Below are 57,671 nucleotides of genomic sequence, written 5' to 3'. Positions count from 1 at the left end.
TAGGTCCCATTTACACAAAACATTCTTAGTACATTGCGTATTCAGAATGAAGTGTAAAGTATAGTGCTGATTTATCAGCTGCATATGATTCTTTTGAATGAATGCAAAAAATAATCTGGATGGGTTCCCGAGTGGCCAAAGGGGGCAGACTGTAAATCTGTTGGCAACGCCTTCGAAGGTTCGAATCCTTCTCCATCCACTTAGATGTTGAACAATCTTTATTCATCATCTACCGGCCTAAACGGCTAAACACAACAACTTGCCGTTGTGGCTCAGTTGGTAGAGCAGCTGATTTGTAATCAGCAGGTCATCGGTTCGAGTCCGATCAACGGCTTTATCTTCCAAGAAGATAAGAATAATAATATAACGCGGGATGGAGCAGTCTGGAAGCTCGTCGGGCTCATAACCCGAAGGTCGTAGGTTCAAATCCTACTCCCGCAATTTGCGTGTTACAGTTAGTAGTGTATGTGAAGCATTTGAGTGTACACGAGCATTTAAGACGCTTATGCCCAGATAGCTCAGTTGGTAGAGCAGAGGACTGAAAATCCTCGTGTCGCTGGTTCGATTCCGGCTCTGGGCATTTTCTATTTCATTTATTATTTAACTGCATATTATGGAGCATTAGCTCAGGTGGTAGAGCACTTGACTTTTAATCAAGTTGTCCGGGGTTCGAATCCCCGATGCTTCACTGAAAAAAAGAAAATTCATTATTGTATGGGTTTTCTTTTTTGCTATAACAGGTCGAAAATCCAGGTAGAAAAAAGGATAAAAAAAGGACAGGAAAAACAATAAAAAAGGAAATTTTGACTTGACGAGGTTTGGAAAATTTGATATAATGCTATTGTTGCGTAGCGATTTAGCGATATTGAATGGCGTCATAGCCAAGTGGTAAGGCATGGGTCTGCAACACCCTGATCGGCAGTTCAAATCTGCCTGACGCCTTGTGAAAGTACTCAGAATCTTCTGAGTGCTTTTTTTATATAACAGGAAATTCTTTTACTTTTTACTATGTAAAGACTTCCGAGATGTGCACTGTGTGCAAGACGAAAATGGTCACTGCGTTACTTCATCAAACAATTATCCAAATTCAACACTTAGGTTGGAAATTACAGAAGAATGGTTTATAATATAGAAAACTGAAATGAGGTGTCGTATGGATTCAATTTATGATTGCTATACATTAAATAACGGAATGCAGATCCCTTGTGTTGGATTTGGAACATATAAAGCCATGGATACAGACAGTGTGGAGGTCACAAAATGCGCGATTGAAGCCGGATACCGGTACTTCGATACGGCTTCGTTGTATGGGACGGAGGAAGATCTGGGAAAGGCCATCAAGGAAAGCGGGATTCCACGGGAGGAGTTCTTCATTGTGTCGAAGTTATGGACGGATGAGATGGGATATGAGGGGGCTAAGGCAGCATATGAGAGGTCTCTGAAACGTTTGCAGCTGGGTTATCTTGACCTATATCTGATTCACTGGCCACGACCGAGTGCAGAATACGCAGACTGGAAGAAACTGGATGTGGAGACCTGGAAGGCTTTGGAGGATTTGTACAAGGAGAAGAAGGTGAGAGGAATCGGACTGAGCAATTTCCTTCCACACCACATTGACAATATTCTGGAGCACTGCACTGTGAAGCCGCTGGTCGACCAATTGGAGCTGCATCCGGGGTATGCGCAGGAGACGGCGCTTGCTTATTTGAAAGAACATGACATACAGCCACAGGCGTGGAGTCCGTTGGGACGCGGCGGAAGAAGTGAATTGATGCAGAATCCTTTTATAATGGAACTTGCAGGGAAATACGAGGTGTCGCCGGCACAGATCTGTTTGAGATTTCTGCTGCAGAGGGGAATCATTCCGCTGCCGAAGTCAGGGAATCCAGAGAGAATGAGACAGAACCAGGACATTTTCTCGTTCGAGATCACGCGAGAAGACATGTACAGACTGGAGACGATGCCTCAGACTGGCTGGCTGGGTGAACATCCAGACTTTAAGATTCCGGATAAGAAGGTGCAGTGAGGAACAGAACGAAAAATAGATGAGTAAAGAGAAAACGGATGTAAAGGCAGGGAACAGAAAAAGAGCATGGAGTAAAAGAGAAAGGAAGGGCACTATGAGTGAATTGTTGGATAAGTGTAAGGCGTACGGGGCAGATGTGACAGGAGCCATGGAGCGGTTTATGGATGATGAAGAATTGTATGAGATGTGTCTGGAGCAGTTTGCAGATGATCCGGGATTTGCAGGACTGGAAAAGGCGGTTGGTGAGAAGCAGTACAAGGAGGCGTTTGAACATGCACATGCGCTGAAAGGTGTTGCCGGAAATCTTGGACTGACACCGTTGTTTGAGGCGGTCTGCGAGCTCGTGGAGCCGTTGAGAGCGGAGGATTATTCCAATATTGATGCGGAATATGCCAGGATAGAGGAAGAGCGTGAGCGGCTGAACAAACTGATTGGCAGATAGTGCAGAGTGTGGAGCGAATAGTATAGGAATAGAGCTTATAGTGCACAGAACAAAGAAAGTGCAGAACAGGATGCCATAACAGAGAGTCGTGACAGGAAGTCATAAAAGAAAGGAATAACTTATGGACGTGAGACAGGTTAGAAACCGCATGCTGGCAGAGCGGGTCATCAGAGGGCTGGAATCCCGTAACATGGAAGGTTATTATGCTGAGACGAAGGAGGATGCACTGCAGGAGGCCCTGAAGCTGATCCCGGAGGGAAGTCAGATTAGTTGGGGCGGAACGTATTCGGTGGAGGAAATCGGACTTCTGAAGACAGTGTACGAGGGAAACTTCGAGGTGATCGACCGGGAGACGGCGCCGAATGATGAAGAGAGGCGGAGCCGGATGCTGCAGGCATATGACTGTGATTACTATCTGGGAAGTACCAATGCAATCACTGAGGACGGTGTTCTGGTCAACATTGATGGAAACGCAAACAGAGTATCGGCCTACGCATACGGACCAAAGCATCTGCTGCTCGTTGTGGGAATCAACAAAGTGGTGAAGGATGAGGATGATGCGCTGTCACGGGCAAGAAATCTTGCAGCACCGGTCAATGCACAGCGATTTGAAGTCAATACACCATGTAAAACGACGGGGTGCTGCGCTGACTGCAAGAGTGGGGACTGCATTTGCTGCCAGATTCTGACAACTAGATTTTCACGGCAAAAAGGCAGAATTAAAGTGATTTTGGTTGGGGAAGCATTAGGGTTTTAGGTATGGCGCGAAGAGAAAAAAAAGAGAAGAAAAAATCAAATATCGTTTTGAACGTGATTCTGGTCATTGCACTTCTGGTTTTTGCGTTTTCATTGTTTAAGATCATTACTATGATGTTTCCGTATTATTCAGGAAGCAAGGAATACGACAAGGTAAAGGACCTGGCAAAGGATACTGGAGATGGTGAGGCGGGAGAACCGGACGCATTTCAGGTTAATTTCGACGAGCTGCTGGCAATTAATCCGGATACGGTTGCATGGATCCGATTTGATGAACCGTCTGTGATCAGCTATCCGGTTGTGCAGGGGGCGGATAACAATGAATATCTTAGCAGAACATTTCAGGCAAATGACAACCTGCTGGGAGCGATTTTCATGAATTATGGAAATCACAGCGACTTCAGCGACAAGGACACATTGATTTACGGGCATAATCTGAACTGGGGTGGTGAGATGTTTTCACAGCTGCCCGAGACGTATAAGGATGAGGCGTTCTGTAATGCGCACCCGTATTTTTACATTTACACGCCCGACGGAAAGGTGCGGACATATCAGGTGTTTGCGGCTGCGGTGGTGAACCAGGTGTCGGAGCAATATATTATGTCGTACAAAGATGACGCGGAATATCAGGCACACATTGATCTGATTAAGAGTCAGTCTATTTATCAGGTGGATGTGAATGTGGATAAATCGTCTCAGATCGTCAGCCTGTCAACTTGCACGAATGTTGTCCAGAGTGACCGTTTTCTGATGCATGGGGTGCTGATTGAGACGCGGGATGTGAAAAAGTAAGAGCAGATGTGAAACAGCAGTCAATAGAGAAACTGCGGAGCAGTGAGGAACTGAGAGGCTGTGGACAGTCGGAAAAGAAATAAAAAAGTGTCGAAACGCAGAGGTGAAATATGACAGACAGGTTTAATGTTGGTGATGTGATCAAGATGAAGAAGAAGCATCCCTGCGGAAGTTCGGAGTGGGAGATTTTGCGCGTCGGCGCAGACTTCCGTCTCAAGTGTATGGGATGTGGGCACCAGATTATGGTATCGAGGAAACTGGTGGAGAAGAATACGAAGGAAATCCGGAAGAAAGATTGAGCGGAGGAATTAGGGACAGGGCAGAGGGCAATTGGGGACGTAGCAAAGTGTCACTTTGCTACGTCCCCAATTGCCCTCTGCCCTGTCCCTAATTCTTTCATTAAAAATTTTCCGGGAAAATGCTTGTAATTCGCGGGAAAACATGATATTATGATTACTCGTGATGTATTCGCTGAATATTTTCAGCAATCATTAATTTTCCTTGTTCCCGACATGATCGGGGGCCAGAGACCATAAGGAGGTGCCAAGACATGAACAAATACGAATTAGCAGTTGTTGTCAACGCAAAAATCGAAGACGACGCTAGAGCAGAAGTTATCGAAAAGGTAAAAGAATTAGTTACCCGTTTCGGTGGCAACGTGACTGACGTTGATGAATGGGGTAAGAAGAGATTAGCTTACGAAATTCAGAAGATGAAAGAAGGATTCTACTATTTCATCCACTTCGAATCTGATTCTACTGTTCCGGCGGAAGTTGAACAACGTATCCGCATTATGGACAATGTTCTCAGATATTTATGCGTGAGACAGGAAGCATAGAAAAGAGGATCATATGAATAAAGTAGTATTGATGGGTAGATTAACAAGAGACCCGGAAGTAAGATATTCACAAGGTGAGAATGCATTAGCAATCGCAAGATATACATTAGCTGTAGACCGTAGATTCAAGCGTGATGGCGAAGCAACCGCTGATTTTATCAACTGTGTTGTATTCGGAAAGAGCGCAGAGTTTACTGAAAAGTATTTCCGTCAGGGAATGCGTGTCACAATCTGTGGCCGTATCCAGACAGGCAGCTACACAAACAAAGATGGTATCAAGGTGTACACAACAGAAGTTGTTGTAGAAGAGCAGGAATTTGCTGAGAGCAAAGCGGCGAGCGATGCAAACCGTTCAAGCTTCCAGACAAGTGCTCCGAGCCCGGCACCAAGCGCAGATGCAGGAGACGGATTCATGAACATTCCGGATGGAATTGACGAAGAACTTCCGTTTAACTAAATCCAGAGCACTTAGTAAGATTTTTAGAACTTAGTGCGAGGACTGTTCTTTGGAACTTGACGAGATTTTTTTGAGTTTAGTTTTGGAGAACCACCGTATGAATTGTCGAACTTCCATCAAATAATAATGGAGGTAAAAAATAATGGCTTACGAAAAAAGATCTGATTCAGGATTTAAGAGAAGAGGCCCAGCGCGCAGAAGAAAGAAAGTATGCGTATTCTGTGGTAAAGAAAATAATGAAATCGATTACAAAGATGTAGTAAAATTAAGAAAATACATCTCTGAAAGAGGAAAAATTCTTCCTAGAAGAATCACAGGAAACTGTGCAAAGCACCAGAGAGCTCTTACAGTAGCAATCAAGAGAGCACGTCACATCGCTCTGATGCCATACGTTCAGGACTAATTGAAAAAGTATTTAGAACCGTCATTACGCGAGTAACGGCGGTTCTTTTTTTTAGGGGAGGTGCGCCATGGACGCATCTCCTGTGAATGCGGGCTCCGAACATGACCGGAGAGTGAAAAATACTGTGCGCCGCGCGGCGGTGTGGAGGAAATTCTGCAATTATTGCAAATGAAAGGTTGTATGTGACACCACTGGGATAAGAAGTGGTGTATACTACATTTAGACAATTTATATACGGAAGAATTGTCACTCATACATAGATACTGAAGAGGAGAAAAGAGAGATGAATGTAATTAAAAAATGGAATGAAGTATCATTGATCAAAAGGATACTGGGGGGAATGATCATTGGTGCAATCCTGGGGCTGCTGATTCCAAAGGTAGTTGCGATCGGGATACTTGGTGATTTGTTCGTGGGTGCATTGAAGGCTGTTGCACCGATTCTTGTATTTGTTCTTGTAATTAATTCGCTGGCGCAGGCGAAGAAAGGGTCGGGAGGCAACATGAAAAATGTCCTGGTTCTTTATGCGCTGGGGACATTGGGGTCCGCGCTGATCGCGGTGGTCGCTAACTTTATTTTTCCGGTCAGCATCGTGCTGACATCGGGCGAGGTAGATACGAGTGCGGCGCCGAGCGGAGTAGTGGAAGTGCTGAAGACACTTCTGCTCAACGCGGTGGACAATCCGGTGCATGCGCTGGGCAATGCGAACTACATCGGGATTCTGGTGTGGGCGTGTATATTCGGAATCGCCCTGAAGCAGGGGTCGGCAGAGACGAAGAGCGTGCTTGACAGTCTGTCGGCGGCGGTGTCCATGGCAGTGCGAGGCGTGATTTCCTGTGCCCCGTTTGGTATCATGGGCCTGGTGTTTACGACCGTTTCTGAAAATGGAATGAGCGTGTTTGCGACCTACGGCAGCCTGATCGCACTTCTGGTTGGCAGTATGCTGGTGGTGGCGTTGATATTTAACCCGTTGGTGGTATTCATTTGCCTCAGACAAAACCCGTATCCGCTGGTATTCAAATGTCTGAAGGAGAGTGCGCTGACCGCATTTTTCACGCGTAGTTCTGCGGCGAACATTCCGGTAAATTTAGAGCTCTGCGAGTCGCTCGGTCTGAATGAGGATAATTATTCTGTATCCATTCCGCTGGGAGCGACGATCAACATGGCGGGGGCAGCAGTCGTGATCACGACCATGACGCTCTCTACTACACATGCGCTGGGGATCGCGGTGGACTTTCCGATGGCGATCGTACTGTGCGTTCTGGCAGCAGTTTCGGCGGCCGGGACATCGGGTGTGGCAGGTGGAAGTCTGATGCTGATTCCGCTGGCATGCAGTCTGTTTGGCATCAACAATGACATTGCAACACAGGTGGTTGCGGTTGGATTTATCATCAGCTTTATCCAGGATTCCTGTGAGACGGCGCTGAACTCTTCAACAGATGCGCTGTTTACGGCGACCGCGGAGTTCAGATTATGGAAAAAAGAAGGCAGGGAGATTGTGATCAACCACAAAAAATAAGGGGAGCGATCAGACGATGAATATATTTAACATTATTGGTCCGGTGATGATTGGACCGTCCAGCTCGCATACCGCGGGAGCAGCCAGAATTGGCAGAGTTGCGTATAAGCTGCTGGATGATGTGCCGGTCAAAGCCGAGATTGGCTTGTGCGGGAGCTTTGCGGAGACTTATAAAGGCCATGGAACGGACAAAGCGCTGCTGGCGGGGATTATGAATATGCGGACAGATGATAAGCGAATCTGTGCCGCCAGAGAAATTGCCGAATCCAGCGGACTGGAATATCGTTTTTACACCACGCAGATGAAGGGGGCACATCCGAACACGGCAATCATCCATCTCTGGGGAGCGTCGGGGAAGGAGTGCAGCCTGCAGGGCGCGTCGGTCGGCGGGGGAAACATTGAGATCCGCTCGGTCAACGGGATGACGGTGGAGTTCAATGCGGAGTCCAATACCCTGCTGGTGCTTCACAAGGATGTGAAGGGAACCATTGCACAGGTGACGGAGAAGGTAGCTGCGATGGGGATGAACATTGGCGATTTCCGGTCCAGCCGTCCAGTGAAGGGCCGGGATGCACTGATGACTATCGAGATCGATGAGTCGATGCACTCAGGAGAGGTGGAGAGTCTGCGGAGTCTGCCGAATGTGATCAATGTGGTTCTGGTCAAGGCATTGTCTTAGTTGTTAGCCTCGTCGGCATTTTCGTCGGAATCTTCGGGAAGCTGGGGAGACTCACACATTTGGTGGACCTGCTCCGGCGGATTTACAGAGAGGAAAAAACATGGAATTTGAATCGATAAAAGATCTGAGGGAGACCGCAGAGAACGAAAAACTTACAATTGCAGAGCTGACACTTCGGGAGCAGGCCGCGCAGATCGAATGTACGGAGGAGGAAGTGTATCGTGAGATGCTCCAGAGACTCCACGTGATGCAGGATGCTATCCGGAGCGGTCAGGTGGAAGGAAGCCGGTCCATCAGCGGGATTACGGGCGGTGACGGGATCCGCATGAGTCAGTACGCTGGGACAGAGGGACTGATGGGACATTTCTTTAACCATGCCCTCTCCAATGCTATTTCGGTGGCGGAGTACAATGCGACCATGGGCAAGATCGTGGCCAGTCCCACTGCGGGGAGTTGTGGAATCCTGCCGGGGACGGTGATTGCCATGATGGAGGAGAAAAAGCTTCCGGAGGAGGCGGCGGTTATGGGGCTGTTCACTGCGGGAGCGATCGGTCTGGTCATTGCAAAGAATGCTTCTCTCGCAGGGGCGGAAGGCGGATGCCAGGCAGAGTGCGGCAGCGCGGCAGCCATGGCGGCAGCGGCGCTGGTCGAGATGGCTGGGGGAAGTCCGCGGATGGCGGCCAATGCCTGTGCCATGGCAATCAAAAATCAGCTGGGACTGGTGTGTGATCCGGTAGCCGGGCTGGTGGAGGTTCCGTGCGTCAAACGGAATGCAGGCGGAGTGGCGATCGCATTTACGGCGGCGGAGATGGCACTGGCGGGAATCGAGAGCGTGATTCCGGTGGATGAAGTGATTGATGCCATGCAGCAGGTGGGGGATTCCCTGCCCTGTGCACTCCGGGAAACCGGACAGGGCGGTCTGGCAGCGACGCCGACCGGCGTGCAGATTCGGAAAGATGTGTTCGGGGAGTCTCAAAAAGGGACAGAGTAAAATGGCAATTGGGGACGTAGCAAAGTTGCAACTTTGCTACGTCCCCAATTGCTATTTTACTCTGTCCCTTTTGAGGTTTCGACAAGTTTTAATAACTGAGAAGCTTTTCGGCCCGACAACTGCAGTTTTTCGGTCAAGAGCTGCAGAAATTCTCTGCGCAATGAAGCAGAATGGAGCATCGGTGCGGCTGCCACGGATGGATTAGAGCACAGCCCCTTATCAGAGAGAAAGGTGCAAAGTAGTTGTGTGATACACGCCAATTGCTGCGCTTCGATTTCCTCAGAAGTATCCTCAAAAATATTCAGATCCTTTTTTTGGTGAAAACGTAAAAAAGATTGTCTGGAATCAAAGCGGCTGTGGAGCATGTGCATGGCTTTGGAATGGAGCAGATGTGAGGAAGAAAGGGAATTTTTCATGTATTCAGCTGCGCTGCTGAAGAGATAATCCGGAAAAGAATCAGATGGGATAAGCCCGGCCTTGACGGGATTCATATGAATATAGCGAAAGCAGCTCCAGAAATAGCTCTCGGTCTCGATACATTCACTCTTAAAACGTCCCTGAAATACATAGCCCGTGTGATTGCCCTTGTAATTATAATAGCGGGCAAACCCGCCGGTCACCTTCTGCATGTAGCAGGAGAGTTCCTTTAAAGGGGCACGGATCAGAAGATGCATGTGGTTATCCATAATGCAGTATGCATAGATTTCGACCGGATTGGACTCCATATACAAATGCAGGAGATGAAGCATTTCCCATTTGGATGGAAGAGTCTGGAAAATAAAATTCTTGTCGATTCCGCGGATGATTACATGATACATGTCGGTACTGCTGGTTTTTCTCGGTGTTCTTGGCATAGATTTCCTCCTTAAAGATATGATAATATTAGATAATAGATAAAAAGAAATGTGAAAAAGATATATTTAATGCTAACACATGTGTTAAAATAAAACCAGTAGAAAAATAAAAAAACAGGGACAGGTCAAAAGTGCAATTGGGGACGTAGCAAAGTTGCAACTTTGCTACGTCCCCAATTGCACATTAACCTGTCCCGAATGGACAATGGAAGGAAGTAACATGGAAGACAAAAAATTTGCAGTATTAATTGATACAGATAATATCTCCGGAAAATATGTATCCGCGATTCTCGACGAGATGACAAAGTACGGAATCTCGACATACAAGAGAGGTTATGGTGACTGGACAAGTCCGCACGCCAACAAGTGGCGGATTGCTCTGTTGGAAAATTCGATTACCCCGATGCAGCAGTTCAGTAACACAACGGGAAAAAATGCGACGGACTCGGCGCTGATCATTGATGCGATGGACATTCTGTATACAAAAAATGTAGACGGTTTCTGTATCGTATCCAGCGATGGCGATTTTACGAGGCTGGCCAGCCGGCTGAGGGAGTCGGGGATGATGGTGATCGGCATGGGCGAGGAGAAGACCCCGCCGGCATTCAAGAAGGCGTGTTCGGTGTTCACGGTTCTGGAGAATCTGGTTGACAGCGAGGAGCCGGTGGAGGAGAAGCTCTCTGCGCCGGACGAAGTGGACAGTACGGAGAAGAAGACCTCACAGAATATCAATAAGAAAGCAATCGAGAGCACAATTGAGAGCATTATCACAGAAAATGAAAACAACGGACGTGAGACAGGGCTCGGCGAGATCGGGAGCCGCCTGGTCAATAAATATCCTGATTTTGATGTGCGAAATTATGGCTACAGTCTGCTGTCAAAGTTTTTGGAGGAGATGTCCGCATTCGACGTTCGCAAGCAGGACAGCACGATTATGGTTGAACTGAAGGAGAGCAAGATTTCCCGGGAGTGCATCGTGGACTTTATCGGCAAGGAGCTGAAGCGGAAAAAGGATATCGGAATCAATGAGCTGAGCAATGAAGTTCATGAGAAGTACACCGATTTCAGACCGAAGGATTTCGGATACTCCCAATTCTCAAAATTTGTGCAGGGAATCAAGGGCGTAGAGGTATACGAGGACGGCAACAAGCGAAAGAGAGCGCGCTATAAAGCGTAGAGCCGGAAAGTAACAAAGAAGGTGTAAATATATGAGTTTTGGATTTCAACAGAGAATAGAAGCCGAGATGGAGAATGTCAACAGCGCATGGGATGAGGCGTTCTACGAGTCCATCCGCGATATCGCGGAGCATCCGGTGGTTCTGCGCATGAAGCTCTATCCGCATCACGGCAATAGCTCCTGCTACGATCACTGCCTGAATGTGGCATATTATAATTACCAGGTCTGCAGAAAGTTCAATCTGGACGCGGTATCCGCAGCCAGAGGCGGAATGCTCCACGATCTTTTCTTGTACGACTGGCATACACACACGGCGAAAACCGGAGACCATTTTCATGGGCTGACACATCCGAAAGCGGCGCTGAAAAATGCAGCAAAGTTTTTTAAACTGAACAGAATAGAGAAAGACGTGATCAAAAACCACATGTGGCCGGTCACGGTGCTGAGTATTCCGCGTACCAAAGAAGGATGGGTTACCACATTTGTTGACAAATATTGTGGGGCTTTTGAGACGAGCCGGCGCAGATAGCAGGAGAGCTTGTCCACACACGTCGCCAAAGGTCGAACGGTTTATGGACAGGCCTGACAATGGTTGATAAAATTAGCAGTTTTTCCATGGTACACTTGCCAAAAATATAAATGAGGTGAGAGTATATGGAAAGACAACTTCCTAAAAACGTACGACAGATCGGAAATGTCAGTGACAGTCCGAAGATATACATTGAAGATTATGTGGACACATTCCTGAACCAGTTATGTGAGAAGACGGGCCAGAACCCGCAGGGCGCGTTCCTGATCGGGGAACAGCAGTCGGAGGGCGGACTGGATTATATCTTTATCTACGGAGCCATCCGTATGCACGCGGTGAAGCGGGCAGAAACATCCTTTGAGATTGATGAGGAGACCTGGAAGAACGCGTACGAGGACTGCAAGCAGTATTTTGAGGATGGTGAGATGCTGGGGTGGTACATTACCGTGCCCGGCGGTCCCGTTACCATGAATCCGGAGATTGAGAAAATGCATCGGAAAGCATTTCCGAAGAAGAACAGTGTCCTGATCCTGGAGGAGCCGGCGGAGCGCGAAGAGGCACTTTACGTCAATAAATATAATGATCTGATGGAGATCGGCGGGCATTATGTCTATTATGAGAAAAATCCCTGTATGCAGAATTATATGATTTCCGCCCGTAAAAAGAATGGCGTTACGCCCAGTGAAACTGTTGAGGACCGAGCTGCGAAGGATTTTAGAAGCTTAGTCAGAACCAGGGGAGAGCGTCAGGGGCAGAAAAGGGGATCGCGTGCCATGTATGCGGCAAGCGCGATTCTTGTGCTGATCGTGGTGATCATGGGGATTACGACCATTAACAATTTTGATAAGATGAAGACCGTGCAGCACTCGCTGGAGAGTATCACGTCCTCGGTGTCCGCAGGTTCAGATCAGACGGAGAGTAAGAAAATAGATGAAGGACAGGCCGACAAAACGCAGACAGATGCGGACAAGGCCCTGGAAAATGCAGACGCAGTTCAGGCGGGGGCGGATATGACCAACAAAGAATCCGAGACCGTGAATCCAGAGAGCGGCGCGGCAGATGCCGCAGAGGTGGATGCGCAGGAGACGATGGGCGGTATCGCGGCGGACAGTACGGCTCAGCAGGCCCAGAGCGCGGCGGGCACGGACGGCGGAAATACCGCGGATACTGCAGGAAGTACGGCAAACTCGGACGGTACCGTATCGGGAACTGGGGTATACGTGGTGGAGAGCGGCGATACGCTGGCCATCATCAGCCAGAAATCCTACGGGGATGTGTCCCATGTGGATGCCATCTGCAGGATGAACGGGCTGACCAACGGCAATTTGATTTACGTTGGACAGAAGCTGCTGCTGCCTTAATAGATGAAATTAATAGATGAAATTAGTGGATGAACTTAATAGATGCAGGATGTTTTGACCTCGGCACCACATTATGATATACTGTCAGAAATGAGCCGGGCGCCGCAGAAATCTGGGGTATACAGCAGATCGGTGGCGAACATCAGGGCTCACGAGCCGGATGCATCTACATTTAGCAGATAATACAGTTCGGCAGATAATATAGTAGAAACATATGAAAAAGGGGATAAAATGGCAGGTAATGATAATATTAAACTGTACGTGCCGGGATCAGTAGAAGAAATTGAGGAGAAAGCGAAGCACTACCGTCAAAAAAAGTATAAGAAGTATGGGGTGATTCTGGGTATACTGCTTCTGTTTCTGGGAATTGCAGGTATAGCGCTTATTTACCAGAAGTACACAAGCGTAAGTGTCGTGAAGACATACAGCAATCAGGGCGCCGACAACAACAGTTATGCGCAGTTTGCGACGGGGGTTGTCCGCTACAGCAGAGATGGCGTGGTTTTTCTGAACAGGAAGAATGAAGAATTATGGAACCAGCCTTGTCAGATACAGAATCCGGTCATAGATGTCAATGAAGAGGCGTTTGCGATCGGGGATGTGGGCGGAACATCGATTCTTGTGTTCACGAAGGACGGTCTGAAAGGGGAGATTGAGACTACACTTCCGATTGAAAAATTGTCCGTGTCGGACCAGGGAATTGTGAGTGCAATTCTAAAGAACGAAAGTTCACCGAAGATTATTACATACGACGCAGTTGGCAATGTGCTGGTGGAACATCAGATTGATGTGAACAAGACCGGTTATCCGGTGGCTGTCTCGATGTCCTCGGACGCGAATCTGCTGTCGGTATCCTACCTGAACACACAGACCGGTATTCTCATTTCCAAAGTCGGGTATTACAATTTTGGAACGGTGGGACAGGATAAGACGGACAATCAGGTGACACTTGATGAATACAATGGTGTGGTGATGGCGGATCTGTTTTTTATGGATGCAGATACTTCCGTTGCGGTGGGAGACGATTCCTTTGTGATATACAGGGGGAAACAGACACCGGAGGCCTCAGATACGATTAAGTTGAAGAAGGAGGTCGTCAGTGCGTTTCATTCGGACAAGTATATCGGCTTTATTCTCCGGAATGCAGATACCGCCGGATACGAACTCTGTGCATACAACAAAAACGGGCGCAGGGTGATGTCAGTTGATTTCACCGGGGAGTATGCGCACATTAAGATATCCGGGAGACAGGTGATCATGTACGAGGGTTCGAAGGCATGCATCTATACCATCGGCGGAATACGGCGATTCAAGGGCGATCTTGGCGCTGATGCATCGGAGCTGATTCCGGTGTTTGGAATTAATAAATACTTAGTGATAAATGCCAATGAAGTGAAAGTGATACGATTGGCGAAATAAAGGAGAAACCATGAACTGGATGGCAATTGGAGTAGGAATCTTATTCTTAATATGTATTATTGTCGGTTATGTGAAGGGGATTCTACGCATGGGCGTTTCACTCGTGGCGACGATTGCAACCATTGTGCTGGTGATGTTCATTTCCCCTTACGCGGCGAAGATGATGCACAAGTGGACACCGATCGATGCGATGGTAGAGACCCAGTGTGTCAAATTATTTACACCGTCTATCACGACGGAGACGTTGCTGGGAAGTGATCTGAGCGGGACGGCACTGGCGGACTATAACACAGATGAGCTGGCCGGCCTGGATTTGAATAATCTCGATATCGACATTGATGATGTGGCGGGGCTCCTGGGAGCAATCCCGAAAGACCAGCAGATCAAGGCAATTGAGGCGTCGGAGGTGCCGGACTTTTTAAAGAGTGCGCTGCTTGAGAACAACAATTCAGAGTCATACAGCAAGCTGGGAGTGTCGGATTTTCCGGGGTACATTGCGACCTTTATATCTGATGTTATTATTAACATTCTGGCATTTCTGATTACATTTATCCTGGTCACAGTGATCGTGCGCGCGCTGATCGTGGCGGTGGATATTGTATCAGATCTTCCGGTGCTGGGATTTGCGACGAGAATCACAGGTGCGCTTGCAGGTGGTGTGACGGCACTGGTGATTGTGTGGATCTTCTTTCTGATTTTGACGCCGATCTACACGACGCCAATCGGAACGACGTGCTTTAAAATGATTGACGCCAATGCGTTTCTGAGCTTTTTGTATAGCAATAATCCGATTCTGGATGCGCTGATGTAGACCGCGCTTTTCGCGGAATGGACGATTGGGGACAGGTTAAAACGGCAATTGGGGACGTAGCAAAGTGACACTTTGCTACGTCCCCAATTGCCGTTTTAACCTGTCCCTGAAGGGAGTTCACAAAGTTTTTATACTTAGTTAATTGTACAAACCCCGGTTTTAAAGTATAATAGAGTAGATATCATAAAACCAGTATGAACTGCTGCATGATTGAGCCACGCGAGGATTTTATACCGATGGTGCCAGTGGAGAGAGGAATATCCACTTTGAATTATGCGGACGGCGAAAAAGGGAAGGAGAACTGCTATGAAGGATTCAACTGAGACAATATTATTTACGAACACTCCCAAGATCAATAAACTGGCTTCTTTATGCGAGAAAAATAATGCGATTGACAAAGAGCTTTACACACAATATGAGGTGAAGAGAGGACTCCGTGACTTAAACGGTAAGGGCGTTCTGGCGGGGCTTACGAATATATCGGATGTATGTGCAAAGAAGATCGTGAACGGCGAAGAAGTTCCGTGCCCCGGTAATCTTTATTACAGAGGATATAACATTAAGGACATTGTGAATGGATTTCTGGAAGCTGATCACTACGGGTTTGAGGAGACGGCCTATCTGCTTTTGTTCGGGGAACTGCCGAACGATCAGGAGCTGCAGGAGTTCCACGAGACACTGGTTGAGCGGAGGACGCTGCCGCCGACGTTCGTGCGCGACATTATTATGAAGGCGCCGAGCAGGGACATGATGAACAGTCTGTCCCGGTCTATCTTGAATTTATACACGTATGATGACAAGGCAGACGACACCAGCATTCCGAACGTGCTGAGACAGAGTCTGAATCTGATCGCACAGTTTCCGATGCTGATGATCTACGGGTATCTTGCATACAATTACCGCATGGGAGAGGATTTGTTCATCTACGCACCGTCACCGGAGCTGTCCACCGCGGAAAATATTCTGATGATGCTGCGCGAGGACCGCAAGTACACGAAGCTGGAGGCGAAGATTCTCGACATGGCGCTGGTGCTTCACATGGATCACGGCGGCGGTAACAACTCTACATTTACCACCCACGTAGTCACCTCGTCCGGTACGGATACGTACTCGACGATCGCGGCGGCGATGGCATCTCTGAAGGGACCAAAGCACGGCGGAGCCAATGTAAAGGTGACGCAGATGTTTGAGGATATGAAATCACAGCTGTCTGACTGGACGGATAAGGATGCGGTACATCAGTATCTGATGGATCTGCTGGACCGGAAAGCATTTGACAAAAAAGGTCTGATCTATGGAATGGGCCATGCAATCTATTCTGTTTCCGACCCGAGAGCGGAGATCTTTAAAAAGTTCGTAAAACAGCTTGCAACGGAGAAGGGCTGTGAGAGGGAGTATGCGCTCTACGAGATGGTTGAGCACATGGCACCGGAAGTGATCGGAGAAAAACGTAAGATATATAAAGGTGTTAATGCCAACGTAGATTTCTACAGCGGTCTTGTGTACGGCATGCTGGGGCTTCCGCCGGAGCTGTATACACCGATATTTGCTACGGCTCGAATCGTGGGCTGGAGTGCGCACCGCTTAGAGGAGCTCAAGAATGTAGATAAGATCATTCGTCCGGCTTATAAGCCTTTGGCAGAGCATCGCGAATATGTAAAATTAGACGACAGATAGAGGGCACAATATGAAAGATGAATTTTACTACCCGTCGAAGGATGGGAATACCGAGATTCATACAATTGAATGGAAACCGGAAGGGGAAGTGAAGGCGGTACTGCAGATATGTCACGGTATGGTAGAGTACATTGACCGGTACGACGGTTTTGCCTCATTTTTGTGCGCACACGGCTACTATGTAGTGGGAAATGATCATCTTGGTCACGGAAAGTCCGTGCAGAGTAAGTCGGAGTACGGATTCTTCGCGGCGAAGTACGGCAATGCCTGTGTGATTGGAGATATTCATACACTGCGGCAGCGGACGGCTAAAAAGTATCCTTCGGTACCCTATTTTATATTGGGACACAGTATGGGATCAGCGCTGCTGCGCCAGTACATTCAGATGTACGGAAAGGGACTGGCCGGTGTGATCATCATGGGAACCCCGCGTGAGATGCCGAAGCTTGCACTGCGTACGGGAAAAAGTCTGTGCAGAATCGATTCTATTTTCAGAGGATGGCATTATCAGAGCAGACTGGTCAACAAGATGGCATTCGGCACTTACAACAAAAAGTTCAAGCCGGCCGAGACCCGAGCAGACTGGGTGACCAGCGACCGGGAGCTGCGGGAGAAGTATGTCAATGACCCGCTCTGTTCCTTCGGGTTCACAGTCAACGCGTATTATCACATGTTCAACGGAATGCTCAAAACGAAGAAAAAAGAAAGCTTTGCGATGGTTCCGCGGACACTTCCTGTCTTTTTTGTGTCGGGAGAGGATGATCCGGTCGGAGGCTTTGGCGCCGGCGTTACAAAATTATATAAAAAATATATTGCGCACGGAATGCAGGATGTCAGCATCAAGCTATATCCCGGAGACCGCCATGAATTGCTGAATGAGACGGATCGGGCGTCCGTGTATGAGGATCTGTATCAATGGCTGGAAAGTAAGAAGTTTTAAAATCTTTCATATTTTGAACATACTTTGAACACATTTTCGAAGTATACTAAGTTTTAGATAGTTGGTAAACAACTATCCCCCCTCATAAAGTAAAGGCATTCTGGGGAAACTCAGGATGCCGCGCTTTACTCTCAATCCAATACATAAAAACAAAACCCCCGCAGACATTCTGCAGGGGTTCTTTTAAACAAATCTATAGGGGAATGCGCACATACGCGCGACTTTTCCCTTGTCTGATCGATACATCAAATGATACTCGGTAAATTCTCGAAATCCTGTCAGAGCTCCATCGGGGTGTTACAATGAGTGTTCCTGCTTAAAGTTCTGCTTGAACGCATACATCCGCCTGTCGGCTTCATCGAGCAGTGCCCGGGAAGAAGAGAAGGTATTCTTATTTTCGATGATTCCGTAGCTAATCGAATAATTGCGGGAATGTTCGCTCCCGGTGGTGAACAGTGCGTCCTGAATACGCTGCATGTGTTTGCGGGCCAATCCGGCATCACAGTAATGGAGAATGGCAATCATCTCATCGCCGCCAAAACGGCAGATGACGTCGTCGCGCCGGAGCATATTCGTCAGCGTGTTGGCGACCAGAAGAATGTACTCGTCTCCGGCGGTATGCCCGTACACGTCGTTGATCATCTTCAGGTTATTCAGATCGATAAAGCACAGGGTAAACGGAACCCGGCACTGCAGCATAGAATCGAGAAGCTGCAGACAGTAACGCCGGTTGTACAGCTTTGTAGCCGGATCGCGATAAGCGAGCAGCTCCATCTCACGGATTTTCTCATTCTGCTGGGTGATGTCCTGCAGAATATATAAATAAGAAGAGGTTCCCTTCCACTGCATCTGAAATTTGCTGACAGAAAAATCATAACGCGACTTGCCGGTCAGCGAGATATCCCAGGATTTGGTGTGCGGGGTGCGCCGGTCGCTGTACAGCGTCTGGCAGGTGCGGTCCAGATCCAGTTCATAATCACGAATACCATGCTGTGCGGCACTGTTCAGGAAAAGTGCATCGTGGGAAATGCTGTCGATCACGATGATCCAGTCCTCGATCCGATCGGTGATGTACATCAGGAGTTCATTGTTGTCCTTCATCTCCTGTGCGCGCAGGGTTTCCTGCCTGGTGACTTCCACAAGCTGCTGCTCCCGCAGTTCAAGCTGCCGGATCATGTTGTTGAATGCATCAGAAAATTCTCCCATAAAATCTACCTGCTGGCTGTAGTCACCGGCGGCAACCCGCTGGCTTTGCCACGTCAGATGGGAAAGACTGGACCTGAGTGCACGAAAAGGGCCGCACAGCAGATTTTCTCTGGACGGAGCTTCGACGTCGAGATCTCCGGCTGCGATAGCGGCGGCAAAGCTCATGGCCTCGTGCAGCGCTGCGCTCAAATGGTTCAGAGCGATCGCAATCTCACGGTATTCATCGTGAAAATCGTCTGTATCGACCTGTTCGCCGCCATATTCGTGGGTGATATAGTCAATGAAAATAAGCAACTTTTCCTTTTCGTTCATAATGTTTCCCTCATAAATAACACTGATTATGTTGCAAATTACGCTTCTTTATTGGCGCGAAAACGACAAACCCGGGCACCGGTCGACCAACAGTCGATCTCCTCGACCGTGTAGGAGCAGTTGGTGTAGGTATCCAGAACCCCCTTGATCAGGCCTTCGTCATAGAAACAGACCGTCTCCCCGGTGACCGGAAGGCCGGAGCAGTCCAGGTCTTCGGCAACGGTCACGTAAATCGTGCCGGTGCTCTCGTCAATTTTTTCCACGCGCAGAATCCCGACCTGCATATTCTTCAGAACGTCCTGAAGCTGTCCGAAAAATGTATGGATGTCCACAGACAGATCCAGCAGGTTATGAGCGAGCTCACGTCCGGCAATTATTCCGGCCTTCTGGAAAATGCGGTGCATCTGTTCTTTTCCGTAGTCTTCCTCCAGAACCTCTTTGATACAGTATTCCAGCAGCCGGTATACGGTGACCGGCATCTGGGCCCCGAGATTCTCCCGGCCGATGGCAATATCGCCCAGTTGATCCCAGGAGAATTTATATGTGATCGACTCTTTTTTTGTATAGTCAAACATTTTAACATCCCCAATCAAGTTGTATTGAGGTTATTCTAACATAATCCGGCGTTGGGGTCAAAACGTTAGGGGCCATCCGGCTGTTATTATTTATACATTATTTACATTCTTAAGAAAATTATAAGAAAATACAAGATTGAGTCTTAAAAAATATGAGATATCCTGTATACTGTAGAGGAGGTGATGAGAAGATGTACAACATATTAGTATGTGACGATGACAAAGAAATTGTAGAAGCAATTGAGATATATCTGACCCAGGAGGGTTACGGCGTGTACAAGGCCTACGACGGCATAGAGGCGCTGGAGGTATTAAAAAAAGAGGAGATCCATCTGCTGGTCATGGATATCATGATGCCAAAACTGGATGGGATCCGTGCAACACTGAAGATTCGGGAGGAAAATGCGATTCCGATCATTATCCTCTCAGCAAAGTCGGAGGATGCGGACAAGATTTTGGGACTGAACGTAGGGGCGGACGATTATGTGACAAAGCCGTTCAATCCGCTGGAGCTGGTTGCGCGGGTGAAATCCCAGCTGCGCCGTTACACCCAGCTTGGGTCCAATGTGGACAGTACAAAGGCGGAGGTCTACACGGTGGGAGGACTCACCATTGATGACATGCTCAAAGAGGTGACTATGGATGGGGACAGGGTAAAGCTGACGCCCATCGAGTATAACATTTTACTGCTGCTTGTTAAAAATCAGGGGAGAGTATTTTCAATAGAGCAGATTTATGAGGCAATCTGGAACGAGGAGGCCATCGGAGCAGACAATACGGTGGCTGTACACATTCGCCACATACGGGAGAAAATCGAAATCAACCCTAAGGATCCGCGCTATCTGAAGGTGGTGTGGGGAGTCGGATATAAGATCGAGAAAGCCGGAAGGTGACGGCAGAAGATCGGAAAGGGAAGGAAACAATGACAGAAAAAAAATATTGGTACAGAAGTGCGGGAGTAAAGGGCTTCTGGATGATAGCGGTGCATGCAGTATTTGTGGTTTTTTTCGGCTGGGTAATCGTCTTGTCGGCGAACAGCGGGAATGTTGCATTCAGCAGCATTTCTGATATCCGGGATGCGAAGAGCCAGAACTACACGGACACGAAAGCATTTGCGGATCAGATAAACATGGATGGCCTGAATGTGCTGAACAATATTGATGTAAAGCGCAACGTCGAGACGGACGGGAAGTATGATGCGAAAAAGATCGTCGATGTGGAGGCCTATGTGAAGGACGGGACCATCACTGGAAAGAATACATCCGGAATTGCCTATAAGCTGGGTGATCTGGAGGCGTGGAGCGGGGAGGGCAATGGATACAATTACATGGATTCAGAGGAAGTTGTAGTTGTCTGCCAGAAGCCGGATGATACGTATCACTACTATACATTTGCAGAATTTCGGAAGCTGGTCGCGGATCAGACACTGAATCTGGTAGATGACCTGAATGAGAGGGAGACCTCGGAGATCATGTATGATCTTCAGAACAGCTATATGATAAACGAGTCCGGGTCAGACGTTCTGGTGAAGAACAAGGATGGTGAGACGGTTTATACTTCATTCTGGAGTATGGATGAGGCGATCAATGAAAGATACAAGACGGAGGATGGGAAGACGCTTCTGGATATCGCCAATGAGAATGCGGAGTGGAATGGAAAGCTCTCGCAGATGTATGATTATGTTAACGAGGCCCTGCTGACGCTAATCCGGGATAAGGAAAGCTACACGGATATAGAGAGCAAATATTCGGAGGGAAATACCAATCTGGCCTATATTCTGGTGGACCGGACGAACAAGAAGGTCTACACGAACCGCAAGGCATACACGGATTACGCGCAGGCGGATGCAAGCATAGAAGACCTGAAGAAGCTGGGCGCCTATGTGGTGACGGCCAATAATCTGGATGCGTTCCAGACGAATGTACAGACGACTGCGGGTGACTGGAAGAGGGTCAGCCATTATAAGGTCGCGAAGGATGTAGACTATACGTACGCGGTGGCGGTGAACACGAAGCTTCCGATTCAGGACAGCTACTACGAAGAAGCCGATAATTACGAGAACTATGGGAAATATGTAATGCCGCTGATCGTCGCGCTGGTAATCACCGGCATATTGTTCCTCATCGGCGCAGTATGGCTCATAGTGACCGCAGGAAGAACGAACAGGGACGATGAGCTGCATCTCTACCGGTTTGACCGGATCTGGACAGAGCTTGGAATTCTAATCGGACTGTGCACCTGGATTCCGGGGTATCTCAGCATTGTCCGCAGAATCAAAGCAGGCAATCTGTGGGAGTACAGCATTTTGCGGAAGTTCTGCAGGCTGATCGGGCGGATGCTGAGGAGTCTGAGAGCATTCTGGAGAAACCGGAGATCGGTGTGGAAGATTGCTCTGGCGTCGGCGGGCGTATTCCTGGTGAACATGATCGCGTTCACCAACAGGCCGTCCAGTGGGATGTGGCTTCTGATCACGATCATCGTCGATGGGGCTGCAATGATCTGGCTGCTGCGGGAAGCGATGGCGAAGGAAAAGGTACGACGGGGGATCCAGGAGATTGCCGAGGGCAATGTGTCGTATCAGATCCCTCTCGATGGTCTCTCCGGAGACAGCCTCAGACAGGCGGAGCTGGTGAACAATATCGGCGGTGGTCTGCAGCGAGCGGTGGATGAGAGCATGAAGAGCGAGCGGATGAAGACGGACCTCATCACCAATGTATCCCACGACATCAAGACACCACTTACTTCTATTATAAACTATGTGGATCTGCTGAAGCGGGAGAATATCCAGGACCCGAAGATCCAGGGGTACATCCAGGTGCTGGAGACGAAGGCTGCAAGGCTCAAGCAATTGACGGAGGATGTGGTAGAAGCGTCGAAGCTGAGCAGCGGAAACATTACACTGGAGTATATGAATCTGAATCTGGTGGAGCTGATCAACCAGGTGGAGGGCGAGTTCGCGGAGAAGTTCGCGGATAAAAACCTGACGCTGGTGAAGCATCTGCCGGAGGAGCCGGTGATTGTCCGGGTGGACGGCAGGAGGCTTTCGAGAGTGCTGGATAATATTTACGGCAATGCGGCGAAGTACGCTATGCCGGGAACCCGGATCTATGCAGATCTGAGTGTGGACGGGAAAAAGGCGTCGTTCGCCCTGAAGAACATTTCCGAGGAGCCGCTGAATATCTCGGCCGATGAATTGACCGAGCGGTTTATCCGCGGGGACGTATCCCGAAGCACCGAGGGAAGCGGACTGGGGCTGTCCATCGCCCAGAGTCTGACAGAGCTGATGGGCGGTGAGTTCAATCTGTATCTGGATGGCGATTTGTTCAGGGTTACGGTGACATTGGGACTTGACTTTTAGGGTCAAGTTGTCTATAATGACGAGGAATATCTAAAAGACGATGACGAAGACAGTAAGAGATACCACAAAGGCAAAGCGAGCCGGGGGCGGTGGGAGCCCGGTGCGAGTAAGGTATGTCTGAAAATCACTTCCGAGTTGCAGTGCCGAAGAAGACAGATCGTCAATACAGGTAGGTGCTGACGGTGTTCCGCCGTTAAAGGGAACGCGCATAAAAGGTGAATCCGGAGTGCATGTAACAGGTGGTGAAACGAAATGAAAGGCTTTCGTCCTATTGCAGGACGGGAGCCTTATTTTATATGCAGAAAAGGGATTTGATAATAATTCAAAAAGGGACAGGGCAAAGTGCAATTGGGGACGTAGTAAAGTTGCAATTTTGCTACGTCCCCAATTGCATCACACCCCGTCCCCAACTGCACCTAATCAAGAAAGGATGAGAAAAGATGTATAACAAAGTTTCGACAGACCTGAAATTTGTAGATCGTGAAAAAGCGACAGAAAAATTCTGGGAAGAGAACAACATTTTTGAGAAGAGTATGGAAAACCGCAAGGAGGGTGAGACCTACACGTTCTATGACGGACCTCCGACGGCCAACGGCAAGCCGCATATCGGCCATGTTCTGACCCGTGTCATCAAGGACATGATCCCGCGTTACAGAACGATGAAGGGCTATATGGTTCCGCGTAAAGCGGGCTGGGATACCCACGGCCTCCCGGTGGAGCTGGAAGTGGAGAGAATGCTCGGACTGGACGGAAAGGATCAGATTGAGGAATACGGTCTGGAGCCTTTTATTGATAAATGTAAAGAGAGTGTCTGGAAATACAAGGGCATGTGGGAGGACTTCTCCGGCACCGTCGGTTTCTGGGCTGATATGGAGAATCCTTATGTGACTTATCACAACGACTTTATCGAGTCTGAATGGTGGGCGCTGAAGAAGATCTGGGACAAGGGCCTGCTTTACAAAGGTTTTAAAATCGTTCCTTACTGCCCGCGCTGTGGAACTCCGCTGTCCGCACAGGAAGTGGCACAGGGCTACAAGGATGTCAAAGAGCGCTCTGCGATCGTCCGCTTTAAAGTGAAGGACGAGGATGCCTACATCCTTGCATGGACCACGACACCGTGGACACTGCCGTCCAATATCGGCCTCTGTGTGAATCCGGAGGAGGATTACGCGAAGGTGAAGGCTGCCGACGGATATACCTATTACATGGCGGTGGCACTTCTGGACACCGTTCTCGGAAAACTCGGAGAAGAGGGAACACCGGCTTACGAGGTTCTCGAGACCTGTAAAGGACAGGATCTGGAGTACAAAGAGTACGAGCCGTTATACGACTGCGCCGCACAGTGCTGTGCAAAGCAGAACAAGAAAGCATTCTTCGTGACCTGCGACACATACGTTACGCTGACTGACGGTACCGGTGTTGTTCACATTGCGCCTGCGTTTGGTGAGGATGATGCGAAGGTGGGCCGTAAGTACGACATGCCGTTCGTACAGCTGGTAGATGAGAAGGGAAATATGAGCGAGTCGACGCCATTTGCAGGCGTGTTCGTAAAGAAAGCGGATCCGATGGTGTTGAAGGATCTGGAGGAGAGAGGCCTGCTGTTCGACGCACCGAAGTTCGAGCACAGCTACCCGCACTGCTGGAGATGTGACACCCCGCTGATCTACTACGCACGCGAGTCCTGGTTCATCAAGATGACAGAGGTTAAAGACGACCTGATCCGCAACAACAATACCATCAACTGGATTCCGGAGAGCATCGGAAAAGGGCGTTTCGGTGACTGGATCGAAAATGTACAGGACTGGGGCATCAGCCGTAACCGTTACTGGGGAACTCCGCTCAATATCTGGGAGTGTGAGTGCGGCCACCAGCATTCCATCGGCAGCATCGAGGAATTGAAATCCATGTCCGATAACTGCCCGGATGAGATCGAGCTTCACCGCCCGTATATCGACGATGTGACCATCAAGTGCCCGATCTGCGGAAAGGAAATGCACCGCGTGCCGGAGGTAATCGACTGCTGGTTCGATTCCGGTTCCATGCCGTTTGCGCAGCACCACTATCCATTTGAGAACAAAGAGCTGTTCGAGCAGCAGTTCCCGGCGAACTTCATCTCCGAGGCTGTGGATCAGACTCGTGGATGGTTCTACTCCCTGCTGGCGATCTCCACCCTGCTTTTTAACGAGGCACCGTACAAGAACGTTATCGTTCTCGGCCACGTGCAGGATGAGAACGGACAGAAGATGAGCAAGTCCAAAGGAAATGCAGTGGATCCGTTCGACGCGCTGAACGAGTACGGTGCAGACGCAATCCGCTGGTACTTCTACGTGAACTCCGCACCATGGCTGCCGAACCGTTTCCATGGCAAGGCCGTGATGGAAGGACAGCGCAAGTTCATGGGAACCCTGTGGAACACCTACGCATTCTTCGTGCTTTACGCAAACATCGACGAGTTCGATGCGACAAAATATACACTGGATTACGACAAGCTGCCGGTTATGGACAAGTGGCTCTTGTCCAAGATGAATACCCTGATCAAGACCGTGGATGATAATCTGGAGAACTATCGCATTCCGGAGAGTGCACGCGCACTGCAGGAATTTGTAGACGATATGAGCAACTGGTATGTGCGCCGCAGCCGCGAGCGTTTCTGGGCGAAGGGCATGGAGCAGGATAAGATCAACGCGTACATGACACTCTACACTGCACTCGTGACCGTGAGCAAGGTGGCAGCGCCGATGGTGCCGTTCATGACAGAGGAAATCTACCAGAATCTGGTGTGCAGCATCGATAAGGATGCGCCGGAGAGTATCCACCTGTGTGACTTCCCTGTGGCGGATGAAAACTGCATCGACACAGATCTGGAGAACAACATGGAAAATGTATTAAAACTTGTTGTCATGGGACGTGCCTGCAGAAATACAGCCAACATCAAGAACCGTCAGCCGATCGGACAGATGTTCGTGAAAGCAGACTTCACGTTGCCGGAATTTTATCAGGATATCGTAACAGAAGAGCTGAATGTGAAAAATGTTAAATTTACGGACGATGTCCGCGATTTTACTTCTTATACTTTTAAACCACAATTAAAGACAGTTGGCCCGAAATATGGTAAAATGTTAGGTGGTATTAAAAATGCACTGTCCAGTCTCGATGGAAATGCCGCAATGGATGAAATAAACGAAACAGGCGCATTGAAGCTGGATATCGGCGGAACAGAGATCACACTGTTTAAGGAAGATCTGCTGATCGACATGGCACAGTCTGAAGGCTATGTATCCGAGGCTGATAATACTGTAACTGTAGTTCTTGACACCAATCTGTCTGAGGAGCTGCTGAAAGAAGGATTCGTAAGAGAACTCATCAGCAAGATCCAGACTATGAGAAAAGAAGCAGGCTTTGAGGTGATGGATAAAATCAAGGTATCATATAATGGAACTGAGAAGGCAGATGCGATCTTCGCGGAGCACGGAGCAGCAATCGCTGCGGAGGTTCTGGCAAACGAAGTGACAAAGGCAGATTCTGTTGAAGCCGTCAGTGGAAGCTACACAAAAGAGTGGTGCATCAATGGAGAAAACGTAACCATGGGTGTGGAAAGGATGTAATTATGTACAACGAGAGATTTGACAAGGAAAACTTTAAAAAAGACGTAAATCACAATGTGAGAACATTGTTCAGAAAAACAATTGATGAGGCGACACCGCAGCAGATTTTCCAGGCAGTTTCCTATGCGGTAAAAGAGGCGATCATCGACGACTGGCTCACCACACAGAAGACCTATGAAAAAGAAGATCCAAAGACAGTTTACTACATGTCCATGGAGTTTCTGATGGGAAGAGCGCTGGGCAATAACCTGATCAATATGACTGCGTACAACGGAGTGAAAGAGGCGCTGGATGAGATGGGAATTGATCTGAATGTCATTGAGGACGAGGAGCCGGATGCGGCACTCGGAAACGGTGGTCTCGGACGTCTTGCAGCATGTTTCCTCGACTCTCTTGCATCGCTGGGATACCCGGCATACGGCTGTGGAATCCGCTACCGTTACGGAATGTTCAAACAGAAGATTGAGAACGGCTATCAGGTGGAGACACCGGACAACTGGTTAAAAGAAGGAAATCCATTTGAGCTTCGCCGTGAAGAATATGCGAAAGAAGTACGTTTTGGAGGGGATATCCGTTTTGAGAAGGATCCGAAGACAGGAAAAGAAGTATTTATTCAGGAAAACTACGAATCCGTACTTGCAATTCCATATGATATGCCGATCGTAGGCTACGGCAACCACGTGGTCAACACACTGCGTATCTGGGATGCAAAAGCAATCACAGACTTCCAGCTGGATTCTTTTGACCGCGGAGATTACCACAAAGCGGTAGAGCAGGAGAACCTGGCGAAAAACATCGTGGAGGTTCTCTACCCGAACGACAATCATTACGCAGGAAAAGAGCTTCGTCTGAAACAGCAGTATTTCTTTATCTCTGCCAGCCTGCAGGCGATGCTTGCGAAGTATAAAAAAAGTCACGATGATGTGAGAAAGCTCTACGAAAAAGTAACGATCCAGATGAACGACACTCACCCGACTGTTTCCGTACCGGAGCTGATGAGACTGCTCATCGACCAGGAGGGGCTGACCTGGGAAGAGGCATGGGATGTGACGACTAAGACCTGTGCGTACACCAACCATACCATTATGGCAGAGGCACTGGAGAAATGGCCGATTGACCTGTTCTCAAAACTGCTCCCGCGTGTTTACCAGATCGTGCAGGAGATTGACCGCCGGTTCGTGGAGGAAGTGAAGGCAAAATATCCGGGAGACCAGAACAAGATTGCGAAGATGGCAATCCTCTATGACGGTCAGGTGAAGATGGCACATATGGCAATCATCGCAGGCTACTCTGTAAATGGTGTTGCAAGACTCCACACAGAGATTCTGAAAAAACAGCAGTTAAAAGATTTCTACGAGATGATGCCGGAGAAATTCAACAACAAGACAAACGGTATCACACAGCGTCGTTTTCTGATGCATGCAAATCCGCTGCTTGCTGACTGGGTGACAGGACACATCGGCGATGGGTGGATTACAGACCTGTCACAGATGGCGAAGCTGAAGCCGCTTGTGAATGACGAGCAGGCACGCCGTGAATTTATGCAGATCAAATATAAGAACAAAGAGCGTCTTGCGGCGTACATTCTGAAGCATAACGGAGTGGAGATCAACCCTCGTTCTATTTTCGATGTACAGGTAAAACGTCTCCACGAATACAAACGCCAGCTTCTGAACATTCTTCATGTGATGTATCTGTACAATCAGATCAAGGAGCATCCGGAGATGGAATTTTATCCGAGAACCTTTATCTTTGGCGCGAAGGCGGCAGCAGGCTACAAGCGTGCAAAACAGACGATCAAGCTGATTAACTCCGTTGCGGATGTTATAAACAATGACAGAAGCATCAACGCCAAGATCAAAGTAGTCTTCATTGAGGATTACCGCGTATCCAACGCAGAGCTGATCTTTGCAGCAGCTGATGTCAGCGAGCAGATTTCCACCGCTTCCAAGGAGGCGTCAGGAACCGGTAACATGAAGTTTATGCTGAACGGTGCGCCGACACTGGGAACCATGGACGGAGCCAATGTGGAGATCGTCGAGGAAGTGGGAATCGAGAACGCGTTTATCTTCGGAATGAGCTCAGATGAGGTAATCAGCTACGAGAACAACGGCGGTTACAATCCGACCGAGATCTACTTCAACGACTGGGATATCAAGAGAGTCGTGGATCAGCTGATGGACGGAACTTATTCAAACGGCGACCACAGCATGTACAAGGATCTCTATGATTCGCTGTTGAACACAAACTGTACAGACCGCGCAGATACCTACTTTATTCTGAAGGATTTCCGTTCTTATGCGGACGCGCAGAAGCGTGTGGAGGCAGCCTACAGAGATGAGCAGGGCTGGGCGAAGATGGCACTGATGAACACTGCATCCTGCGGAAAGTTTACATCAGACAGAACCATCAAAGAATATGTGGATAATATCTGGAAATTAGACCATGTAACGGTTTCTCCGGCAGAGGAGAATTAGGAGGCATAGATGAGCATTCAGAGCACAACTTCATTGGAAGCAATGCTGGAGAGGGCGATGGGCGCAGTGATGGGATTCCTGGTGGTATTCTGCATGGCGTTTCTGCTGATTCTGGCGGTAAAGCTGATTTCTTATATTTTAAAAGGAATCGGGCTGTATACAATGGCAAAACGCCAGGGGCTGGAATACCCCTGGCTGGGCTTCATCCCCTACGCGAGAGTGTATCTTCAGGGAGAATTATCCGGTGATATCCAGCTTGGCAGAAAAACGCTGAAGAATCCGGGAATCTGGATGATTGTCCTGCCGTTTGTGTGGGGATTTGTCAGCTGGATACTGAACAGCATCGCGTGGGCGTTGTTTGGAACACTTCTGGCACAGAGCACGGGCAGTGCAGACGAATTTTCCGGTGTGCTGGCGCTGCTGTTTTTGCTGATTGTATTTGCGGCACTTCTGGGACTGCTCCAGAGAGCGGTTACGATGACACTTCACGGGCTGGTGGATTACCAGATACTGGGACGTTACGGCAGCAGAAATATTGCACTTGTACATACATTTTTGGCGCTGCTTGTTCCGCTGTATGAGTCAATTCTGTTCTTTGTAATCAGGAACCGGTCGTGTGTGCCGGGGCCGCAGGGAACACATGGAGCGCAGAGGGCGAACGGAGCACCGGAGACATATGGAGCGCAGAACGTGAACGGAGCACCGGAGACATATGGAGCGCAGAACGTGAACGGAGCGCAGGAGACATGTGGGGCGCAGAGTGTGAACGGGGCACCGGAGACACATGATGCGCAGAACGTGAACGGAGCACCGGAGGTACAAGGAGTGCAGAGTGGCGATATGCCGCAGAAGACACAGGAGCCGTGGAGTGCTGCAGCACCGGAAAATCATTTACAATGCAGTGCAGACAGTACGGACAATGCAGAGCAGACACCGGATGTACAGGGTACACCGGCACAGCAGACGGCAGAGACTTTGGCAGATGCGACACAAAAACAGCCGGATGACGTTCAGTCAGATGGTGTGCAGCAGGAAATGGTGCATGAGGATTCTTCTGTCCCGGTGGAGCATCCGGAGATTCGCCCGAGCATCGTCTCGGAGCCGACGGAATGTTACCAATATCATGAACCACAGGGATCACAGAACATCGACGAATACCTAAATTCATGCAAGAAAGACGAGAGTCAATAATAAATAAGAGAAACCTTCCATAAACTTTCTTATGGGAGGTTTCTTTTTATGTGGAAAAACAGAAAAGATCGTTGGAAAGGCGCCCGGCATTATCACAGAGAGCATGGATTTCCCGGTGAAAGAAAGGAGAACCGGATACAGATTATAAAGAAAATCAGCTCTTTTCTTATGATTTTGATATTGCTTCCCTATGTGATAACGGTTTTCTGGAACGGGACGAATATCAGAAAATGGAATCAGGACGAAAAACAATATGTGCTGGTGAACACGGACGGGAAAGAAAAGCAGGTTCTCTGGGAAGAATACCTGATCGGCGTGCTTGCGGACACGATTCCGAGAACTTACGAAAAAGAGGCCATCGCGGCACAGGCAGTCATCCTGCGCACCGTTCTGCAGAGGGAGCTTGCGGAGAAAGGATTTGCCAGCGAAGCGTATATCACCGCGAAGGAGTTGAAGGGGAAAGCCACGGCCGGAAATTACGAGAAAATGTACCAGAAATATAAAAGTGCGGTGGAGGAGACCAGCGATCTCGTCCTGCTATATCAGGATCAGTATGCCAATGCGGCATATCACAGGTCAAATACCGGGAGTACGAGAGACAGCAAAGAGGTGCTGGGCACGGAAGAGTATCCTTATCTGTGCGCGGTTTCATGCCCGGAGGATAAAAGGGCGGACGAGGCGATGAACATCAGCACATTTTCCTATGAGGAGACCATGAAAAACTGTCGTTCGTTTCTGGCTGCCGTGGAAAAAGAGCAGGCGGAGAAAATTTTCAGCTTTGACGATTTTGAAATTGTAAAGCAGGACAGCGCGGGGTATGTGACGGAGCTTCGGATGGGGGAGAATACCTATCCGGGGGAGGAGTTCCGCACCGCTATGGGGCTGCCGTCCTGCGCATTTACACTGCAGGACTACAAGGGAGAGCTGCGGATTACTACAGTCGGGAACGGGCACGGGTTCGGTATGAGCCAGTGGTCAGCCAATGTAATGGCGAAGGACGGTGCCAGCTATGCCGAAATCCTGCAGTGTTTTTACCCCGGCACGGAAGTAAAGACCAGAGAGTGATCATTGGCAGGCACAGGCCTGCTCACGGTATGCAAAAGCGAAGAGCAGCGAAGCAGATCGCGGGCGTCTGATTTACGCATAAAATCAATTTTAAAAATCACGCTGACACTGTATAACCTGTCCGATTCTGGACAAAATACTAGCAGAGGTGATGAATTTGAAGAATGAAGATAAAAACACACAAATGAGAGGTAAGAGTACAACGGTAGGAATCGTCCTCTGCTTTGTCGCAGTGATTGTGATGGTGGGGGCTTACACATTTCGCGCCTCCCAGAATAAGCTGGATGAACAGATTGCGAAGTCGGAGGAGCTGGCAAAAGAGATCACGGAAAACGAAAACAAAGAAGCCAACACAGGAAATATAACTAATCCTAATGAAGGGGCCGACGGGGAAAGCAGCACAGGCGATACATCAAACACAGCAGATACCGTAGAAGAGGAAAGTGTGGCGGAGACAAATGAGGAGTCGGCGGCCACGGCAACTCCGGCAGACTCGCTTTACTTTGACGAGGAAAGCATTCTGGAATGGCCGGCGAGTGGTGCAATTGTTCTGAACTACAGCATGGACAAAACGATCTATGATCCGACGCTGGAGCAGTATCAGTATAATCCGGCACTGGTCATTGGCGGTCAGGTAGGAGAAGAAATTCTGGCGTCCGCAGCGGGAACAGTCGAGACGATCAGCCAGACGGCCGAGACAGGGCTTACGGTTACGCTCAATATGGGAAATGGGTATCAGGCGGTCTACGGACAGCTGAAGGAGGTGCCGGTCCAGCAGGGAGAATACGTTGAAAAGGGCGTGCTGCTGGGATATCTGAGCGAGCCTACCAAATACTATAGTGTAGAAGGTCCTTGCCTTTACTTTGAGGTGCAAAAGGACGGAAATCCGGTGAATCCGGTTGACTTTATGGAGTAGAATAAAAAATCCCGGTTTTCAACGAATTATTGAGGACTGGGATTTTTTTGCGCTGGCAGAAAATATTGTTTTTCCTTTAGTTGTCTGCTATAATTTGACATGGATCTGCGTCTGCATCCACGGTGCGGGCGCAGAATGCTGTGAGAGCGCACTGTGGGACATGCTGTGAGAGTATACCGCCTTCACCAGGGGGCGCCTTCTGATCAATGAGTGGGAAGTGATGTGGGATTATGAACTATACATATATATTAAAATGCGGTGACGGAAGTCTATATACCGGGTGGACGAACAATCTGGAGAAACGAATTATCGATCACAATATGGGAAAGGGCGCCAAGTATACGCGGGCGCGTCTGCCAGTAGTGCTGGCCTATTATGAGGAGTTTGAGACGAAGGCGGAGGCGATGCGGCGGGAGTATGCAATCAAGCATCTGAACCGGGAAGAGAAGCTGAAACTGCTGGAGTCCCAGGCACCGGACAGCGTATGATATGTAAAAAAAAGATGCCGAATCGGAAAAATCCGAATCGGCATCTTTGAATTTATTCGTAAATAGTCAGGAATGATGTATCTTAGTAATTCTCAGCCTTACGCTCGAAGTGAGCTCTTGGATGAGCACATACCGGACAGATTTCCGGAGCTTCATTTCCCTCGTAAATATATCCGCAGTTTCCACATTTCCATCCGAGAGGAGCGTCATCTTTGAATGTCTTGTCAGCTTTGTAGTTTTCCAGCAGCCTGTTGTAGCGTGCTTCATGAGAAGCTTCTACTTTGGCAACGAGTCTGAACTTATCTGCCAGCTCTGTGAAGCCCTCTTCCTCGGCTTCGTCAGCCATGCGGGCATACATCTCTGTCCATTCTTCTCTCTCGCCTGCAGCTGCGTCAGCAAGATTCTCTTCTACAGTGCCAATGCCGTGAAATTCTTTGAACCACATTTTTGCATGCTCTTTTTCCTGTCCTGCTGTCTCCTCAAAGATGTTCGCCATCTGGACAAATCCGGCTTTTTTAGCTGCTGAGGCAAAGTATGTATATTTGTTTCTTGCCTGTGACTCACCTGCAAATGCTTCCATTAAGTTCTTTTCAGTTTTAGTTCCTGCATATTTTGACATATCGTTTTCCTCCTATAGAATAAGTAGACTTATGAAATCTTCCACTGTTTTAGATAAGACAACTACACGGGATGATACGGGGGTGTAGCTGTCCTTCTCTTTGTTGCGGGTAACTGTCAGATCAAAATTATCATTCTGACTTGATATTACAGGCTTTAATTTAAGCGAAATATCTCTTTAACAGACCTTCAAATGCTTTTCCGTGACGAGCTTCGTCTCTTGCCATCTCATGAACGGTGTCATGGATTGCGTCTAAGTTTGCTGCTTTTGCACGTTTTGCAAGATCAAACTTACCTGCTGTTGCGCCGTTTTCAGCGTCAACACGCATCTCAAGGTTCTTCTTTGTGCTGTCTGTTACAACTTCACCTAATAATTCAGCAAATTTTGCTGCATGCTCAGCCTCTTCGTAAGCTGCTTTTTCCCAGTAAAGACCGATCTCCGGATATCCTTCTCTGTGAGCAACTCTTGCCATTGCAAGGTACATACCAACTTCTGAGCATTCACCCTCGAAGTTTGCACGAAGATCCTTCATGATGTCTTCGCTTGAGCCCTGTGCAACACCTACTACGTGCTCTGCAGCCCATACTTTGTCTCCAGCCATCTCTGTGAATTTCTCTGGTCCTACTTTACACTGTGGACATTGAGCCGGTGCTGATTCTCCCTCGTAAACATATCCGCATACTGAACATACCCATTTTTTCATAATTTTAAATCTCCTTTTCTTTTTTGATTAATTTGTTTAACAGTTTTATTTTAACACAGTAGCTATCAAAATAACTATTATGTTAAGAGCATTTTACGATTTTTTAATACAATCTCCACATTTCCCATAAAAAAGTATGGAATGTGATTCTATTAAGCCATCAAAGTTTCTGGAAGCCATCTCATCAATGTGATCGATGCTGTCCATTTTCAAATCGATCATCTTTCCACAGCATCTGCAGTAAAAATGATTATGTGGTTTGACTTCTCCATCAAATCGATCCCCTCCGTCCGGTGTGGAAATTTTAACTGCCTCACCGATATCGGCCAGCAGATTCAGATTGCGATAAACGGTGCCTAAGCTGATGTTGGGAAATTCTTCCTTCACATGCATATAGACGGTATCTGCTGTAGGATGCTCTTTTGTCTTCATTAAATAGGTCTTGATGGATTCTCGTTGTTTGCTGTATTTTAGTGCTGCCAATGGGAACCCTCCTTTGTTTGAAATCAATAACGATAACAGTTACTATAATCAATATAATGGTTTATGGTCATTTTGTCAATACTAAATTCAAAATAATTTAAAAAAGTTTGCGGGAGAATAGATTTCCCGGGAAAGAACAACGGGCGGAGCGGTAAAGCGGATTCCGGATACCCGCATGTCCCGGGATCCTGAAGAAACAGATGTAGTCGAAAACAGTGAAGCATCGGGGATTCGAACCCCGGACAACTATCCTGAAGAAACAGATGTAGTCAAAAACTGACAAAATATTACATAAATGTTAAATAAAAGAAATAGATATAAACAGAGCATGTCGAATGATGAAACCTAAATATAAGGAGCATACTATTGACAATGGCAAAGATGATTGATATAATATCGTTGTAACAAAGTTAACATTTATGTAACATTTAAAACTTCCTACTAAAGATAAAAAAACGCAGGGAGGTTTTATATGAAAGTAACGTATGTGAGACAAAGACTGATTGTGACGGCTGTGGCTGGTGCAATCATGATTCCGGGGAGTGCAATCGTGGCGCATGCAGAAGATGCAGTGACGCTTCCGACGGCAGGAATCGAATCGGTACTAGAGAAGTGCTATTTGGCAGAGGAAGAACATCCAATGGAATTATATCTGGTACCAACTGAACAAGAGGAGTATTCAAACAGGGCGTTTGCTGATACGCAGGATTATATCCTTATTAGAGACGCCCCTTATACAACAAGTGACTGGGCCGGTAAATTATATAAGAACAATGTGGCTGACATTCTGGATACCCAGGGAGCCTGGACAAAGATCTCGTCCGGGACGGTGACCGGATATGTGGAGACAGAGGAATTACTGACTGGTGGAGCGGCGAAGGAGTACGCCGGTGCGAACATCGGGAACACGGCGACAGTCACGGCCTATGTGCTGAACGTCAGGGACGGTCAGAATACAAATGCGAATATATTAACACAAATTACATTAGATGAGAAATATCAGGTTACAGGAGATAGCGTTTCGGGATGGTATCCGGTACAGGTTGGCGATATTGCCGGCTGGGTGTGCGGAGATTATGTGAACGTATCTCCTGATTTTTCTTATGCGGAGTCAAAGCAGGAAGAAGAGCAGAGACTGGCAGCGGAAAAAGCAGAAGCGGAGAAAGCAGCGGCAGAAAAAGCAGCGGCAGACAAAGCGGCGGCAGAGAAAACAGCAGCAGACAAAGCCGCGATGGAGAAAGGTGCGGTGCAGCAGGCAGCAGGAGAAATGTCCGCAGGAGATGATGTGGGACAGGGCACAGAGGAGGCGAGTGCCGCAGTATTGCCGGATCAGACCGGGACATCTGCAGGTCAGGCAGTGATTGATTATGCGTGTCAGTTTATTGGCAACCCGTATGTGTGGGGAGGCACAAGTCTGACAGAAGGATGTGACTGCTCTGGATTTGTTCAGTCCGTATATGCACAGTTCGGGGTTTCACTTCCAAGAACTACCTGGGACATGGAAAGTGCCGGTACGGAAGTGAGCTTTGAAGAAGCAATACCGGGGGATCTGATCCTCTATGATGGCCATGTGGGACTGTATATGGGAGACGGGACGATCGTAAATGCGATTGATTCTGACCATGGAATCGGGATATCGAATGCAACTTTCACATATATTGTGACGGTGCGGCGAGTAATCTAAATAATAATTTCTCGAACGTAAGAACGGGTTATACAAAATATACAAAAATGATTTTTTTCGTAAAAAAAAATCTAAAGTGGAAAATTTAGAGTTTTCAACTTATTCACATTAAAAATTAGAAAAAACGTGGAAAAAAGGACTTTTCCATAAAGTTATTCACATTATCCACATAAAAACATGTGTTTTTGGTGGATTACTTTTGAAAATAAAAGAACGAACGTTTTGTTTAGAAATGACGAAAATAGAATTTTGTCGAAAAAAAGTTGACTTTTGAGAAATCAAAATTTAACTGGAATTGTAGAAACAATTAAAAAAGAAAAGCATGAATAAACTACAATTTCTGATAATTGGTTTTTATGAAGAGATGTTTTTCCTGTCCGTACGATGAGAGACAGGAATGTCTCGGATTGAAGGACGTACGCTGAACAGACAAAGTGTGGACTGTGGATAAGGATGGGTAGATCAACCGTGTCAGGTGGATAAACTGGTTGATAAAATGTGAGAATGGGCTTATAATAAGAAACACGTAAGAATAAAGGAGGATATTGATATGGTACAGATAGCTAAGACGACTACAATCGGCGAACTGATACAGCAGGCTCCGCAGGTTGCACCGATCCTTATGGAAATCGGAATGCACTGTCTCGGATGCCCATCCGCTCAGGGAGAAAGTCTTGAAGAAGCTGCAATGGTTCACGGAATCGATGCAGACTTATTAGTTGAAAAAATTAACGCAGCAATCAATGCATAGTCAGAACCATGCATTATAAAAATCCCGCAGGAGAAATGATTCCCCCTGCGGGATTTTTATGCATTAGAAACGGGCGCCTAGATCTGAGCCAGCTTCTGGATTGCGTTGGAGGAGATCGTGATTTCACAGTGCTCTTCCAAAAAGGCGAGTGTCGCCGGTGTAGCTTTTTCGATTGTACCGTACTCGGAAAGCATGTTGCAAATCTTGTTAAATTCCATGTTGGTGTGACCCGACTGCGTGAGCGCTAAAGTGTAGATTCCATCAGAGACATCCTTGTACAGAGTATTGGAACCCTGATACTGCGGAGCCAGAAGACGGGCTACAACGATGACACTGTCGATGTCCTCGAACGAGAACAGGCGGACATTAAATCCGGAAGTGCTCTCTGCAGAGGTCGGCTTGATGTCGGCGGCAGCGTCTTTCACTTTGTTCAGAAGATTTAAGAAATCTTCCGCACCCTCCAGTTTATTGAGTGGAAGTGGGGTGGAATCTATGTCGTTTGTCGGGGTGAACTTGGAGAATCTGGTATCCAGTTCTTCCGGATCTTCTACTTTGGTAATGATGAGCACCAGCGAATCAGAAGCCGGAATAGCCTCTATCATCAATGGAATGTCTTCTGCGTCGAAGCCAAAGTCGAAGGAGGCCTGCTGCATCATATCATGAAATAAAGATTTTGCTTTCTCTGTTCCGTATGCCAATTCACTGAGCTTAAGCTGTCTTGCTTCCAGGTCGGCCGGAGTTAAGGTACAACGAATCTGATTATCATTTATTTTCTCTATCTTCATATAATCACATCCTTCCTGCTATTAGTATAAACAAAAACAAAAAATATGTAAAGAAAATAAAAATAAACCTTGCAAAGAATCATGGAATTGACTATAATGCAAATACAAGAAGATAGTATTCCGAGATAAATGCTACAAAAAAGGGGGGATACTGTTGAAGATGCACTCTCTCGTGCAGTTAGTTTAATCATTTCAAGTAATCTATTGAGAAATTCAGAAAATCAATTTATCAATGTTCAGAAATCACGAACAAAAAACCAATTAACTTAGCAAATAAATAAAATAGTAAAGTATACATTCACTGTATGTAAACTATCTTCTTGCGACTCTGAAAATATTGGAATACATCACGAAAAACCTTATGGTTCAGAGGAATTATATATTTATCAGGCAGACAGTGATAAAGGAAACGAGAGAAGGAGCAAACTATGTTAGATTTTAACAAAGAAGAGAAATACCAGCAGTTATTTGCAGAACTGGAGAGTTACGAAGAGAAGGGAATCCCGATCAGCATTGAGGCGGAAGAGGAACAGCGGGTAAGTCCTCAACAGGTCGTGGAAACGATTATGGTCAGAGAGAATATGTCACTGATGCGTGAATATATCCTGAATTCCAAAGGAAATATAGAAAAAATAGTCTTTCACAAAATAAAATAGACAGTCAGTTCCCAAATACCCCTCAAGTGCGCGTTACTGTTCACAGATAAATCTGTTCCAGTAACGTCGCCGGTCCATTTTTAAATCATCTTTGATGATGGGACCGGCTCATAGTTATATTTACTTGATTGGCGCATAGCTTGACAGCAGGTGTCAAGCTTGCGTGTGAACAGTAACAAGCGCGCCCATTTTCGTGCGGAAAAAGTCAAATTTTATGATAATGTGTAGAGAAAATGTGATATAATAGTGCCTGACAGGAGGTGCGCCATGGAGGAAAGAAGAAGGAGAGGTACGCAGTCTAATCAGAGAAGAAGACAAAGTACACAACCGGATCAACAAAATCGACGCAGACCGGAGCCAGGAACTGGGAGAAACGGAAGACCAAGTGAGAAAGAACTGAGGCAGATGAGAAGCAGCCGCGCAAGGAAAAGACGCAGAAATCTAATCCTGCGAATGCTGATTATATTCGTTCTTGTTGTTGGTATCATAGGTGGGATATTGTTTTGGATAAAATACGGCCCGTCAAAAGAAATGGCTGATTTGAATCAATATTATGGAGTGTCAAATGACGATGATCTTGCCGTTGTAATTAACAATGAGAATCTGAAGGTCGGAGGAAAGATGATAGACGGAAATCCGTACATCGAGTATTCCGTGCTGCGGGATCGGATCAATGATCGCTTTTACTGGGACTCAAATGAGAACGTTTTACTCTATACATTGCCCAATGGCAACGTATCCGCAGGAGTGGGCAGTAAGGACTATTCTGTAGCAGCAGATAAAAAAAGTGAAGATTATGTAATTCTTAAAACCGAAGGTAAGACGGCATATGTGGCATTGGAATTTGTCCAGAAGTACACCAATATTGATTTTGGTGTGTACAAGGATCCGAATCACGTGATGATTGTAAATGACTGGGGAAAGACGACCACAGCAGAACTGAGACGAAAAACAGAGGTGCGTTATCAGGCTGGCGTAAAGAGTCCGGTACTGACAACGGTGAACAAAGGTGATAAAGTAACGACGATTGAAGTCGAAGGCAAGTGGAAAAAGGTACGTACCAGCGATGGATTTATCGGATATGTAAAGCAGAGTGCTTTAAAAAAAGAAAAGACGGAAACCATTTCCAGGAACTTTGACGAACCGGAGTATACAAGCATCAAAAAGGATTATACCATCAATCTGGCGTGGGACAATCTGGAAAATGAGATTGCCAACAGCGAGGCGACGTCAACACTTGCGAATGCAAAAGGGCTGACCACTGTCTCACCGACGTGGTTTGGAATAGCGGATACAGATGGAAATCTGAGATCTATTGCGGACAAGGATTATGTAAATTATGCACATCAGTCCAACCTGGAGGTTTGGGCGATGTTTCGTGATTTCCATGATGGCCTTGAGACGCAGGAAGATGTATATTCGGTCTTAAGCTATACCTCGAAACGGGAGACGCTTGAAAATCAGGTGGTAGCGGCAGCACTGGAGGCAGGGATAGATGGAATCAATCTCGACTTTGAATTGATTTCAGAGGAATGCGGAGAGAGTTTCGTACAATTCGTGCGTGAGCTTGGCGTCAAGTGCAGGCAGAACGGTTTGGTGTTCTCTGTGGATAATTATGTGCCAATGCCTTACAACGAATTTCGCAATATCAAGGAGCAGGGCGTTATGGCGGATTATGTAGTGATCATGGGGTATGATGAGCATATCGCAGGTTCAGATAAGCCAGGCTCGGTAGCTTCATATGATTATGTGAAAAATGGAATTGAGGATACCCTGAAGGATGTCCCGGCAGAAAAAGTGATCAATGCAGTTCCGTTCTATACACGGCTATGGTCCGTTACATCTACAGGAGTAGAGAGTCTGGATCTGACAATGGAAGGTGCGTCTTCGAGCGTGGCAGCTGCAGGGGCAACCGCAGTCTGGGACGACAAGACGAAACAAAACTATGCAGAATGGGAGTCAGACGGTGTGACATATGAGATCTGGCTGGAGGACAGTGCGTCGATCGAGGAGAAGATGAAGCTGATCAAATCCAATAAGCTTGCCGGTGTTGCAGAGTGGGAGCTTGGTAGTGAGACCCCGGATATATGGGATGTGATTCTTCAGTATGTAAATTAAATGCGAATGAAAACTGCGAAATTGCAGTTGCTTTGAACTGCAGTAAAATTTAATAATGAAAAGAAGTTCCCCGGCATATATTAATGAAAGAATATGTGTCGGGGGAATTTTTTTGAGAAAAAAATGGAAATATATTCTGGGAATGGTCATACTGGCAGGTCTGATTGTTCTGGAGCAGAAAGCAGGAGAAGTATTACTGCAGAATCTGTCTGTAAGTTCAGGTGAGGTGCAGTCTCCGGTCACAGTGGTCATTGATCCCGGGCACGGCTCTTCTGATCCCGGCAAGGTTGGAATCAATGATTTATTAGAAAAAGATGTGAATCTTAAAATTGCAAAAGAAATAAAAAAATTACTGGAAAAAGAAGGAATTACAGTTGTGATGACGAGAGAGGATGACAGCGGACTGGGAAAAAGCAAGGTGGAAGATCTGAAAGCGCGCGTTGCAGTGATCAATGACACGAAACCGGCACTGGCGGTCAGCATCCATCAGAACAGTTATGGACAGGAGGAAGTAAAAGGGGCGCAGACATTCTATTTTACGCACTCGGAAAAAGGAAAGGAGGCGGCGCTGATCCTTCAGGAGAAGTTGTGTGCAATGGATTCCGAAAATCACCGGCAGGCGAAGGCCAACGAAACTTACTACATTCTGAAGCGGACAGAGGTGCCCACGGTAATCGTAGAATGCGGATTCCTCTCAAACCGGGAGGAGGCACAGAAACTGGGAACCGGAGAATATCAGGAGCAGATCGCCCAGGCGGTGTGCAGCGGAATCCATGGATTTATTACAAAAGAAGAATAGGATTCTTGTTTTGTATGTGGTATAATATTGGTCATGAAAACAATAATAAAAACAATCGATAAAAACAGAATAGATAAAAGTACAATTATGCAGGCGGGTGACATCTTAAAGCGGGGTGGCCTGGTTGCATTTCCTACGGAAACCGTATATGGCCTGGGAGCAAACGCACTGGATGAGGAGGCTGCGAAAAAAACGTATGCGGCGAAAGGGCGCCCGTCCGACAATCCGCTGATCGTTCATATTGCGAATATGGAGGCGCTCCCGAAGATCGTGAAACGTATTCCGGAGGATACGTACAGGCTGGCCGATGCATTCTGGCCGGGGCCGCTGACGATGATTTTTGAGAAAAGCGATCTGGTGCCGCTCGGGACGACTGGTGGACTGGAGACTGTTGCGGTCCGTATGCCGAGCGATCCGGTGGCGAGAGAGCTGATTGAGGGAGCGGGAGGATATGTGTCCGGACCGAGTGCGAACACATCCGGGAGACCGAGCCCTACGACGGCCGAGCATGTGAGAGAGGATCTGGATGGAAAGATTGAGATGATACTGGACAGCGGTCCGGTTGAGATCGGTCTGGAATCCTCCATACTGGATATGACGGTTGTGCCGCCGATGATTCTGCGGCCGGGAGCAATCACGAGAGAGATGTTTGAGGCCGTGATCGGACCGGTGGCGGTGGATGAGACGTTGGTGAATGCGGACAGTAAGCAGGCGCCGAAGGCACCGGGGATGAAGTACCGGCACTACGCGCCGAAGGCGAGTCTGATCATTGTGGACGGTGAAGAAGGGGAAGTCGTGAAGGCCATAAGGCGCCTTGCAAAAGAGGGCGCAGACAGTGGAGCGTGCGTGGGAATCATTGCCACGGACGAGACTCTGGGGAAATATGAGCACGGCGTGATCAAAAGCATCGGGACCAGGCAGGATGAGCAGACCATTGCGAAGAATCTGTACCGGGTGCTGCGGGAGTTTGATGATGAGGCGGTCACGCAGATCTACAGCGAGGCATTTGCCGTTGCGGGAATAGGCAAGGCGATTATGAACCGGTTGGAGAAGGCCGCCGGACACCAGCATCTGCAGGCGTCAGAGGTAAACCGGACTGCGGACTAGTGCGGCAGGCGGCGAATGAGCAGAGTGATCAAGGGACGGGATTTTTGAACCCGGCATAAGATAAATACAACACACAAAAGGAGGAGCAACATGGCAAAGGTACAGATTATGGATCATCCGTTGATTCAGCACAAGATTAATTTTATTCGGAGAGAGGATGTAGGCTCTAAGGATTTCAGGACGGCAGTCAGCGAGATCGCATCCCTGATGTGCTATGAAGCGACAAGAGATCTGGAGCTGCAGGACGTGCAGATCAAGACTCCAATCTGTGAGATGACAGGCAAGGAACTGGCGGGGAAGAAGCTGGCGGTGATTCCGATTCTGAGAGCAGGTCTGGGAATGGTGGACGGCATGCTGAGTATGATACCGGCAGCGAAAGTGGGACATATCGGATTGTATCGTGATCCGGAGACACTGGAACCGGTGGAGTATTACTGCAAGCTTCCGGTGGACTGTGAGGAGAGAGAAGTGTTTGTGGTAGATCCGATGCTCGCGACGGGAGGATCTCTTGTGGCAGCAGTTACACTGTTGAAACAGAAAGGTGTGAAGCGGATGAGAGCCATGTGCATTTTGGCGGCACCGGAAGGTGTGAAGGCATTTGAGAAGGCGCATCCGGATGTCGACCTTTACATTGGCGCATTGGATGATCATCTGAATGACCACGGCTATATTGTGCCGGGACTTGGAGATGCGGGGGATCGCATTTTTGGAACCAAATAATCGGTGAGAGAGCGGAGGAATCAGATGTCAGATAAACGTGAAAATTATATTTCCTGGGATGAATATTTTATGGGCGTGGCTATGCTTTCCGGCATGCGATCAAAGGATCCGAGCACACAGGTCGGGTGCTGCATCGTAAGTCCGGAGAACAAGATTTTATCGATGGGCTACAATGGACTTCCCCGGGGATGCTCCGATGATGAATTTCCCTGGGCGAGGGAGGGCGAAGATCCACTGGAGACAAAATATGTGTACACAGTGCACAGTGAGCTGAATGCGATTTTAAATTACAGCGGAGGAAGTCTGGCCGGGAGTAAGCTTTATGTTTCTTTGTTCCCGTGCAATGAGTGCTGCAAGGCAATCATTCAGAGTGGAATCGTGGAGGTAATCTTTGACTCGGACAAGTATGCGGATGAACCGAGCACGATCGCGTCCAAGAAGATGATGGATGCGGCGGGAGTCCGGTATTATCAGTATCATCGGTCGAACAGACAGATTACGATCCGGGTATAAAAAGCCCCTGCTGAGAGGCAGCGTAGCTGCAGGATGTTCATGAGTAAGTAGCAGAGCGGATTGCGAATGTCCGCTTTACCAGAGTGAAAATAAAATGGAAGTGCAGGCGTGTCCGGAATCATACCAGAAGGGCACGCCTGTTTTTTATATCATAGGGTTAAGGTGTCAAAAGGGCATATTGCACAAAAAATGATTTCTTCGTTCCGTTGTGCCAAGCATTCCAATAAGCCTCTGAAACCAACAAGGGTCAGATGCCATTCATAATGTCCGCGAGACGGGCATATATCATAGTGAGGGCATATGTAAGGGAGCGAAGAGATGGAAAGAGTTACGGAGCTGGCTGTAAACTTTATTGTGAGGTCAATTGTTGGGATGGGAATCATTTTTTTGCTGAACGAATTTCTGAAAACACGGGGGATGGACGTGATGGTTGGGCTGAATGCAGCATCGTTTTTGACAAGCGGAACCCTTGGTATTCCTGGTGTGGGACTGCTGTATGGCATTGCGCTGTACAAAATTTTGTGAGTATTTCACAAAAAAGGGAGGATTTAAAAAAAGGTATGGACATTTAGAGAAAGCATGTTTATAATACGACTCACTAGGTATCACTTCTAGATGCTTAGTTCTGGATTAGATCAGAGTTATCAAAGCTGCATATGTGCCATCGTGGTCACAGGCATATGAGTCGCAGCAATTTTCAACACGGAAAAAGTACAACAGCATGTGTTAAGGTGGAATCCACCGAAAGTGGGAGAAGCTTTAGTGCATACGCAGATGCCGGTAAGGGCAGCCTGTCTTCAAAGCATCTGCATCAGGAAGAGAAGAACAGGAGGGATGAATTGCAGCATAGAAATTTTGTGATTTACGACAACGAGGAAATGTACGCCAAGAATTTTATGGACTGCATCTCGACTAGAAAAGAAGTAGCGTTTCAGGTGAGGATGTTTCGGGATGTAGAAAAATTATTGGAGTACAGTAAGGAACAGGTGGTGAATTTTATGCTGATCACAGAGGAATGCCCGGCCGCAGTCAGACAGCAGGTCAGGGCACAGAGAACATTTGTACTAACAAAAGGTGTGTGTACAGACTTGGGAGAAAAGGAGAAGAGTATTTTGAAGTACCAGTCAGCAGATGAAATCCTGGCAGAAATTCTGGAGTCCTGCCTTGAGACAGGAGACAGAGAGCTGGGGCTGACCATGACGAAGGGAGCCGGCGCAGTCATTGGAGTTTATTCACCGGTCCACCGGATCGGGAAGACAAAGCTGGCATTGGCTGTGGGAAAGGAGCAGGCGAAAAATGGACCGGCACTGTATCTGAATCTGGAAGAGTATTCTGGGGCAGAAGCTTATTTCGGAGAGCGTCCACAGCAGAATCTGGCAGACCTGCTGTACTATGCCAGACAGGAGAACGGAAACCTCGGCATTCGGATCAGCACGATGGTGCATCAGGACGGGGAATTGGATTACATCTATCCGATGGAGGTGGCAGGAGATATCCGGAATGTGACCCTGGAGGAATGGAAGGAACTGCTGGAACAGATTGCAGATAAGAGTATTTATGATACCGTGATTCTGGATCTGGGGGACAGTGTACAGGGACTCTATGAGTTACTTATGCTGTGTGACACGGTCTACACTCCGTTTATCGAGGAGCCGGCAGCCCGCGCAAAGATGAGGCAGTACGAGGAGAATCTCATGCTTCTCGGATACCAGGGGATTCTGGAACATACAGTGAAAAAAGAAGTTCATGCGAGAAAAGGGCGTGAAAGGAAAGGCAGCAGCGTATGATTCAGCCGGAAGAACTGCACAGAAGAATCCTGCGGGAGATGGATCTGACAAGGGAAATTGAGGATGAGGATCTGATGGATCTGATCTACCGGATTCTGGACGAGAAGAGCCGGGAGGAATACCTGCCGCTACAGGAGAAGATCGCGCTGGGGAAGGAGCTTTTCAATGCCTTCCGAAAGCTGGATATTCTTCAGGAACTGATTGAGGATGAGGAGATTACGGAGATCATGATCAATGGAACACAGAATATATTTCTGGAGAAGAACGGAAGACTCTTCGAGTCGGACAAGCGGTTTGTGTCCACCGGGAAACTGGAGGATGTGATTCAGCAGATTGTCTCAGAATCCAACCGATTTGTGAATGAGTCTTCACCAATCGTGGATGCGAGGTTAAAGGACGGATCACGTGTGAACGTGGTGCTGAATCCGGTGGCGCTGAATGGCCCGATTGTGACAATCCGAAAGTTCCCGAAGGAGTCGATCACTATGGAACAGCTGATAAAGTGGGAAACCATAAGCCGGGAGGTGGCAGAATTTCTGCAGATTATGGTGAATGCCCGGTATAACATTTTCATCAGTGGAGGAACCGGGTCAGGCAAGACAACATTTTTAAATGCGCTGTCACATTACATTCCCAAGGATGAACGGATTATCACAATCGAGGATAATGCGGAACTGCAGATCAAAGGGGTTCCGAATCTGGTACGGCTTGAGGCGCGCAATGCAAATGTGGAGGGGGCGGGAGCGATCACGATTCAGGACATCATTAAGTCGGCGCTCCGAATGCGGCCGGATCGAATCATTGTCGGGGAAGTGCGCGGGGCGGAGGCAATCGATATGCTGCAGGCCATGAACACCGGGCATCTTGTTTTCCCTTCTTGACTACACTTTCTCCCTCAGAAAAATCACTGTTATTGGTTGCTACTATAGTAATTACTTGCCCCGATTTAAGGAGCATATTTACATCTCCGTTAGCTATAAGTTCAATTCTCTCTATATAGTTGAGTATTCTGTCTCTGTCGATTTCCGTAAAGTTGCGAAGCTCTGCAATAGCTGATTTAATTTCAGCAATCTTATCCGAAACATAGGAAACACTTAATTTGCTAGATTCTTTGTTCTTGATGGTTTCTGTAAGATTGTCAATTTCTTCGGTTATGGTATTGATTTTATTTTTAATACGTTCTTTTGCATTTTCTGAAAGACCACCCTCCGAGAGAGTATCAATTAAGCTATCAATCTGGTTTTCTCTTGAAGATTTCTGCTGTTTGAGTTTTGAAAGCTCGTTACCGTTATTCTGTGATGCCTCGACACACTCTGTAAGAACAGCTTCCAGTGTTTTACATACTTCATTTTGCTGGTCTATGGTCTTTTTGAGTGCCTGTCGTGTGATTTCCTCAAGGTCAGGTTCAGATATCCTATTAACTGGGTTAGTACATTCAGAATGTGATTTAATTACATAAATAGGTTTAGTCTTGGCTCTATCAGAATATCCAAAGTGGTATGGCTTGCCACAGTCAGGGCAAAAAATTTTGCCAGCGTACTTATGTGTTCCTTGGAAACGAGCTTGAGTAGTCTTTTTATCAGGCTTTTCATAAACTGTTATCCTAGTTTGATGAATACGCTGTGCCATCTCGAATAGTTCTGTATCAACAATTTGTAAATCAGGTCTTTCAACCAATACCCATTGTTCTTTAGGTAATTGGATACGTTTGGATTTGGTTTGTCCAGTTCCAAGCTTACTGGTACGCTTGTTAATATAGAATTTACCAATATAGCGTTCGTCTTGAATCATATTGCTGATGGTTCTGGATGATTTTCTGATACCTTCCATTTTCAATGCTTTCTGTATGGAAGCTGGAGTACCGTTACGATATACATATTCCTCAAATATTCTGCGAACGACTTCCGCTTCATCTTCATTAACAGTGATGGTTTTGGTATCACTATGCCAATCATATCCGTATGATTGACAGTCTTTAGCACTAAGTTCCTTGCGTTCACAACGCAGTTCCTGTGTCTTTTTACCGTTAATACTCTGTCTTTTTACATACTGTGCATCAATAGCAAAACTGATGCTGTGCAAAAGTTCAGAACCCATATCCTCAAAATCATGCACCTGATTATCTTCGAGAGTAAGAACTGTGGCATTTTGTTCTACCAAAAGACTTCTAAGCATAAGGGAATTAAGCTGATCACGATTAAGACGAGATAAAGCCTTGGTGATAATTAAATCGACTTTGCCCTCAGATATTAGCTGTAACATTGCATTGTATTGAGGTCTTGTAAAGTCATTCTTACCTGAAATACCGTCATCAACAAATATTCCAACAAGTTGAATATTTGGATGATTAGTAATATATTTTTCTGCCAGAGCTACCTGATTAGAACAAGAGTCTTTCTGACCATCATTGTCTGTAGATACTCTGGCATATATTACAGCGGAAATAGGCTCTGAATTATCAATATTAAGTTTTTGTTTTAGGTTTTCTGCATAACTCAAATACTTTTCCTCCTTAGTTATATTTTAGAAATCCTTCCTGAAGGGAATATATATCTAAATGAATCTGTTCTCTGACTTTGCAAAAATTAGCTGTTCGCCAGTGAATATCATTTAGGTTATGGACAAGAATTAAGTCATATTTATTCTTATTCTTTATAAGTTCCATAAGCTGAATCTGTTCACCGTCATTCTGATGCTCACTTTCGTCAAAGTATTGGTCTATAACAGTCCATTTTGTTTTCTTATTTGTAAAAAGTTTTAGTATATCGTTTTGAACTGGGATAATTTGTTTCATGTCATTCGGTGTACCAAACCTACAACAATAGGTGGCTACTCGTAATGATTTATCAAATGGAGCTTCCGCCCAAGAGAAGTTACCGTTTTCAATAGAATGTACCTGAACTCCCTTTTTTCTAAGTTCCTTCATTACACTCATGCATTTCATTGTGTTTTTTGAAATATGATAGAAGTCCTTTGTAACAAGAACATCATACTTATCAATATCAGACATAAATCTGTCGAACTCTGGTTGTTCACATTTAAGAAGGCTTTTGTCGCAGAAAATATCATTTACAGTAAAGCCCTGAGAAATAGCGAACTGTTCTAAAATATTCAGTTGTTTTTGATTAACTATAGGTCGCTTCTCAGAGCCATCTGTAAAGTGATAAATTGCTGCTATACTTGACATTGCTTTCTTTTAAACTCCTTTATAATATCTTTGACTGCTTCGTATGGTGTAGGGTCACTTATACCACACATATCCTTATGATTTAACATTTCTTCTTTGGTTTTGCGATTTGCTCGCTGCTTGTTTCGTTTCTTCATCTGATTTCCTTTCAGGGCATACTAAATAACTCTTTATGGATAACGGCGACATCCGAGAATCGGGAAACACCGGGTTCATTGAACCGTTAATTCAATTAGGCTGCCTGTACTACAGTGTTGTTGATTTTAGCCACTGCTCTGTCATAAATTTCTTTGTCGATTACTTTGGTTCTCAGTAAATCATTAAGAAGAAGTAATTCTAATGAGATATTGGTTTTTTCTTTCATATGCTACGCCCCCCCTTTCTTCCAAATAATCAATTAGCTTGTCTTTGGTTATTCTTGTAAGTCTACCGACCTTTACAGAAGGGATTGCATTTGCTTTGACAAGTCTTCTTACGGTTGCTGGTGTAACCCCGAGGATTTCTGCTACGGTAGCGACATCAAGAACAGCTGGATATTTTTCTAAAAGTTCATTCATATCGTTCTCCTTTCGTTGTGCTTTAAAGTACATATATGTGCTTTAAATATATTATACATCTTTTTATGGACTTTGCAAGCACAAAATTGTGCTTTATGCAAAAAATAAGTGCTTTTAAATTACTTATATGTGCTTTAAATATATATTTCTTTTGGATTTTGTGGTATGATGAGCATGGTTTTATATACAAATAGAATGATATTTGAGGTGATGGATATGGCATTGATGGTACACAATCCCTTTGGTCAGGATGCAGCTGATTTTAATGAAGAAACTTCTGCTGAACGCATTGGGCGAAGAATCCGTGCGATAAGAACAGAAAAAGGCATGTCTCAGGCTGAATTAGGACAAGCATTGGGATTAACTGCTGATAGAATACAGAAATATGAGAATGGTGCTAGGAAGCCCAAGTTTGATATGTTAAAACAAATTGCTTATGTGCTTGGTGTGGAGACCATAGCTTTAATGGACCCAGTGGTATCTAATTACATTGGTGCTATGTTTGCGTTCTTTGAAATGGAAGACTTATATGAATTAGAGGTAAAAAAAGAAGGCGCTAAGTATTCAATACAGTTTGGTAATGGCTTCACTGGTACTATGAATGATTATTTGAAAGAGTGGTATGACGAGCGTGAGACAATAAAAACTCGTTTAGAAATTGCTACTCCCGAAGAAAAGGAAGCTATTTTAGCAGAATATCATAATTGGGAAAGAACATTTCCAAAAGCTCTTACAGATAGAACAGCAAAAATGTTTCAAAAGAAACGAATAGAGAGTACGATTGCTGAATTACAAGAGAAACTTGAGAAGCTTGATGATAAAGGAACAACTGAATAGGAGAGTAATGTAATGGCATTAACGGATACACAAAAAAGAGAAGCTGCAACAAAATTTTATAACGACTGGCATGGAATTGGTGATGAAAAAAGTGATAGCCAGAGATTTTGGATTGAGTTTTTTACAAACGTACTTGACGTTGAGGACGTGACACAAAAAATTATCTTTGAAAAAAGAGTAATTATTGATGGTCAGACTAAATTTATTGACGTGTATATTCCTGAGACAAGGGTATTAATTGAACAAAAGAGTATCTCAAAAGAATTAGACCAGAAAATACCACAATCTGGAGGACTTATGATGACACCATTCGAACAGGGTAGGAATTATGCTCATTGGATGTTACCTGATGAAACTCCACTCTGGATTGTAGCTTGTAATTTTAAATCTTTTGAAATTCATGATATGAAAAAACCACAAGACCCACCGATAACCATTATGCTAGAAGATGTTAGAGATAAACTCTCACAATTTGATTTCATGTTTAAGAAGGAAGTAAAAGAATTATCTCATGAAATGGAAATATCAGTAAAGGCTGGACAAATTGTCGGGATACTATATGATAAATTGTTAGCACAGTATATTAATCCTGATGAAAATTCATTAAAAAGTCTTAATGCATTATGTGTTCGATTGGTATTTTGTTTATATGCCGAAGATGCTGGAATATTTGGCTCAAAAATGATGTTTCATGATTATCTTGAACCAATACCAGTAACAGGAATGAGGAAAGCTCTTGTAGAACTTTTCAAAATACTTGATACAAAAATAGAAGATAGAGATAAATATCTTGCAGAAGATAATCCTGCTCTGGCAGCTTTCCCTTATGTGAACGGTGGATTGTTTGCTGATGAGACGATTGAAATTCCTCCATTTAATGAGGAAATCAAACACTTATTACTGGTAAAAGCAAGCTCTGATTTTGATTGGAATGATATTAGTCCCACTATCTTTGGTGCAGTATTTGAAAGCACTTTAAATCCTGAAACAAGACGTTCTGGAGGTATGCATTATACCAGCATTGAAAATATTCATAAAGTGATTGACCCATTATTCCTGACAGAACTTAGAGAGGAATTTGAATCCATTAAAAATATCACTGTTGTAAAAATTAGAAAAACTAGACTTCAGGAATATAGAGTTAAGTTATCAAAGATAAATTTTCTCGACCCAGCTTGTGGTTCAGGTAATTTTTTAACTGAAACATATTTATCTATAAGGAGACTAGAAAATGAAGCATTGAAAGCTTTTTCAGATGGACAGATTTCATTTGGTGATGAAAAATACAACCCTATTCTAGTTTCAATCGGACAATTTTATGGTATAGAAATAAATGATTTTGCTGTTACTGTTGCAAAAACTGCGTTATGGATTGCAGAATCACAAATGTTGAAGGAAACAGAAGATGTTGTTCATATGAGCATCGATTTTTTACCTTTGAAATCGTATGCAAACATTATAGAAGGAAATGCTATTGAAATTGATTGGAATAATGTAATACAAAAAACATCGCTACACTATATAATGGGAAATCCACCATTTGTAGGTAGCTCTATAAAGAGTAAAGCAGATGCACAGAAACGTGATAAAGCTTTGGTATTTGGTGATAAACAATCAGGTAAACTCGATTATGTGTCTTGTTGGTATCAAAAAGCAGCGGATTATATACTTGGTACATCAATAAAGGTGGCTTTTGTATCTACGAACTCAATTACTCAGGGCGAACAAGTACGTCCCTTATGGGAAAATCTATTAAATAGTGGTATCAACATAAATTTTGCATACAGAACTTTCGATTGGAAGAGCGAAGCTGCTGATACTGCCCATGTACATTGTGTAATCATTGGATTTTGGGTACGAAGTGAACCACATAAATATCTTTATGAAGATGACATCTGTAAAGAAGTTAATCATATAAATGGATATTTAGTTGATGCCCCAGACTTTTATATTGAATCGAGAGGAAAAGCTCCTGAAGGAATGCCCAAACTAACTCAGGGAAATAAGCCTTGGGATGATGGCGGACTAATATTATCTGAAGAAGAGCGTAAAGAACTTATCGAAAAATATCCTCAATTGGACAAATATATAAAGGTGTATTTGGGTTCTAAAGATTTTATAAATAACATTAAACGGTATTGTTTATGGCTGGTCGATGCTGAACCATGTGACTATATTAATATTCCTGAAATCAAGGAACGATTCAAAATTGTATCAGCAATCAGGTCTGCATCCCCAACAGTAGCCGTTCAGCAACAGGCAAATACACCATATCTCTTTTCGCAAATACGACAGCCTGATAGTGATTATATACTTATACCAGAAACGTCAACATCTGCAAGAAGGTATATACCAATGGGTTTTATGAGTAAAGACGTTATAGCTAGTAATTCTGTTATGACTGCAATGAATGCCGATTTATATCTTTTTGGTGTTTTGGAATCAAATATACATATGTCTTGGGTTCAGACTTTGTGCGGTCGAATGAAGAGTGATTACCGATATTCTCCAGCACTTTATAATAATTTCCCTTGGCCTTCACCTACAAAGGAACAAAAGGAAAAAATAATCAAAACTGCTCAAAACATACTTGATATGCGTGCTAAATATCCCAATAGTAGTTTGGCAAATTTATACAATCCAGATTCAATGCCTAAACCGTTGTCAGATGCACATATTGCAAATGATAGAGCTGTTATGCAAGCATATGGTTTTTGGGGGAAGTTAAATACAAAATCAGAATGTATTGCGGCACTTATGAAAATGTATCAAGAAAAACAGAATGAACAATAAGCTGTTATAAAACGCATAGCCGTTTTAAAGGAAATAGATAGCTGTCGTAAATAACACTAATATTGTTGTAAAGGAGATGGCTTTATGGAAGCTCTTATAGGTTTGATTTTATTGTTATCAATGATTGCAATTCCTGTCACGTTGGTTATCTTTCTGATTACTTTTTTCAGAAAAAAACCTTCAAAGAATAAATGGGCAATCGCCTGTATTGTTAGTGTGATTTTATTTGTTGTTTGTATGCTGACAGGTGGTAATGATGCTTCAACAGCTACCACTGATGATACTTCGGACAAAGTTGTTAGCAGTGAAGAAAACAAAACGGAGAAGACAGAGGAAACTGTGAGCCAAGAAAATGAGGAAGCATTCAAAGTTAGTGATACAAATGCAGAAGTTGCAGACATTGCAGACATTGATACAGGACTGATTGAAGCATTACTGGAAGCTGGTTATAGTGTGGAGCAGTCAACAGAAATTCAGCAAATTTTGAATACTGTAGGAATTACAAGTATAGAAATTGAGAATATGACAGGCGAAGCCCAGAGTGGATTAAATTCAGTAGTTTGTTATCCCAATGGATTAACAGATAGAAACAGGCGGTTCAATTTCACTACTGATAATGGAAAGATTTTCTATGCGGGATTCTTAGATGAAGATTTGTATGATGCTGATAAGGGCGGTTATTTAAAATCATACGATGATGTTCACGTCCCAGAAACAAAAGTTGACTTAGCTACATTTGATGAATTGCAAATACTGGCTGTTGAAGATGTTAAGCAGAATTTGAATTATCCAAACACAGCAGACTTTGATAGTTTTGCATGGGCAGTTGGTCGAAGTGATGATGAATATAAAATCATCGGAACAGTATCAGCTAAAAATGCGTTTGGAGTAAAAGATGATATTCATTTTGGCGTATGGTACAAGAAGAATGGCGAAGCATTTGATTTTGTGGGAATGGAATTTAACGGAGCAAGAGTGCGATAACGCAAGAATGCTAGGATTAACCTATATGCACGACTTATTGACTTTAGCTTCCATAAGTCGTGCACTTATTATTATGTCTGTAAAGAAGAATCTTTGGTAAGTATAAATGAGGAAAGCTATACGATTTTCACGATAGCCAAATATTTATAAATTGTAGACCTTGCACACCCCATAACCCTTGCAAATTCAGCAATATTAAGCTGGTTGTCCTGATAAAGCTTATAATACTTCCAGAACTTCTCAGGGAGATTATCGCTTGTGGTTTCAGGTCTACCGATTTTCTTACCTTTAGATTTTGCATTCTTCATACCAGACCGTACACGCTGGCTGATAATATTCCGTTCCATTTCTGCAAAGACACCCATCATTTTAAGCATACCCTCCGTCATTGGGTCAAGTTCATCAGAGGAACAATCACATATAAAACTGCCTAAAACGAGCTTAATATGCTTATTTTTAGCCACTTCTAATATATCAATGAGGTCTTTTGTTGACCTTGTAATTCTGCTCAATTCAGTAGCGACTATTGTATCTCCTGAAACAATTAAATCAAGTAGTCGGTTAAATTCCACACGATTTCTGTCAGTACCATGAGCATATTCAGTAAAAATGTTTGCTTTATCAACCCCAACAGAAATCAGTTCTCTTTCCTGTCGAGCAATATCTTGTTTGGTTTCATCAGTGGAACATCTACAATACCCGTATATCATAATAATCATCTCCTATAGTAATGAAAATCAACTTAAGTAAATCTGCTTATAATACGCAGAAAGGATCAATATGTACTTACCAGAAAACACTATCTCAGTACACGTTTTTCAAAAGTTCGGCTTCCCAATAGTTTTATATGCTAGAAATAAATGGGAGCAAACGCAAATAAATTATCTTGAAAGCAATTATCAAAAGAATCAGTTTAATACTCTTGTTATTGCCAAATGGTCTCAGAATCACCATATACCATATAAAATATTTTATCCCAATGTCTTATCAATCATTACTAAGCCTGTAGTATTACATAATTTTATTTATATGAAGATAAGAGGATTTTAATCAAATCATGATATGTTCCGATTGATGTAATGTATGAGAAAAGGTATGTTTATTTTCTACAACATATTTGCATAGGTATATGGCTAATATCGGTGAAAAATAAGTGTATGAGAAAACACTTGGTTTCTTATACATTAATTTTAAAATAAACTATTGCATTTTACGAAAGGGTGCGTTATTATATACCCAACCCTATAACACACAACCTTTTACAGAAGGAGATTTACTCATGCAAAATCAAATTTTTTTACAAGACCAGTTACAAAAGATTTTAGACACTAGAGCTAAAGCAATAGGAATTACTACATCAGCATTTATTACAGATTTTCTTACTCAGTCGTTTAAAGATGAACTTAACGGCATACCTGATAAGTCATATATTGACTTATATACGGAGCTTAGAGAAGCTGTAATAGGATACAAAAATACCTTGAAGTCAGGAGATAAATTTACGCTACGTGATGTTGATTATTACAAGAATCTCAGTGCTACAACAGTCTCAGGCACACATTCCATTCCAGCAGCTACAAGAGCTAGGCTCGGAAGAAGCCTTAATGAAGATATCCGCCTAAATAAATCACCAGAATTTGCAGATGTAAAAAGAGCTTTAACAAAAAGTGGGAAGCCAGCATTCAGTAAAGCCAATAACACAAGTGCTGCTATTTATGAAAAGATATAAGCATGAGGGCGGTAGAAATACCGCCTTTTTATTCTTCTCCATACTGACATTCTATTTCTATGATATCAGCATCACATCCGAACCCTTTCCACATTTTGTCATTATTCAATAATTCAATCAGCTTTGTTCTAATGGGTTCACTATCGGTTGCATCCTCAACATCAACCATTACAGTTGCAAGGGGTCTAACATCTAATTCATTTTTGAAAATAATTTTTATTTTCATATTATCTCACTTTCTCTAAAAATTACTTACGGAAATGGCTTAATGTGACATTTTAGCCAAATCCGCAGAACACGACTGCATACTCCATATTAAAAATACGAAGCCAGCAATTACGATAATAATCATCATAATATTACAACCTACATTTCTTCGTTCATCACTGTCCATGCTATTCCACTTATCAAAGAAAGAGCCTATCAATGGAATGATAACAAAGCGAATCAGTGGTATAGCGACCTGAACAAGCAACCATAAAAGCAATAGATTTGTTTTTGGAGTATAGAACATCTCTGATGACATTGCTACAAAAAATATGCCTGAACCAATCATTACCCATCTGTTAGCTTTATCAAATAAACTATTTCTCAGGTAGACAAATCCGCCACTCATGATAACCACAACTGGAACACCATAAAACAGCAATATACTGAATAATCCGACTATTATTAGAATAATCCAATATAGTATATTAGCAACGATTTCATGGTTAATTCCACCCGATATAGTTGCAGAAGAAGTTGCCCATGATGATACAGTATCAAAAGAATCAATCATATAGGTCTTTACCCAATTACTAAATACAACAGCTTCATTTCTAAAGTAATTGGATGAAACAGCCTGAATAGCAAGCCAGACAATACAAAAAATGAAAATTATAACGTGCCACATTTCCTTCGCAACATATTCAGAAGCATAATATTTTTTATGCTTCTGAATGGATGATTTGCAAATACTTTGGATATGTTTGATTTCTAACTCCTTGGCTTGTTTTAAGGAAACAATGGTAGTAGCTATTTTATTTTCAGCTAATTTGTCAATTTCTTCTGTTTGCTCTCTCAAAATCCTTTCGTGTTCATCCCTGAATGCTTCGCCAGCTTTTCTTGCTTTTGAAGCTGCAACATTATCTTTGAAACAACGCTTCTCTATTTCGTTGGCTCTTTCATTAGCAGTCCTAACTTTCAGATTACAGTCTGCAATAAGGTTAGCTTCTCGGATCTCAGCTTCCCTTTTATTGCTAACGAGAATATCCTGAGTGGCTGTGAGCTTTTCTTGTAACTCTTTCTGCACGTTTCTCAGCATCAATCCGTTGCTGTTCCGCAATTCGTCGTTGCTCTGCGATAGTGATTGATTGATTTTCTGTGTCGATGACAGTTCGGTTCTGAGTGCGGTTATCGCTGATTTCAGTTCTAATATCTCTGACGAGAGTAGTTGTATCTTCGTCTGGTCTTCCTTCCGACCTTCCATCAGCAACTGGTCTCTCTGTTCTGTCACTTGTCTCAGTGCTTCCGACTGCTTCTGCAACAGTTCCAGTTCCTTGGATTGCAGATTCGACTTCTGCATAATACTTGTCGAGTTGTTCTTCTCTTTCACGCTCTCTATCAGCTTTGGCTCTGGCGAGTCTGATTTCATTTTGTCTTTCAAATTCATTTAACAATGCCTCCTTACTAATATCATAATCTCTCGGAATCTCTAAGCCAGTAAATTCAAGGCTTTCAGATTCCTTTTTTATTAAAATCCCCCACTTTTTTGCCCAAAATACTTGACAACTTCGTCGAAAAATGCGGCGCTTCGCGCCTATTGATTAATAAATACCGTTCGTTTGCGGGTGGTACACATTTTTCGATTGGAGGCGATTTTTTGTTACCTGTTAACTGTGGCAGTCATACTGACTACCAAAACTTTATTTTTGAAAATTTACGCAAATACTATCCTAATCCTGATTCCATTGCACGTTCTACATGGGATATCATCGACCGTTTTTGGAACCT

The 57,671-nt window shown here is 45.4% G+C and carries 54 protein-coding genes, 7 tRNA genes and 2 pseudogenes (1 of these 63 running past the window's edge); 49 read left to right on the top strand and 14 right to left on the bottom strand.

Going from position 1 to position 57,671, the window contains the following annotated elements; genetic code table 11:
* The 18 genes from BUB85_RS10175 to sdaAA all read left to right on the top strand — a co-directional run.
* Positions 1–9: transfer RNA gene (locus BUB85_RS10175), tRNA-Val, on the top strand (it extends 64 nt beyond the left edge of the window).
* A 108-nt stretch (positions 10–117) separates the two neighbouring features.
* Positions 118–199, top strand: a tRNA-Tyr gene (locus tag BUB85_RS10170).
* 62 nt (positions 200–261) lie between these two features.
* Positions 262–334 (top strand) — tRNA-Thr (locus BUB85_RS10165).
* 33 nt (positions 335–367) lie between these two features.
* Positions 368–441, top strand: a tRNA-Met gene (locus tag BUB85_RS10160).
* A gap of 66 nt (positions 442–507) precedes the next feature.
* A tRNA-Phe gene (locus tag BUB85_RS10155) sits at positions 508–580 on the top strand.
* A 35-nt stretch (positions 581–615) separates the two neighbouring features.
* Positions 616–688, top strand: a tRNA-Lys gene (locus BUB85_RS10150).
* Positions 689–871: 183 nt separating this feature from the next.
* A tRNA-Cys gene (locus BUB85_RS10145) sits at positions 872–942 on the top strand.
* 211 nt (positions 943–1,153) lie between these two features.
* Complete coding sequence (locus tag BUB85_RS10140; RefSeq protein WP_073109561.1) at positions 1,154–2,026, top strand: aldo/keto reductase; 873 nt, start codon at positions 1,154–1,156, stop codon at positions 2,024–2,026.
* Between the two features lie 94 nt (positions 2,027–2,120).
* A complete protein-coding gene (locus BUB85_RS10135) occupies positions 2,121–2,468 on the top strand; it encodes an Hpt domain-containing protein (protein ID WP_073109581.1) in 348 nt (115 codons plus the stop codon).
* 121 nt (positions 2,469–2,589) lie between these two features.
* Positions 2,590–3,225 carry a lactate utilization protein gene (locus tag BUB85_RS10130; protein WP_073109558.1) on the top strand — a complete coding sequence of 212 codons (636 nt, stop codon included), beginning with the start codon at positions 2,590–2,592 and terminating at the stop codon, positions 3,223–3,225.
* Between the two features lie 2 nt (positions 3,226–3,227).
* Entirely contained in the window at positions 3,228–4,016 is a 789-nt protein-coding gene (gene srtB / locus BUB85_RS10125; RefSeq protein WP_073109555.1) for a class B sortase, read from the top strand.
* A 110-nt stretch (positions 4,017–4,126) separates the two neighbouring features.
* Positions 4,127–4,315, top strand: a complete 189-nt coding sequence (locus BUB85_RS10120) for a DUF951 domain-containing protein (RefSeq protein WP_073109552.1) — start codon at positions 4,127–4,129, stop codon at positions 4,313–4,315.
* Between the two features lie 251 nt (positions 4,316–4,566).
* Complete coding sequence (gene rpsF / locus BUB85_RS10115; protein ID WP_073109547.1) at positions 4,567–4,854, top strand: 30S ribosomal protein S6; 288 nt, start codon at positions 4,567–4,569, stop codon at positions 4,852–4,854.
* Positions 4,855–4,867: 13 nt separating this feature from the next.
* The gene (locus BUB85_RS10110; protein ID WP_073109543.1) at positions 4,868–5,311 is read left to right on the top strand and encodes a single-stranded DNA-binding protein; all 444 of its coding nucleotides are present in this window, start codon (positions 4,868–4,870) and stop codon (positions 5,309–5,311) included.
* 142 nt (positions 5,312–5,453) lie between these two features.
* On the top strand, positions 5,454–5,714 hold the full coding sequence (gene rpsR, locus BUB85_RS10105) for a 30S ribosomal protein S18 (RefSeq protein ID WP_073109540.1): 261 nt from the start codon (positions 5,454–5,456) through the stop codon (positions 5,712–5,714).
* Positions 5,715–5,997: 283 nt separating this feature from the next.
* Positions 5,998–7,233: a serine/threonine transporter SstT gene (gene sstT / locus BUB85_RS10100; protein WP_073109537.1), complete on the top strand. Its 1,236-nt coding sequence runs from the start codon at positions 5,998–6,000 to the stop codon at positions 7,231–7,233.
* A 16-nt stretch (positions 7,234–7,249) separates the two neighbouring features.
* Positions 7,250–7,912, top strand: coding sequence for an L-serine ammonia-lyase, iron-sulfur-dependent subunit beta (gene sdaAB / locus BUB85_RS10095; protein WP_073109534.1), 663 nt, complete (start codon positions 7,250–7,252; stop codon positions 7,910–7,912).
* 100 nt (positions 7,913–8,012) lie between these two features.
* Positions 8,013–8,903 (top strand): L-serine ammonia-lyase, iron-sulfur-dependent, subunit alpha, encoded by an 891-nt coding sequence (gene sdaAA / locus BUB85_RS10090; RefSeq protein ID WP_073109531.1) that lies wholly within the window; start codon positions 8,013–8,015, stop codon positions 8,901–8,903.
* A gap of 56 nt (positions 8,904–8,959) precedes the next feature.
* On the opposite strand, the gene BUB85_RS10085 is transcribed toward sdaAA, so the two are convergent.
* Positions 8,960–9,757: a transposase gene (locus BUB85_RS10085; RefSeq protein ID WP_073109527.1), complete on the bottom strand. Its 798-nt coding sequence runs from the start codon at positions 9,755–9,757 to the stop codon at positions 8,960–8,962.
* 220 nt (positions 9,758–9,977) lie between these two features.
* Between BUB85_RS10085 and BUB85_RS10080 the strand changes: the two genes are divergently transcribed.
* From BUB85_RS10080 to BUB85_RS10050, 8 genes are all read left to right on the top strand, one after another.
* Positions 9,978–10,934, top strand: coding sequence for an NYN domain-containing protein (locus BUB85_RS10080; RefSeq protein WP_073109524.1), 957 nt, complete (start codon positions 9,978–9,980; stop codon positions 10,932–10,934).
* 67 nt (positions 10,935–11,001) lie between these two features.
* The gene (locus BUB85_RS10075; protein ID WP_073109578.1) at positions 11,002–11,463 is read left to right on the top strand and encodes an HD domain-containing protein; all 462 of its coding nucleotides are present in this window, start codon (positions 11,002–11,004) and stop codon (positions 11,461–11,463) included.
* A 125-nt stretch (positions 11,464–11,588) separates the two neighbouring features.
* The gene (locus tag BUB85_RS10070; RefSeq protein WP_073109522.1) at positions 11,589–12,824 is read left to right on the top strand and encodes a LysM peptidoglycan-binding domain-containing protein; all 1,236 of its coding nucleotides are present in this window, start codon (positions 11,589–11,591) and stop codon (positions 12,822–12,824) included.
* Between the two features lie 42 nt (positions 12,825–12,866).
* The gene (locus BUB85_RS21480) at positions 12,867–13,007 is read left to right on the top strand and encodes a hypothetical protein (protein WP_159434638.1); all 141 of its coding nucleotides are present in this window, start codon (positions 12,867–12,869) and stop codon (positions 13,005–13,007) included.
* Between the two features lie 48 nt (positions 13,008–13,055).
* Positions 13,056–14,243: a DUF5711 family protein gene (locus BUB85_RS10065; protein ID WP_073109519.1), complete on the top strand. Its 1,188-nt coding sequence runs from the start codon at positions 13,056–13,058 to the stop codon at positions 14,241–14,243.
* A gap of 10 nt (positions 14,244–14,253) precedes the next feature.
* The gene (locus BUB85_RS10060; RefSeq protein WP_073109516.1) at positions 14,254–15,054 is read left to right on the top strand and encodes a CvpA family protein; all 801 of its coding nucleotides are present in this window, start codon (positions 14,254–14,256) and stop codon (positions 15,052–15,054) included.
* A 306-nt stretch (positions 15,055–15,360) separates the two neighbouring features.
* Positions 15,361–16,731, top strand: a complete 1,371-nt coding sequence (locus tag BUB85_RS10055) for a citrate/2-methylcitrate synthase (RefSeq protein WP_073109513.1) — start codon at positions 15,361–15,363, stop codon at positions 16,729–16,731.
* Between the two features lie 10 nt (positions 16,732–16,741).
* Positions 16,742–17,671 carry an alpha/beta fold hydrolase gene (locus BUB85_RS10050; RefSeq protein WP_073109510.1) on the top strand — a complete coding sequence of 310 codons (930 nt, stop codon included), beginning with the start codon at positions 16,742–16,744 and terminating at the stop codon, positions 17,669–17,671.
* 297 nt (positions 17,672–17,968) lie between these two features.
* Here the strand turns inward: BUB85_RS10050 and BUB85_RS10045 are convergent, their stop codons facing one another.
* Both BUB85_RS10045 and BUB85_RS10040 read right to left on the bottom strand, forming a co-directional pair.
* Entirely contained in the window at positions 17,969–19,189 is a 1,221-nt protein-coding gene (locus BUB85_RS10045) for a sensor domain-containing diguanylate cyclase (RefSeq protein WP_073109507.1), read from the bottom strand.
* A gap of 38 nt (positions 19,190–19,227) precedes the next feature.
* Positions 19,228–19,764 carry a V4R domain-containing protein gene (locus BUB85_RS10040; protein WP_073109504.1) on the bottom strand — a complete coding sequence of 179 codons (537 nt, stop codon included), beginning with the start codon at positions 19,762–19,764 and terminating at the stop codon, positions 19,228–19,230.
* A 191-nt stretch (positions 19,765–19,955) separates the two neighbouring features.
* Between BUB85_RS10040 and BUB85_RS10035 the strand changes: the two genes are divergently transcribed.
* From BUB85_RS10035 to BUB85_RS10000, 8 genes are all read left to right on the top strand, one after another.
* Positions 19,956–20,657 (top strand): response regulator transcription factor, encoded by a 702-nt coding sequence (locus tag BUB85_RS10035; RefSeq protein ID WP_073109501.1) that lies wholly within the window; start codon positions 19,956–19,958, stop codon positions 20,655–20,657.
* A 29-nt stretch (positions 20,658–20,686) separates the two neighbouring features.
* A complete protein-coding gene (locus BUB85_RS10030; RefSeq protein WP_073109574.1) occupies positions 20,687–23,122 on the top strand; it encodes a sensor histidine kinase in 2,436 nt (811 codons plus the stop codon).
* 440 nt (positions 23,123–23,562) lie between these two features.
* A complete protein-coding gene (gene ileS, locus BUB85_RS10025; protein ID WP_073109498.1) occupies positions 23,563–26,727 on the top strand; it encodes an isoleucine--tRNA ligase in 3,165 nt (1,054 codons plus the stop codon).
* A gap of 2 nt (positions 26,728–26,729) precedes the next feature.
* A complete protein-coding gene (locus tag BUB85_RS10020; RefSeq protein WP_073109495.1) occupies positions 26,730–29,204 on the top strand; it encodes a glycogen/starch/alpha-glucan phosphorylase in 2,475 nt (824 codons plus the stop codon).
* Positions 29,205–29,213: 9 nt separating this feature from the next.
* The gene (locus BUB85_RS10015) at positions 29,214–30,395 is read left to right on the top strand and encodes an OadG family protein (RefSeq protein ID WP_073109491.1); all 1,182 of its coding nucleotides are present in this window, start codon (positions 29,214–29,216) and stop codon (positions 30,393–30,395) included.
* A 48-nt stretch (positions 30,396–30,443) separates the two neighbouring features.
* The gene (locus BUB85_RS10010) at positions 30,444–31,460 is read left to right on the top strand and encodes a SpoIID/LytB domain-containing protein (RefSeq protein WP_084533996.1); all 1,017 of its coding nucleotides are present in this window, start codon (positions 30,444–30,446) and stop codon (positions 31,458–31,460) included.
* 151 nt (positions 31,461–31,611) lie between these two features.
* Positions 31,612–32,376, top strand: coding sequence for a M23 family metallopeptidase (locus BUB85_RS10005; protein WP_073109488.1), 765 nt, complete (start codon positions 31,612–31,614; stop codon positions 32,374–32,376).
* 230 nt (positions 32,377–32,606) lie between these two features.
* Positions 32,607–32,864: a GIY-YIG nuclease family protein gene (locus BUB85_RS10000; RefSeq protein ID WP_073109484.1), complete on the top strand. Its 258-nt coding sequence runs from the start codon at positions 32,607–32,609 to the stop codon at positions 32,862–32,864.
* Between the two features lie 82 nt (positions 32,865–32,946).
* Here the strand turns inward: BUB85_RS10000 and rbr are convergent, their stop codons facing one another.
* From rbr to BUB85_RS09985, 3 genes are all read right to left on the bottom strand, one after another.
* Positions 32,947–33,483 (bottom strand): rubrerythrin, encoded by a 537-nt coding sequence (rbr, locus tag BUB85_RS09995; RefSeq protein WP_073109482.1) that lies wholly within the window; start codon positions 33,481–33,483, stop codon positions 32,947–32,949.
* A 160-nt stretch (positions 33,484–33,643) separates the two neighbouring features.
* Positions 33,644–34,186, bottom strand: coding sequence for an NADH peroxidase (locus BUB85_RS09990; RefSeq protein ID WP_073109478.1), 543 nt, complete (start codon positions 34,184–34,186; stop codon positions 33,644–33,646).
* A gap of 93 nt (positions 34,187–34,279) precedes the next feature.
* Complete coding sequence (locus tag BUB85_RS09985; protein WP_073109475.1) at positions 34,280–34,669, bottom strand: Fur family transcriptional regulator; 390 nt, start codon at positions 34,667–34,669, stop codon at positions 34,280–34,282.
* Between the two features lie 472 nt (positions 34,670–35,141).
* On the opposite strand from BUB85_RS09985, the gene BUB85_RS09980 reads away from it, so the two are divergent.
* A complete protein-coding gene (locus BUB85_RS09980) occupies positions 35,142–36,353 on the top strand; it encodes a C40 family peptidase (protein WP_073109470.1) in 1,212 nt (403 codons plus the stop codon).
* Between the two features lie 550 nt (positions 36,354–36,903).
* Positions 36,904–37,104 (top strand): DUF1858 domain-containing protein, encoded by a 201-nt coding sequence (locus BUB85_RS09975; protein WP_073109465.1) that lies wholly within the window; start codon positions 36,904–36,906, stop codon positions 37,102–37,104.
* A 77-nt stretch (positions 37,105–37,181) separates the two neighbouring features.
* Here BUB85_RS09975 and BUB85_RS09970 read toward each other — a convergent pair whose 3' ends face one another.
* Positions 37,182–37,889: an adaptor protein MecA gene (locus BUB85_RS09970; protein WP_073109461.1), complete on the bottom strand. Its 708-nt coding sequence runs from the start codon at positions 37,887–37,889 to the stop codon at positions 37,182–37,184.
* 428 nt (positions 37,890–38,317) lie between these two features.
* On the opposite strand from BUB85_RS09970, the gene BUB85_RS09965 reads away from it, so the two are divergent.
* The 9 genes and pseudogenes from BUB85_RS09965 to BUB85_RS09925 all read left to right on the top strand — a co-directional run.
* Positions 38,318–38,545, top strand: a complete 228-nt coding sequence (locus BUB85_RS09965; protein WP_073109458.1) for a hypothetical protein — start codon at positions 38,318–38,320, stop codon at positions 38,543–38,545.
* A 267-nt stretch (positions 38,546–38,812) separates the two neighbouring features.
* On the top strand, positions 38,813–40,663 hold the full coding sequence (locus BUB85_RS09960; RefSeq protein ID WP_073109454.1) for a glycosyl hydrolase family 18 protein: 1,851 nt from the start codon (positions 38,813–38,815) through the stop codon (positions 40,661–40,663).
* Between the two features lie 112 nt (positions 40,664–40,775).
* On the top strand, positions 40,776–41,462 hold the full coding sequence (locus BUB85_RS21170; RefSeq protein ID WP_073109568.1) for an N-acetylmuramoyl-L-alanine amidase: 687 nt from the start codon (positions 40,776–40,778) through the stop codon (positions 41,460–41,462).
* 33 nt (positions 41,463–41,495) lie between these two features.
* A pseudogene (locus BUB85_RS21165) lies at positions 41,496–42,551 on the top strand (L-threonylcarbamoyladenylate synthase); the annotation flags it as partial.
* A 108-nt stretch (positions 42,552–42,659) separates the two neighbouring features.
* Positions 42,660–43,289 (top strand): uracil phosphoribosyltransferase, encoded by a 630-nt coding sequence (upp, locus tag BUB85_RS09945; protein ID WP_073109451.1) that lies wholly within the window; start codon positions 42,660–42,662, stop codon positions 43,287–43,289.
* 24 nt (positions 43,290–43,313) lie between these two features.
* The gene (locus BUB85_RS09940) at positions 43,314–43,802 is read left to right on the top strand and encodes a deoxycytidylate deaminase (protein ID WP_073109448.1); all 489 of its coding nucleotides are present in this window, start codon (positions 43,314–43,316) and stop codon (positions 43,800–43,802) included.
* 318 nt (positions 43,803–44,120) lie between these two features.
* Positions 44,121–44,327, top strand: coding sequence for a pro-sigmaK processing inhibitor BofA family protein (locus tag BUB85_RS09935; RefSeq protein WP_073109446.1), 207 nt, complete (start codon positions 44,121–44,123; stop codon positions 44,325–44,327).
* Between the two features lie 314 nt (positions 44,328–44,641).
* Positions 44,642–45,589 carry a P-loop NTPase family protein gene (locus BUB85_RS09930; RefSeq protein ID WP_143160697.1) on the top strand — a complete coding sequence of 316 codons (948 nt, stop codon included), beginning with the start codon at positions 44,642–44,644 and terminating at the stop codon, positions 45,587–45,589.
* Positions 45,586–46,452 (top strand): annotated as a pseudogene (locus tag BUB85_RS09925) (CpaF family protein); the annotation flags it as partial. The gene BUB85_RS09930 and the pseudogene BUB85_RS09925, both read left to right, overlap by 4 nt.
* Here the strand turns inward: BUB85_RS09925 and BUB85_RS09920 are convergent.
* The 4 genes from BUB85_RS09920 to BUB85_RS09910 form a co-directional block, all read right to left on the bottom strand.
* On the bottom strand, positions 46,388–48,088 hold the full coding sequence (locus BUB85_RS09920; RefSeq protein ID WP_073109442.1) for a recombinase family protein: 1,701 nt from the start codon (positions 48,086–48,088) through the stop codon (positions 46,388–46,390). The pseudogene BUB85_RS09925 and the gene BUB85_RS09920 sit on opposite strands and share 65 nt — an antisense overlap.
* A 13-nt stretch (positions 48,089–48,101) precedes the next feature.
* Positions 48,102–48,776, bottom strand: coding sequence for a recombinase family protein (locus BUB85_RS09915; RefSeq protein ID WP_073109439.1), 675 nt, complete (start codon positions 48,774–48,776; stop codon positions 48,102–48,104).
* Positions 48,764–48,913 carry a hypothetical protein gene (locus BUB85_RS21475; RefSeq protein ID WP_159434637.1) on the bottom strand — a complete coding sequence of 50 codons (150 nt, stop codon included), beginning with the start codon at positions 48,911–48,913 and terminating at the stop codon, positions 48,764–48,766. The genes BUB85_RS09915 and BUB85_RS21475 overlap by 13 nt, the downstream gene beginning before the upstream one ends.
* A gap of 183 nt (positions 48,914–49,096) precedes the next feature.
* Positions 49,097–49,333: a helix-turn-helix domain-containing protein gene (locus tag BUB85_RS09910; protein WP_073109436.1), complete on the bottom strand. Its 237-nt coding sequence runs from the start codon at positions 49,331–49,333 to the stop codon at positions 49,097–49,099.
* A 216-nt stretch (positions 49,334–49,549) separates the two neighbouring features.
* Between BUB85_RS09910 and BUB85_RS09905 the strand changes: the two genes are divergently transcribed.
* From BUB85_RS09905 to BUB85_RS09895, 3 genes are all read left to right on the top strand, one after another.
* Positions 49,550–50,170 (top strand): helix-turn-helix domain-containing protein, encoded by a 621-nt coding sequence (locus tag BUB85_RS09905; protein WP_073109434.1) that lies wholly within the window; start codon positions 49,550–49,552, stop codon positions 50,168–50,170.
* A 12-nt stretch (positions 50,171–50,182) separates the two neighbouring features.
* On the top strand, positions 50,183–52,963 hold the full coding sequence (locus BUB85_RS09900) for a DNA methyltransferase (protein ID WP_073109432.1): 2,781 nt from the start codon (positions 50,183–50,185) through the stop codon (positions 52,961–52,963).
* Between the two features lie 84 nt (positions 52,964–53,047).
* Positions 53,048–53,947 carry a hypothetical protein gene (locus tag BUB85_RS09895; protein ID WP_073109429.1) on the top strand — a complete coding sequence of 300 codons (900 nt, stop codon included), beginning with the start codon at positions 53,048–53,050 and terminating at the stop codon, positions 53,945–53,947.
* A gap of 116 nt (positions 53,948–54,063) precedes the next feature.
* On the opposite strand, the gene BUB85_RS09890 is transcribed toward BUB85_RS09895, so the two are convergent.
* Positions 54,064–54,657 carry a recombinase family protein gene (locus BUB85_RS09890; protein ID WP_073109425.1) on the bottom strand — a complete coding sequence of 198 codons (594 nt, stop codon included), beginning with the start codon at positions 54,655–54,657 and terminating at the stop codon, positions 54,064–54,066.
* Between the two features lie 569 nt (positions 54,658–55,226).
* On the opposite strand from BUB85_RS09890, the gene BUB85_RS09880 reads away from it, so the two are divergent.
* Entirely contained in the window at positions 55,227–55,676 is a 450-nt protein-coding gene (locus tag BUB85_RS09880; RefSeq protein WP_073109418.1) for a hypothetical protein, read from the top strand.
* A gap of 28 nt (positions 55,677–55,704) precedes the next feature.
* On the opposite strand, the gene BUB85_RS09875 is transcribed toward BUB85_RS09880, so the two are convergent.
* Together BUB85_RS09875 and BUB85_RS09870 are read right to left on the bottom strand one after the other, a co-directional pair.
* The gene (locus BUB85_RS09875; RefSeq protein ID WP_073109416.1) at positions 55,705–55,902 is read right to left on the bottom strand and encodes a hypothetical protein; all 198 of its coding nucleotides are present in this window, start codon (positions 55,900–55,902) and stop codon (positions 55,705–55,707) included.
* A gap of 39 nt (positions 55,903–55,941) precedes the next feature.
* Positions 55,942–57,330 carry a DUF6040 family protein gene (locus tag BUB85_RS09870; RefSeq protein ID WP_073109413.1) on the bottom strand — a complete coding sequence of 463 codons (1,389 nt, stop codon included), beginning with the start codon at positions 57,328–57,330 and terminating at the stop codon, positions 55,942–55,944.
* Between the last annotated feature and the right edge of the window lie 341 nt (positions 57,331–57,671).

This window comes from Hespellia stercorisuis DSM 15480 (assembly GCF_900142165.1).
Lineage (GTDB): Bacteria > Bacillota > Clostridia > Lachnospirales > Lachnospiraceae > Hespellia > Hespellia stercorisuis.
Note: the sequence above shows the minus strand (reverse complement) of the source record. Positions and strands in the feature narration are given on the sequence as shown.

What these genes read in the sequence shown, in the direction of transcription:
- BUB85_RS10140 (WP_073109561.1), top strand. Translation starts at nt 1,154, where the DNA reads ATGGATTCAATTTATGATTGCTATACATTAAATAACGGAATGCAGATC.
- BUB85_RS10135 (WP_073109581.1), top strand. Translation starts at nt 2,121, where the DNA reads ATGAGTGAATTGTTGGATAAGTGTAAGGCGTACGGGGCAGATGTGACA.
- BUB85_RS10130 (WP_073109558.1), top strand. Translation starts at nt 2,590, where the DNA reads ATGGACGTGAGACAGGTTAGAAACCGCATGCTGGCAGAGCGGGTCATC.
- srtB (WP_073109555.1), top strand. Translation starts at nt 3,228, where the DNA reads ATGGCGCGAAGAGAAAAAAAAGAGAAGAAAAAATCAAATATCGTTTTG.
- BUB85_RS10120 (WP_073109552.1), top strand. Translation starts at nt 4,127, where the DNA reads ATGACAGACAGGTTTAATGTTGGTGATGTGATCAAGATGAAGAAGAAG.
- rpsF (WP_073109547.1), top strand. Translation starts at nt 4,567, where the DNA reads ATGAACAAATACGAATTAGCAGTTGTTGTCAACGCAAAAATCGAAGAC.
- BUB85_RS10110 (WP_073109543.1), top strand. Translation starts at nt 4,868, where the DNA reads ATGAATAAAGTAGTATTGATGGGTAGATTAACAAGAGACCCGGAAGTA.
- rpsR (WP_073109540.1), top strand. Translation starts at nt 5,454, where the DNA reads ATGGCTTACGAAAAAAGATCTGATTCAGGATTTAAGAGAAGAGGCCCA.
- sstT (WP_073109537.1), top strand. Translation starts at nt 5,998, where the DNA reads ATGAATGTAATTAAAAAATGGAATGAAGTATCATTGATCAAAAGGATA.
- sdaAB (WP_073109534.1), top strand. Translation starts at nt 7,250, where the DNA reads ATGAATATATTTAACATTATTGGTCCGGTGATGATTGGACCGTCCAGC.
- sdaAA (WP_073109531.1), top strand. Translation starts at nt 8,013, where the DNA reads ATGGAATTTGAATCGATAAAAGATCTGAGGGAGACCGCAGAGAACGAA.
- BUB85_RS10085 (WP_073109527.1), bottom strand. Translation starts at nt 9,757, where the DNA reads ATGCCAAGAACACCGAGAAAAACCAGCAGTACCGACATGTATCATGTA.
- BUB85_RS10080 (WP_073109524.1), top strand. Translation starts at nt 9,978, where the DNA reads ATGGAAGACAAAAAATTTGCAGTATTAATTGATACAGATAATATCTCC.
- BUB85_RS10075 (WP_073109578.1), top strand. Translation starts at nt 11,002, where the DNA reads ATGGAGAATGTCAACAGCGCATGGGATGAGGCGTTCTACGAGTCCATC.
- BUB85_RS10070 (WP_073109522.1), top strand. Translation starts at nt 11,589, where the DNA reads ATGGAAAGACAACTTCCTAAAAACGTACGACAGATCGGAAATGTCAGT.
- BUB85_RS21480 (WP_159434638.1), top strand. Translation starts at nt 12,867, where the DNA reads ATGCAGGATGTTTTGACCTCGGCACCACATTATGATATACTGTCAGAA.
- BUB85_RS10065 (WP_073109519.1), top strand. Translation starts at nt 13,056, where the DNA reads ATGGCAGGTAATGATAATATTAAACTGTACGTGCCGGGATCAGTAGAA.
- BUB85_RS10060 (WP_073109516.1), top strand. Translation starts at nt 14,254, where the DNA reads ATGAACTGGATGGCAATTGGAGTAGGAATCTTATTCTTAATATGTATT.
- BUB85_RS10055 (WP_073109513.1), top strand. Translation starts at nt 15,361, where the DNA reads ATGAAGGATTCAACTGAGACAATATTATTTACGAACACTCCCAAGATC.
- BUB85_RS10050 (WP_073109510.1), top strand. Translation starts at nt 16,742, where the DNA reads ATGAAAGATGAATTTTACTACCCGTCGAAGGATGGGAATACCGAGATT.
- BUB85_RS10045 (WP_073109507.1), bottom strand. Translation starts at nt 19,189, where the DNA reads ATGAACGAAAAGGAAAAGTTGCTTATTTTCATTGACTATATCACCCAC.
- BUB85_RS10040 (WP_073109504.1), bottom strand. Translation starts at nt 19,764, where the DNA reads ATGTTTGACTATACAAAAAAAGAGTCGATCACATATAAATTCTCCTGG.
- BUB85_RS10035 (WP_073109501.1), top strand. Translation starts at nt 19,956, where the DNA reads ATGTACAACATATTAGTATGTGACGATGACAAAGAAATTGTAGAAGCA.
- BUB85_RS10030 (WP_073109574.1), top strand. Translation starts at nt 20,687, where the DNA reads ATGACAGAAAAAAAATATTGGTACAGAAGTGCGGGAGTAAAGGGCTTC.
- ileS (WP_073109498.1), top strand. Translation starts at nt 23,563, where the DNA reads ATGTATAACAAAGTTTCGACAGACCTGAAATTTGTAGATCGTGAAAAA.
- BUB85_RS10020 (WP_073109495.1), top strand. Translation starts at nt 26,730, where the DNA reads ATGTACAACGAGAGATTTGACAAGGAAAACTTTAAAAAAGACGTAAAT.
- BUB85_RS10015 (WP_073109491.1), top strand. Translation starts at nt 29,214, where the DNA reads ATGAGCATTCAGAGCACAACTTCATTGGAAGCAATGCTGGAGAGGGCG.
- BUB85_RS10010 (WP_084533996.1), top strand. Translation starts at nt 30,444, where the DNA reads ATGTGGAAAAACAGAAAAGATCGTTGGAAAGGCGCCCGGCATTATCAC.
- BUB85_RS10005 (WP_073109488.1), top strand. Translation starts at nt 31,612, where the DNA reads ATGAATTTGAAGAATGAAGATAAAAACACACAAATGAGAGGTAAGAGT.
- BUB85_RS10000 (WP_073109484.1), top strand. Translation starts at nt 32,607, where the DNA reads ATGAACTATACATATATATTAAAATGCGGTGACGGAAGTCTATATACC.
- rbr (WP_073109482.1), bottom strand. Translation starts at nt 33,483, where the DNA reads ATGTCAAAATATGCAGGAACTAAAACTGAAAAGAACTTAATGGAAGCA.
- BUB85_RS09990 (WP_073109478.1), bottom strand. Translation starts at nt 34,186, where the DNA reads ATGAAAAAATGGGTATGTTCAGTATGCGGATATGTTTACGAGGGAGAA.
- BUB85_RS09980 (WP_073109470.1), top strand. Translation starts at nt 35,142, where the DNA reads ATGAAAGTAACGTATGTGAGACAAAGACTGATTGTGACGGCTGTGGCT.
- BUB85_RS09975 (WP_073109465.1), top strand. Translation starts at nt 36,904, where the DNA reads ATGGTACAGATAGCTAAGACGACTACAATCGGCGAACTGATACAGCAG.
- BUB85_RS09970 (WP_073109461.1), bottom strand. Translation starts at nt 37,889, where the DNA reads ATGAAGATAGAGAAAATAAATGATAATCAGATTCGTTGTACCTTAACT.
- BUB85_RS09965 (WP_073109458.1), top strand. Translation starts at nt 38,318, where the DNA reads ATGTTAGATTTTAACAAAGAAGAGAAATACCAGCAGTTATTTGCAGAA.
- BUB85_RS09960 (WP_073109454.1), top strand. Translation starts at nt 38,813, where the DNA reads ATGGAGGAAAGAAGAAGGAGAGGTACGCAGTCTAATCAGAGAAGAAGA.
- upp (WP_073109451.1), top strand. Translation starts at nt 42,660, where the DNA reads ATGGCAAAGGTACAGATTATGGATCATCCGTTGATTCAGCACAAGATT.
- BUB85_RS09940 (WP_073109448.1), top strand. Translation starts at nt 43,314, where the DNA reads ATGTCAGATAAACGTGAAAATTATATTTCCTGGGATGAATATTTTATG.
- BUB85_RS09935 (WP_073109446.1), top strand. Translation starts at nt 44,121, where the DNA reads ATGGAAAGAGTTACGGAGCTGGCTGTAAACTTTATTGTGAGGTCAATT.
- BUB85_RS09915 (WP_073109439.1), bottom strand. Translation starts at nt 48,776, where the DNA reads ATGTCAAGTATAGCAGCAATTTATCACTTTACAGATGGCTCTGAGAAG.
- BUB85_RS21475 (WP_159434637.1), bottom strand. Translation starts at nt 48,913, where the DNA reads ATGAAGAAACGAAACAAGCAGCGAGCAAATCGCAAAACCAAAGAAGAA.
- BUB85_RS09910 (WP_073109436.1), bottom strand. Translation starts at nt 49,333, where the DNA reads ATGAATGAACTTTTAGAAAAATATCCAGCTGTTCTTGATGTCGCTACC.
- BUB85_RS09905 (WP_073109434.1), top strand. Translation starts at nt 49,550, where the DNA reads ATGGCATTGATGGTACACAATCCCTTTGGTCAGGATGCAGCTGATTTT.
- BUB85_RS09900 (WP_073109432.1), top strand. Translation starts at nt 50,183, where the DNA reads ATGGCATTAACGGATACACAAAAAAGAGAAGCTGCAACAAAATTTTAT.
- BUB85_RS09895 (WP_073109429.1), top strand. Translation starts at nt 53,048, where the DNA reads ATGGAAGCTCTTATAGGTTTGATTTTATTGTTATCAATGATTGCAATT.
- BUB85_RS09890 (WP_073109425.1), bottom strand. Translation starts at nt 54,657, where the DNA reads ATGATATACGGGTATTGTAGATGTTCCACTGATGAAACCAAACAAGAT.
- BUB85_RS09880 (WP_073109418.1), top strand. Translation starts at nt 55,227, where the DNA reads ATGCAAAATCAAATTTTTTTACAAGACCAGTTACAAAAGATTTTAGAC.
- BUB85_RS09875 (WP_073109416.1), bottom strand. Translation starts at nt 55,902, where the DNA reads ATGAAAATAAAAATTATTTTCAAAAATGAATTAGATGTTAGACCCCTT.
- BUB85_RS09870 (WP_073109413.1), bottom strand. Translation starts at nt 57,330, where the DNA reads ATGAATTTGAAAGACAAAATGAAATCAGACTCGCCAGAGCCAAAGCTG.